Source organism: Chryseobacterium sp. AG363 (assembly GCF_003610675.1).
In the GTDB taxonomy this organism is placed as follows: domain Bacteria; phylum Bacteroidota; class Bacteroidia; order Flavobacteriales; family Weeksellaceae; genus Chryseobacterium; species Chryseobacterium cucumeris.
Map to the genome: position 1 here is coordinate 148,371 of NZ_RAQF01000005.1, position 57,671 is coordinate 206,041.

At 34.1% G+C, this 57,671-nt stretch carries 44 protein-coding genes and 1 pseudogene (2 of these 45 cut by a window edge); 33 read left to right on the forward strand and 12 right to left on the reverse strand.

Annotated elements, in window-relative coordinates; translation table 11 throughout:
* The 12 genes from DEU39_RS19140 to DEU39_RS19195 all read left to right on the forward strand — a co-directional run.
* Window positions 1–222 carry the 3' portion of a DUF5458 family protein gene (locus DEU39_RS19140; protein WP_062676366.1) on the forward strand. 1,140 nt of this gene lie to the left of the window's left edge, so only the last 222 of its 1,362 coding nucleotides appear in the window; its start codon lies off the left edge, out of view; it ends in the stop codon at window positions 220–222.
* A 78-nt stretch (window positions 223–300) separates the two neighbouring features.
* Window positions 301–759 (forward strand): hypothetical protein, encoded by a 459-nt coding sequence (locus DEU39_RS19145; RefSeq protein WP_227944040.1) that lies wholly within the window; start codon window positions 301–303, stop codon window positions 757–759.
* Between the two features lie 377 nt (window positions 760–1,136).
* Entirely contained in the window at window positions 1,137–3,662 is a 2,526-nt protein-coding gene (locus tag DEU39_RS24490) for a hypothetical protein (protein WP_183037447.1), read from the forward strand.
* Window positions 3,659–4,609: a hypothetical protein gene (locus DEU39_RS19155; RefSeq protein ID WP_120233010.1), complete on the forward strand. Its 951-nt coding sequence runs from the start codon at window positions 3,659–3,661 to the stop codon at window positions 4,607–4,609. Before DEU39_RS24490 ends, DEU39_RS19155 begins: the two co-directional genes overlap by 4 nt.
* A 47-nt stretch (window positions 4,610–4,656) precedes the next feature.
* Window positions 4,657–5,202, forward strand: a complete 546-nt coding sequence (locus tag DEU39_RS19160) for a hypothetical protein (RefSeq protein ID WP_120233011.1) — start codon at window positions 4,657–4,659, stop codon at window positions 5,200–5,202.
* A gap of 15 nt (window positions 5,203–5,217) precedes the next feature.
* Entirely contained in the window at window positions 5,218–5,496 is a 279-nt protein-coding gene (locus DEU39_RS19165; protein WP_120233012.1) for a hypothetical protein, read from the forward strand.
* Between the two features lie 149 nt (window positions 5,497–5,645).
* Window positions 5,646–6,680 (forward strand): A/G-specific adenine glycosylase, encoded by a 1,035-nt coding sequence (gene mutY / locus DEU39_RS19170; RefSeq protein WP_120233013.1) that lies wholly within the window; start codon window positions 5,646–5,648, stop codon window positions 6,678–6,680.
* A 44-nt stretch (window positions 6,681–6,724) separates the two neighbouring features.
* Window positions 6,725–7,282, forward strand: a complete 558-nt coding sequence (gene gldD, locus DEU39_RS19175) for a gliding motility lipoprotein GldD (RefSeq protein WP_062676361.1) — start codon at window positions 6,725–6,727, stop codon at window positions 7,280–7,282.
* A gap of 27 nt (window positions 7,283–7,309) precedes the next feature.
* Complete coding sequence (locus tag DEU39_RS19180; protein ID WP_062676360.1) at window positions 7,310–8,233, forward strand: PfkB family carbohydrate kinase; 924 nt, start codon at window positions 7,310–7,312, stop codon at window positions 8,231–8,233.
* An 86-nt stretch (window positions 8,234–8,319) separates the two neighbouring features.
* Entirely contained in the window at window positions 8,320–9,687 is a 1,368-nt protein-coding gene (locus tag DEU39_RS19185) for a peptidylprolyl isomerase (protein WP_062676359.1), read from the forward strand.
* 166 nt (window positions 9,688–9,853) lie between these two features.
* Entirely contained in the window at window positions 9,854–10,798 is a 945-nt protein-coding gene (locus DEU39_RS19190) for an NAD(P)H-dependent flavin oxidoreductase (RefSeq protein WP_062676472.1), read from the forward strand.
* 14 nt (window positions 10,799–10,812) lie between these two features.
* The gene (locus DEU39_RS19195) at window positions 10,813–11,583 is read left to right on the forward strand and encodes an alpha/beta fold hydrolase (RefSeq protein WP_120233014.1); all 771 of its coding nucleotides are present in this window, start codon (window positions 10,813–10,815) and stop codon (window positions 11,581–11,583) included.
* 64 nt (window positions 11,584–11,647) lie between these two features.
* Here DEU39_RS19195 and DEU39_RS19200 read toward each other — a convergent pair whose 3' ends face one another.
* The 3 genes from DEU39_RS19200 to DEU39_RS19210 all read right to left on the reverse strand — a co-directional run bounded on the left by DEU39_RS19200 (window position 11,648) and on the right by DEU39_RS19210 (window position 13,873).
* Window positions 11,648–12,268 carry a hypothetical protein gene (locus DEU39_RS19200; RefSeq protein WP_120233015.1) on the reverse strand — a complete coding sequence of 207 codons (621 nt, stop codon included), beginning with the start codon at window positions 12,266–12,268 and terminating at the stop codon, window positions 11,648–11,650.
* A 27-nt stretch (window positions 12,269–12,295) separates the two neighbouring features.
* Window positions 12,296–12,595, reverse strand: coding sequence for a rhodanese-like domain-containing protein (locus tag DEU39_RS19205; protein ID WP_047377132.1), 300 nt, complete (start codon window positions 12,593–12,595; stop codon window positions 12,296–12,298).
* A gap of 72 nt (window positions 12,596–12,667) precedes the next feature.
* Window positions 12,668–13,873 carry a porin family protein gene (locus DEU39_RS19210; RefSeq protein ID WP_120233016.1) on the reverse strand — a complete coding sequence of 402 codons (1,206 nt, stop codon included), beginning with the start codon at window positions 13,871–13,873 and terminating at the stop codon, window positions 12,668–12,670.
* Between the two features lie 99 nt (window positions 13,874–13,972).
* Here DEU39_RS19210 and queG point away from each other — a divergent pair, with 99 nt between their 5' ends.
* The 8 genes from queG to DEU39_RS19250 all read left to right on the forward strand — a co-directional run bounded on the left by queG (window position 13,973) and on the right by DEU39_RS19250 (window position 23,483).
* Window positions 13,973–14,911 (forward strand): tRNA epoxyqueuosine(34) reductase QueG, encoded by a 939-nt coding sequence (gene queG, locus DEU39_RS19215; protein WP_120233017.1) that lies wholly within the window; start codon window positions 13,973–13,975, stop codon window positions 14,909–14,911.
* A 359-nt stretch (window positions 14,912–15,270) separates the two neighbouring features.
* On the forward strand, window positions 15,271–15,954 hold the full coding sequence (locus tag DEU39_RS19220) for a TIGR02117 family protein (protein WP_120233018.1): 684 nt from the start codon (window positions 15,271–15,273) through the stop codon (window positions 15,952–15,954).
* Between the two features lie 3 nt (window positions 15,955–15,957).
* A complete protein-coding gene (locus tag DEU39_RS19225; protein ID WP_120233019.1) occupies window positions 15,958–16,605 on the forward strand; it encodes a murein L,D-transpeptidase catalytic domain-containing protein in 648 nt (215 codons plus the stop codon).
* 51 nt (window positions 16,606–16,656) lie between these two features.
* Complete coding sequence (locus DEU39_RS19230) at window positions 16,657–17,109, forward strand: SRPBCC family protein (RefSeq protein ID WP_120233020.1); 453 nt, start codon at window positions 16,657–16,659, stop codon at window positions 17,107–17,109.
* 390 nt (window positions 17,110–17,499) lie between these two features.
* Complete coding sequence (locus DEU39_RS19235) at window positions 17,500–17,751, forward strand: hypothetical protein (RefSeq protein WP_147367622.1); 252 nt, start codon at window positions 17,500–17,502, stop codon at window positions 17,749–17,751.
* A gap of 60 nt (window positions 17,752–17,811) precedes the next feature.
* Window positions 17,812–18,900 (forward strand): efflux RND transporter periplasmic adaptor subunit, encoded by a 1,089-nt coding sequence (locus DEU39_RS19240; RefSeq protein WP_062676351.1) that lies wholly within the window; start codon window positions 17,812–17,814, stop codon window positions 18,898–18,900.
* Between the two features lie 28 nt (window positions 18,901–18,928).
* On the forward strand, window positions 18,929–22,051 hold the full coding sequence (locus tag DEU39_RS19245) for an efflux RND transporter permease subunit (protein WP_062676350.1): 3,123 nt from the start codon (window positions 18,929–18,931) through the stop codon (window positions 22,049–22,051).
* Window positions 22,032–23,483, forward strand: coding sequence for a TolC family protein (locus DEU39_RS19250; protein WP_120233022.1), 1,452 nt, complete (start codon window positions 22,032–22,034; stop codon window positions 23,481–23,483). Before DEU39_RS19245 ends, DEU39_RS19250 begins: the two co-directional genes overlap by 20 nt.
* 248 nt (window positions 23,484–23,731) lie before the next feature.
* Here DEU39_RS19250 and DEU39_RS19255 read toward each other — a convergent pair whose 3' ends face one another.
* Window positions 23,732–24,154, reverse strand: coding sequence for a cold shock domain-containing protein (locus DEU39_RS19255; RefSeq protein WP_047432903.1), 423 nt, complete (start codon window positions 24,152–24,154; stop codon window positions 23,732–23,734).
* A gap of 685 nt (window positions 24,155–24,839) precedes the next feature.
* Here DEU39_RS19255 and DEU39_RS19260 point away from each other — a divergent pair.
* Complete coding sequence (locus DEU39_RS19260) at window positions 24,840–25,595, forward strand: SDR family oxidoreductase (RefSeq protein ID WP_120233023.1); 756 nt, start codon at window positions 24,840–24,842, stop codon at window positions 25,593–25,595.
* 81 nt (window positions 25,596–25,676) lie between these two features.
* Here DEU39_RS19260 and lgt read toward each other — a convergent pair whose 3' ends face one another.
* A complete protein-coding gene (lgt, locus tag DEU39_RS19265; RefSeq protein WP_120233024.1) occupies window positions 25,677–26,513 on the reverse strand; it encodes a prolipoprotein diacylglyceryl transferase in 837 nt (278 codons plus the stop codon).
* Between the two features lie 184 nt (window positions 26,514–26,697).
* Between lgt and DEU39_RS19270 the strand changes: the two genes are divergently transcribed.
* Window positions 26,698–27,393, forward strand: coding sequence for a VIT family protein (locus DEU39_RS19270; protein WP_120233025.1), 696 nt, complete (start codon window positions 26,698–26,700; stop codon window positions 27,391–27,393).
* Window positions 27,394–27,519: 126 nt separating this feature from the next.
* Here the strand turns inward: DEU39_RS19270 and DEU39_RS19275 are convergent, their stop codons facing one another.
* A complete protein-coding gene (locus DEU39_RS19275) occupies window positions 27,520–28,917 on the reverse strand; it encodes a hypothetical protein (RefSeq protein WP_120233026.1) in 1,398 nt (465 codons plus the stop codon).
* An 867-nt stretch (window positions 28,918–29,784) separates the two neighbouring features.
* Between DEU39_RS19275 and DEU39_RS19285 the strand changes: the two genes are divergently transcribed.
* Window positions 29,785–31,092 (forward strand): hypothetical protein, encoded by a 1,308-nt coding sequence (locus DEU39_RS19285; RefSeq protein ID WP_147367623.1) that lies wholly within the window; start codon window positions 29,785–29,787, stop codon window positions 31,090–31,092.
* Between the two features lie 654 nt (window positions 31,093–31,746).
* Here DEU39_RS19285 and DEU39_RS19290 read toward each other — a convergent pair.
* Window positions 31,747–32,883: a tetratricopeptide repeat protein gene (locus DEU39_RS19290; protein WP_147367624.1), complete on the reverse strand. Its 1,137-nt coding sequence runs from the start codon at window positions 32,881–32,883 to the stop codon at window positions 31,747–31,749.
* A gap of 1,246 nt (window positions 32,884–34,129) precedes the next feature.
* Here DEU39_RS19290 and DEU39_RS19295 point away from each other — a divergent pair.
* Complete coding sequence (locus tag DEU39_RS19295; RefSeq protein ID WP_147367625.1) at window positions 34,130–36,001, forward strand: hypothetical protein; 1,872 nt, start codon at window positions 34,130–34,132, stop codon at window positions 35,999–36,001.
* Window positions 36,002–36,140: 139 nt separating this feature from the next.
* Here DEU39_RS19295 and DEU39_RS19300 read toward each other — a convergent pair whose 3' ends face one another.
* Both DEU39_RS19300 and DEU39_RS19305 read right to left on the reverse strand, forming a co-directional pair.
* Window positions 36,141–36,323, reverse strand: coding sequence for a transposase (locus DEU39_RS19300; protein WP_120233031.1), 183 nt, complete (start codon window positions 36,321–36,323; stop codon window positions 36,141–36,143).
* Between the two features lie 182 nt (window positions 36,324–36,505).
* Window positions 36,506–37,389, reverse strand: a pseudogene (locus DEU39_RS19305) (IS1595 family transposase).
* A gap of 1,193 nt (window positions 37,390–38,582) precedes the next feature.
* On the opposite strand from DEU39_RS19305, the gene DEU39_RS19310 reads away from it, so the two are divergent.
* The 5 genes from DEU39_RS19310 (at window position 38,583) to DEU39_RS19330 (ending at window position 46,093) form a co-directional block, all read left to right on the forward strand.
* Window positions 38,583–38,789: a hypothetical protein gene (locus tag DEU39_RS19310; RefSeq protein WP_120233032.1), complete on the forward strand. Its 207-nt coding sequence runs from the start codon at window positions 38,583–38,585 to the stop codon at window positions 38,787–38,789.
* 1,018 nt (window positions 38,790–39,807) lie between these two features.
* Window positions 39,808–40,242: a transposase gene (locus tag DEU39_RS19315; RefSeq protein WP_120233033.1), complete on the forward strand. Its 435-nt coding sequence runs from the start codon at window positions 39,808–39,810 to the stop codon at window positions 40,240–40,242.
* Entirely contained in the window at window positions 40,226–40,546 is a 321-nt protein-coding gene (locus tag DEU39_RS19320; protein ID WP_120233034.1) for a helix-turn-helix domain-containing protein, read from the forward strand. Before DEU39_RS19315 ends, DEU39_RS19320 begins: the two co-directional genes overlap by 17 nt.
* Before the next feature lie 546 nt (window positions 40,547–41,092).
* Window positions 41,093–44,101, forward strand: coding sequence for an FISUMP domain-containing protein (locus tag DEU39_RS19325; protein ID WP_120233035.1), 3,009 nt, complete (start codon window positions 41,093–41,095; stop codon window positions 44,099–44,101).
* A gap of 477 nt (window positions 44,102–44,578) precedes the next feature.
* Window positions 44,579–46,093: a TlpA family protein disulfide reductase gene (locus tag DEU39_RS19330; protein ID WP_228436849.1), complete on the forward strand. Its 1,515-nt coding sequence runs from the start codon at window positions 44,579–44,581 to the stop codon at window positions 46,091–46,093.
* Window positions 46,094–46,718: 625 nt separating this feature from the next.
* Here DEU39_RS19330 and DEU39_RS19335 read toward each other — a convergent pair.
* On the reverse strand, window positions 46,719–47,279 hold the full coding sequence (locus DEU39_RS19335) for an integrase core domain-containing protein (protein ID WP_120233037.1): 561 nt from the start codon (window positions 47,277–47,279) through the stop codon (window positions 46,719–46,721).
* Window positions 47,280–47,523: 244 nt separating this feature from the next.
* The gene (locus DEU39_RS19340) at window positions 47,524–47,790 is read right to left on the reverse strand and encodes a transposase (protein WP_120233038.1); all 267 of its coding nucleotides are present in this window, start codon (window positions 47,788–47,790) and stop codon (window positions 47,524–47,526) included.
* 727 nt (window positions 47,791–48,517) lie between these two features.
* Here DEU39_RS19340 and DEU39_RS19345 point away from each other — a divergent pair.
* The 4 genes from DEU39_RS19345 to DEU39_RS19360 all read left to right on the forward strand — a co-directional run bounded on the left by DEU39_RS19345 (window position 48,518) and on the right by DEU39_RS19360 (window position 54,453).
* Entirely contained in the window at window positions 48,518–49,381 is an 864-nt protein-coding gene (locus DEU39_RS19345; protein ID WP_120233039.1) for a hypothetical protein, read from the forward strand.
* A gap of 374 nt (window positions 49,382–49,755) precedes the next feature.
* The gene (locus tag DEU39_RS19350) at window positions 49,756–51,198 is read left to right on the forward strand and encodes a tetratricopeptide repeat protein (protein ID WP_120233040.1); all 1,443 of its coding nucleotides are present in this window, start codon (window positions 49,756–49,758) and stop codon (window positions 51,196–51,198) included.
* Window positions 51,199–52,108: 910 nt separating this feature from the next.
* Window positions 52,109–53,272 (forward strand): hypothetical protein, encoded by a 1,164-nt coding sequence (locus tag DEU39_RS19355; RefSeq protein WP_147367627.1) that lies wholly within the window; start codon window positions 52,109–52,111, stop codon window positions 53,270–53,272.
* Window positions 53,273–54,066: 794 nt separating this feature from the next.
* Complete coding sequence (locus DEU39_RS19360; RefSeq protein WP_120233042.1) at window positions 54,067–54,453, forward strand: hypothetical protein; 387 nt, start codon at window positions 54,067–54,069, stop codon at window positions 54,451–54,453.
* Between the two features lie 315 nt (window positions 54,454–54,768).
* On the opposite strand, the gene DEU39_RS19365 is transcribed toward DEU39_RS19360, so the two are convergent.
* Window positions 54,769–57,671, reverse strand: partial view of a DNA polymerase III subunit alpha gene (locus tag DEU39_RS19365; protein WP_120233043.1) — the 3' portion only. 151 nt of this gene lie beyond the right edge of the window; 2,903 of the gene's 3,054 nt are visible here — the last part of the coding sequence; its start codon lies beyond the right edge, outside the window — the gene reads right to left on this strand; the stop codon is at window positions 54,769–54,771.

The window sequence follows — 57,671 nt, forward strand, 5'->3', positions numbered from 1 at the left end:
AGAAGACAGATTGTAACATTCCTGGATAACATCAAAGGACCGGACAAGCTGATCGAGAAATTCAAAATTGTTCGTTTCGAGCAGGATAGAGTAAACAAAGACAGAGTATGGCTGGATATCCGTATGACCCCTTATTTCCCTACAAAAAGTTTCGTTATTAAATTGGACGGACACAAAGGAGATGATGGTAACGAATGGGATGCAGAATATACTCAGGAGTAATATAAACATACTTTACATAACAAAAACCGATGCAATATTACATCGGTTTTTTTTCAACCAACACCTATGAAATTGAATATGAATAAGAAACTTATCATTGGTTTACCAATGTTATCAATGGTTCTTTTGATAAGTTGTGAAAAAAAATACCAAAGTCCGGGCACTTACGAAAATGATCTTTTCGCACAGGAACGTCAGGAAGGAAAAGCATACATCATGAATGAAGATGAATGTTTTGATGGAAGTGAACTCGTACTTGCAAGTTCAGAGGTAAAACTTTCAGACAGTTCAAAAGGCCGTGGAAAATCATTCTATCTCTATAAAGTAAAATCCGGAAAAGTATTGAAAACAGTAAGAGATTCTACGGTAGATATGCCAATGCTGTTTTTATCTCAATACAAATTAAAGATTAAAAATACAGATTCTATGTATGTGTATCTGAAGAAGCTTGAAGGGTACCGTTTTATAGCCAAAGACAGAAACCTTAAGTATCAGTGGTTAAAAGCAGCTCCGGTATATTCTGTTGAGAAGAATTAACTTTAAATTCAAGTTTTTTATATCACTATGTCATGATTTTTTTTACTTTTGTTTTTGAACAAACACAAACACAAAAACAAAATGAAAAAGAATGTAACCCATATGAGGATATCTCCCTCTATCGTCTCCAACCATTTAATCTGAAAAGTAGTACCTGTCTAAATTGCTTCCGACTGGGAGTTCGTTAAATTCTATCAGCCATGACAGGGAATATTGCCGGGGATCAGAATCCTCGGGTTGGAACAACATGTTCCTACGAAATAAAACCTTCAGTACTTTCATTTGTACTGAATGGAGACTTTGAATGGTATCTTTATAAGAAACAGAAAAACGGAAGCTGGAAAGACATCACCGGAAAACCAAAAACCGGTGAAAAAGTGACATACAACTTTGGAGAAATAGCGCTGGGAGTAGAATTTCAAATGAAGGTGTATGAAATTAAAAAAGGGATTTTACCCGGCCTTCCCGTTACCAGGGAACTGGCTGACAGCCTTATAATTGTTCCTATCAGTAACAAGGTTCCAAAGATTGATAAAGTAGTCCTCTTCAACAGAGGAGTAAAAGATTTCAATAAAGCAAGTTATCATGATATTCTTATCGCACAAGCTCATTGTATTGCGATGTTTAATAAAGAGATTGAATTTCACCTTTGGGAAGATGACGCTCCTGGAAAAGGGCACGATGCCAGTATTAACAAAAACAACCGTCACACACGCAGCTACAAGGCTCGCGTCAATGAAAAAGGAATTGCGGAAGTATCTATTCATTTAATGTCTGATGAAAAAATCCTTCGTCAGATGGCCGATCAGTTTCTGATGAAAGGTGACAGAAATGAAGGCGCCAATCATGAATATTATATTACGGCTACCTACTCCGGGAAAATTCTGGGAGCCAGCCAGGTGAATGTAGAGGTAGCCAACCCTGATTATAAGAGCCAACTTCAAAATCACCCCAAACCTAAGCCGCAGCCTGAGAAACACACACCAAAATTCCCTGTCGGACCAGAAGGTGGTCCTAAACAGCCGGATCCTAAAGGTAATATTATAGAAGCTGTTTTCATTGATGATACAGGAAAAGAGCTTTCCAAAGTAGCGGTAGGAGATAAAGTTAGGGTCAGAATTCACTCCAAGAATATGGTGGAAAAACACATTCAGTATGTCATCTGGAAATATGATTCCACATCCACTCATGAAGTTTATAGAAGTGCAATGATTAAAATTCCTGCCGATGTATACGATACCTCAGGATTTATCATTACAAAAGTGAGTTCTGAAAAAGGAATAGGCTTTCCTATCGGCAATTCGAATTTCTATACACAAAACTATTTTATAGAAATTATCTCTAAAGATCTTTCTGCAGAATCTCAGAAATTTGAGGTAAATTCGGATGGCCTGATGCAGGTGGAGAAGGTGAAGAGTGCGGTGGGAGTACAGAATACGCAAAACCCAGATAAACCAGGAAGTTGTATATGTCAGGAACAGTATAAAGATTTAGTATGGGGAGGAAAAGTAAGTTGTGAGTTTAGAAATAAAGTAGTGCAAATTGCTAAAAATTTAGAACTACCACAAGAAAATTATGAAGGGGCAAATTGGCTAATGACAATTATAGCTCTAGAATCAGCATATTCATTTAGCCCTAAATGTGGTACTTTTAGGAAAAATCCTGATGAAAATAGTAAATACAAATATATTGGATTAATACAATTTGGAAAAGCTGCAGCAGAGGAAATTGGAACAACAAGAACTCATTTGATGTCATTAACTGCAGAACAACAATTAGACTACGTTGAAAAACATTTTAAGAAAAAAATGTATAAAAATCTATTAAAAAATAGAACTGCTCTTTACTTAGCTGTAAACTATCCAAATTCAACAGCCCATGCTTCTGAAAAAAATTATGTTGTTTATGATAGTACGAAAGATGCATATGATGACAACTCAATGTTCAAAAGAGAGACACACGAATTTTGGATTGATAAAAATGGCAAAAAGCAATTTTATAAAGGTAAAGAGGGAAAATCCTATGTTTGGGAATTCGAAGAAGCTTTGAAAGAAGTAGAAGAATTAGGACGATCTAATAAAACAAAGACTTTTACATGCGGCAATAATAGTACAAAAAGTGATAATATTAATGCAAAAGATATTGTAACTTATCATATATATCATGATAATAAAATCGAAAAACATATTCCTAAAAAAATAAAGGAAGGAAATGAAACTAGATATAAATATGTTTATCATGATTCAATAGGAAATGAGCATGAAATAACTACTGTAGATTGGCATACGACTAAAGAAAAGGGTGTTGGACAAGTTTATAACACTAAACCTACTCATTCAAAAGTTCTTTCTGATCAATATGTTTCTGAAGGAAATACATCTAGACGTGTAAAATATGAAAATGGAGATATTGCAGAATACGGAACTCATCCTAAAAAAGGAATCATTTGGCTATTATATAAAGCGGGAAAAAATAATGTTGAATTAATTAAAATGCCAGATAGTTTAAATTATAAAAAAGATGGTGTTTCTATTGCTTATAGCTTTTCAAAAACTCAAAGAAGATATACTGGAGCAGATTCTTTTGCTGGATTTATTGGGTATTTAGCTAAATCTGGATACAAACTAACTACAACAGGTAGTTGTTTTTCTGAAGGCTCAAGCTTTCCAAGTCAGGAACATTGTAATGGAAGAAGTGTAGATACACTTTATTTAGGTATTGTTGAGCAAGATCAAAAGGTAATAGATAGTGCAATATTTTTCCATTTTACAGAAGTTTTAAAGGGTATAAATGAGTACTGTCAGAAGCTAAAAAGAGCTGGTAATGGGGGAAGCCTTCACAATAGTCATTTGCATTCTGGAAATTTTAATAGTAGTGTTATAAAAACAATTAAAGAAAAATGAAAAACCTAATTATTTTATTATCTTTTTTAAGTATTTTTTCTTGCAAAAAAGCGCAAGAGAATGTTTCAAAACCATCTTTCTCCCAAGAAATATCCATTGATAAAAATTGGAATGGTGATAAGTTAATTTCTGATTTGAATTTTGTCAGCTCTATCAATCCTACTTGTAAATTAAAAACTACTTTTTTTAATAGATCAGAAAAACAAATTGAAGAAGATGATGCAAAATGTACCCTATCTAAAATCAAATTCAATTATGAAAAATTAAACTCAATAAATAAAAAAAACATTATTGGAAAACTGGCTTCTAATATAGAACTATTTATTAAAAATAATATTCCTAAAAGCAATAATGCAGATTTAAGTTACCAAACGACATTGTATATTGAAAAAAATAAAACAATAACTGACTCGATTGTTATTTACCAATCTTTTAATTTTTCAGAAGCATTAACTGTAAAAACAAAATATTATTATCTTGATAAAAATGAAATTTATTTATTAGATATCGTAGAAGATGAATCTGGAGTAAATGTTGAAAAATGGGAACATTATAAAATAAATTCTTCAGGCAAAATATCTTCAGTACAACAAAAATCTTTCTCAAAAGATAATAATATTACGAAAACAAATATTGATTTTTGGAAAGGAAAATATCATTTTGAAGCTTCAAATAGAGACGAAGTAAAAACTATTTTTAACATCATAATAAATTCCCTTGAAGATATTTCTATGGATATTACTGAAGAAGGAACAACAAATAAATATTCTAAATTAAAGGCTGAAGAAATTAATTATCAAAAAATTAAAATAAAATATAATGATTCTTCTGATGAGATGGGAGTTATTTACATTGAAAAATCAGACGACAATTACTTTATTTCAGGAAATCCCATATATTTTATCAACCCCGGAAATAATGAAATGCCATTACAAAAAATTAAATAAATAATCCTTACTGTTTCCAAATGTTTGAAAATTAATATAAATGGACAATGATGAAACCCGTTTTAACTTTAGTACCTCTCATTTTCTTTTTTAGTTGTAAAGAAAATAATACGAAAGCCATTAATAGTGATAAAATAAATTTAAAAGAAAATATTGATGAAGAAGATCTACCTTCTTCTTTTAATTCAAATTCAACACAAACTAAAAATTATAGAGTTAACTTTAATAAAAGTGATAAAAATGATCTCATTATTATAGAAAAAAACACAAATGATTATACTTTAAAAGCGCAAACTGATAATAAAGTATTTTTTACAAAAAACATTGATTGTGATTTTATAGAAATAGATACTAATACAAAAAACAAACAAGTTTTCAATTTAATTTTAGGTTACACAGATCAGTATCAAAATACGTCTCGAAAAATTGTTATGCCCGTTTTTTTCAAGAATAATGATTTATTTATTGAAAAATTATTCATCGCAACTTTAGGAATAAGTGCGAAAACAGGTGATGAAAAATGGATGCAAAAAGAGATCTCTGAAAAAATATCGCTCAAACAGCTTGATTTGGATAAAATCCTATCAGAATAAATAATTTAGCATAGGATGAAAACTTTTTTGATTCCATTATCATTACTATTTTTCTCATGTTCATTTGAACAGAAGAAACAGCAGAAAGATATTTTTATAAAAGATAATACAAAATCAAAAAAAACAAATTTTTTAATTTCTCAAAGTAGAAATGTAGAAAATAGTAAATCTTTTGTTATTAGTTGTGGCTGCGGTTGTGCAATGACTTATATTGCTGAAAATATTCTAAATAATGATGCTGCTTCAATAAAAGTTAAATTCAAAGTTGAAATGCATAGGAAGAGATCAGGGTAAAAAATAAATTTATACAATAACAGATTCACAAAAAAACTCCTTCAACATCAAAAACAGGAAAAATAAAATAAACCTATCTTTGCAGCATAGAAACAATGTTCAGGATGAAGAGAAGATCATCTCTTCAATGATTAAAATAAGATTGGTTTTTGGAAAAAAATAGAACAGGTTCAGAGTTCCTTCATATAGGAAACAAGCTTTTGGAGTGGTACAAAAATAATGCAAGAGATCTGCCTTTCAGACAGACAAAAGATCCGTACAAAATCTGGATCTGTGAAATCGTATTTCAACAGACGAGAATTAATCAGGGATTGAATCATTATAATAATTTCATTAAACGATTTCCCGATGTAAAAACATTGGCGGAAGCTGAAGAAAATGAAGTTTTACTCTATTGGAAAGGATTGGGATATTATTCAAGAGCCATCAATATTCATAAAGCGGCCCAGCAGATCATGAACGATTATCAGGGTGTCTTTCCTCACGAATATGAAGAAATTTTAAAACTGAAAGGAGTAGGGAAATATACTGCAGCAGCGGTTTCAAGCATCTGCTTCGGTGCAAGAATGCCTGCGGTTGACGGGAATTTTTACCGCGTTTTGAGCCGTCTTTTTGCCGATGACTTCGATATTTCAAATTCAAGAGCGTTTACCTATTTTTCTGAACTGGCCGCCCTGGTGATGCCGGAAAATGTAGGAGACTTTAATCAGGCCATGATGGATATCGGCTCGGAAATCTGTAAACCGAAAAATCCATTGTGCGGAGAATGCCCTGTAAATGAAGATTGTCTGGCATTTTCCTTGCAAAAAATTTCAGATTATCCTGTAAAAACGAAAAAAGTAAAAGCAGAAGATCTTGCTTTGACCTATTATTTTGTTCATAGAAAAGGACAATTTCTGATCCGTCAGAGAGCAGATGACTTCATATGGAAGAAATTATTTGAGTTTCCCACAGCTATTCCTTCCGATATGGAACCCTTTATTACAGGTTCAAAAACAATTACCCATAAACTGACTCATAAGAATTTAAGCATTGAAATTTGGAATGTCGAGGTTACTTCAGAAAGACAATGGAATGATTTTATCGCTGAAAATCAATACCTGATTACAGACCTTGAAGGCTCTCATGAAAAATCCTTTCCGAAACCTTTGGAAATTTACATTCAAAACGCACTGAAAGACTGAAATTTGTCTTCCGAAATCTGAAATCTAATTTGTACTTTTGCAAAATGATTAAAAAAGTCATTTTTATTTTTGTATCGCTGCTTTTAATTTCATGTGGAAAAGACCCTTCACCAAAACCTTATGGAGAACTGCGTCTTGAATATCCCGCACCGAAATATCAGAAGTTTGAAAACGATTGCGCCTACACCTTTGAGTATTCGGACTTTGCTTCGATTGCTCCAGCGAAGAAACCTTGTTGGTTCTATCTGAACTATCCAAAAATGAAAGCTAAGCTTTTCATTACCTATTACCCTATACAAAACGACTTTGCTGACCATATTAAGGAAGCTGAAAAAATGGTATATGAACATACCATCAAAGCCAGTTCCATAGATACAAAATCCTTTGAATACCCTGAAAAGAAAGTATATGGGAACTTCTATGAATTGAAAGGGCAGAGTGCTTCCAATCTTCAGTTTTACATTACAGACAGTACGAAACACTTCGTGACTGCTTACTTATACTTTAATACGAGACCGAAACCGGACTCTCTTGCGCCTGCAGTGAACTATATCAAAAATGATATGAAACATCTGCTGGACACTTTTGAATGGAAAAAATAATTACTTTTAATATACATTGAAAAATATATGAAACTTTTAGTTGTAGGAAGTGTTGCATTTGATGCAATTGAAACACCATTTGGTAAAACGGACAAAATTTTAGGAGGTGCAGCCACTTATATCGGGATCACTTCATCAATTTTAGGCGTTAAATCCGGAATTGTTTCTGTAGTAGGAGGAGACTTTCCACAGGAACATCTTGATATGTTCACAAACAGAGAGGTAAACATCGAAGGAATTGAAATTGTGAAAGAAGGAAAAACATTCTTCTGGTCCGGAAAATACCACAACGATCTGAATACAAGAGATACTTTGGCTACAGAAGTAAACGTGTTGGAGAACTTTGATCCGAAAATCCCGGATTCAATGCAGGATGCCGAAATTTTACTACTTGGAAACCTACACCCTGGAGTTCAGTTATCTGTACTTGAAAAAATGAACAACCGTCCTAAGCTGGTTATCCTTGATACCATGAACTTCTGGATGGATTCTGCATGGGATATCTTAATGGATATGATTGCTAAAACAGATGTTATTACCATCAATGATGAAGAGGCAAGACAGCTTTCGGGAGAATATTCTTTAGTGAAAGCAGCTAAAAAGATCCACACAATGGGTCCTGAATATGTGATCATTAAAAAAGGAGAGCACGGAGCTTTACTTTTCCATGATAATAAAGTATTTGCTATCCCGGCACTTCCACTGGAAGATGTTTTCGATCCGACAGGAGCTGGAGATACTTTTGCAGGAGGTTTCGCGGCATATCTTGCCAAAAAAGGAAAAATTGATTTCGAAACGATGAAATCTGCTCTTATCGTAGGATCTGCAATGGCTTCATTCACTGTAGAGAAATTCGGAACAGAAAGAATAGAAGAAGTAAACGAAGCAGATATGTTCAGCAGATTGAGACAATTCAAAGAATTAACGACATTTGATGTTGAACTGCAGTAAATAAGTCTTTTTAAGAAATATTTATAATAAAAAATTGAGTGAAATTCGTTAAGAATTCTAAATTTGCAACTTGTTAAAATAGTAAAATGACAAATAAACTAAAAATCACTTTTCTTCTTGGGATTTTCATCATGATATTCTCTTCAAATATGATGAATGCCCAGCTAAAACAAGGAGATCTGGTGGATGGTATTGCAGCTGTTATCGGGGATGAGATTGTATTGGAATCTGATGTAATCGAGCAGATGAATTATGGTAAACAACAGGGAGCTGCCAACACAGACAAATGTGAGTTCCTGGAAAACCTTATCAGCAATAAGCTTCTTGTATACGAAGCAAAAAAAGATACCTTAATTGAAAATCGTTCTGCAGCAATCAAAGAACAGGCTAATGCAAAATACCGTCAGATGCTTTCTCAATTTCCGGATGAGAAAACAATGCTTGCAGCTTATAAGTTCAGAAATGCTTATGAACTGAAAAATGCTATTGAAAAAATTGATACAGACCAGTATTACGGACAGGCAAAGTACCAGAGAATAACTGATAAAGCGGACGTAACTCCTAATGAGGTAACTGATTTTTACAATATGTATAAAACACAGTTGCCACAGGTAAAAGATGAAGTTACTTTAGCTCAGATTATGATCTACCCGTCACTTACAGAAGCTCACAAACAAGAGCTTATCAACAGGTTGAAAAAAATCAAGCAGGATATTATCGGAGGGGAAACTTTTGAAAGCCAGGCAAGAATCTATTCTGAAGATGAAGGATCTGCCGCTAATGGAGGATTATATAAAAATATCAATAAAGGACAGATGGTAAAGCCATTTGAAGCTGCAGCATTGAACCTTCAGGAAAATGAAATTTCAGATCCTATTGAATCTGAATTCGGATTCCATATTATTCAGTTAGTGAAAAGATCTGGTAAAGTATATGATGCGAGACATATCTTGTTAAAAGCAGTACCTACTGATGATGAGATCAAAACAGCAAAAGCAAAATTAGACAGTATAAGAGGTCTTATCGTTGATGGTAAAATGACGTTTAAAGATGCTGCTTTTAAATTCTCTGACGATAAAAGAACAAAATTCAATGCTGGGATCATTCCTGGAGCTGATGGCTCTGATAAAATTGAAAGAGAAAGTATCCCTGGAACAATCAGTTACGAATTGGCAGGATTAAACAAAGGTGATATCACTACTGCTTTTGAAGACGAAGAGAATAAGAGAAAACAAATCAAGATCATCAAAGTTGAAGATGTGATTCCTTCTCACCAGATTACTCTGGAAACAGATTTCAGCAGAATCAAGCAGATGGCGCTGAATAAAAAGAAAAGTGAAATGGTTGAAAAGTTTGTCAACTCAAAGTTACCGACAACCTTTATTTCAATTGACGGACGTTACGACACCTGTAACTTTAAGTCTAACTGGAAGAAACAATCCTTAACAAAATAAAATCAAAACCTTCAGAATTTCTGAAGGTTTTTTTTATAATAAGCTTTAAAGAATAATAAGCTATGATAGAAAATATTGACATATTTTTCCCGGAAAACAGTTGTTTTTATTATTTTTACACATGAGCAATTTTATAGATTTTAACGCTGCAAAAAAACTTCATGACATGGAGGCTACACACAATAGAATTTCACACCTTTTTAATATTAAATATCCAATTATCCAGGCAGGCATGATCTGGCATTCAGGATGGAGACTTGCTTCTGCAGTTTCTAACTGTGGAGGATTAGGAATAATAGGAGCAGGAAGTATGTATCCTGATATCCTGAGAGAAAATATCCGGAAATGTAAACTGGCGACAGATAAGCCATTCGGGGTAAATGTACCGATGTTATATCCTAATATTGATGAAATCATTCAGATCATCCTTGAAGAAGGAGTGAAAATTGTATTTACATCAGCCGGTAACCCGAAAACCTATACGGAAACCCTTCAGAAAGAAGGAATCAAAGTAGCTCACGTTGTTTCTTCCACCAAATTCGCTGTAAAATGCGAAGACGCAGGAGTAGATGCTGTTGTTGCAGAAGGTTTCGAAGCAGGAGGCCACAACGGAAGAGATGAAACCACCACATTCTGTCTTATTCCGAATGTAAAGAAACATATTTCTAAACCGTTAATCGCTGCCGGAGGAATTGCTTTAGGTTCACAAATTAAGGCTGCAATGATTCTTGGTGCGGACGGTGTACAAATCGGTTCCCGTTTTGCTGCTACCCACGAAGCTAGCGCCCATGAAAACTGGAAAAAGAAAATTACAGAACTCCAGGAAGGAGATACACACCTTACGTTGAAAGAACTGGCTCCTGTAAGAATGGTTAAAAATAAATTCTTCAATGAGCTGGAAGATATTTATGTGAACGGAAGAAACAAAGATGCTTTAATCGCATCGCTGGGAAGAGCCAGAGCAAAAAAAGGGATGTTTGAAGGAGATATGGAAGAGGGAGAACTAGAAATAGGCCAGGTTTCTGCTTTAATTGATGAAATTCTTCCGGTGGAAACTGTTTTCAGCCATCTTTTAAAAGAATTTGAAGAAACGAAAATGCCGGTTTTTTAATATGATTTTATTCGATGGAAGGAAGAATAATTGATGTAAAGGGACAAAAATTATATATCGAACACAATAATCAACTTCGAGACAGGCCTACCATTGTTTTTCTGCATGATTCATTAGGATCTGTGCAGCTCTGGAGAGATTTTCCGGCTAAGCTGGCTGAGATCACACAATGCAATACTCTTGCTTATGACCGTTTAGGCTATGGGAAATCGTTTCCTATGCTTACTCATGAGAGGCCGATACATTATATGGAACTGGAAGCAGATCTGTTGAATGATGTATTGACTGAAATGAATATTGATAACGTTGTCCTGTTCGGGCACAGTGATGGGGGAACAATTGCTTTGATCACCGCTGCAAAATATCCCGAAAGAATAAAAGCCGTTATCTGTGAAGCTGGTCATATTTTTGTAGAAGAAACAACTTTAAAAGGAGTTTACGACGCATGGGAAGCTTACAAAACGACCAATCTTCCGGAACGTTTGCAGAAATATCATGGTGATAAAGTAGAAATGCTTTTCAGAGCCTGGACAGAAACCTGGACAAGGGATGATTACAGAACCTGGAATATAGAGTATTTCCTGAAAGATATTACAGCTCCATTGTTATTTATTCAGGGAGAAGCCGATGAATATGGCACATTGGATCAGGTAGAAAAAACAGTTACTCAGGTCGGTGGAAGTGCGGAAAAATATATCATTCCCGGTATAGGCCATACACCGCATAAAGAAGTGCCTGAGCTTGTATTGGAGAAAGCGGCCGGATTTATCAGCAATTATTTCTAATATACAATATCAACAAGACACCTGTTAACGGGTGTCTTTGTTAAATCAACAGATTGATCTATTTTTATTTCAATAACTGTAGCTCGGCAGCAATATTTTCCCTTGCCTGAGCCTCATATTTATCCTTAAAATATTCTGTTTTAAAGGTACTTTCAAGTTCAAGGAAATGTTTGAGCACTTTTTTTCGTCCCGGTTTATAAAGGAAGTCAGGATAAATAGAATACTCTTTTCTGATATTCTGAGTATATTCTGAATAAGTTTTAAAATCTTTACCCAATACAGAAAGATCGGCATCAAGCAGATAATTGGTGTCTTCATTATCGGATTGATGATGTGATTTTGTTGCTAGAATCTGCGCAGAAATGAGTGAAATTCTGTCTTTGTTCAAATGAAGTTCTCCAAGCCTTTTTTCTGCTTTGGCCGCACTTTTTTCCTCATTAGACTTAGAAGAAGCATCGTAGATAACGTCATGGTAAAACACGGAGAAAGAAATGGCTGTAAAATCTGAAATATGGCTTTTCACAGCTTCGAGTTCACTGAACATATTTTCAAGATGAAGAAGATTGTGGTAGTGTCTGCCTTTTTCAGAATATCTGGTTTCAACTTCGTTCCACAGACTGTTGATCAGCTGTTTGTTTTCGGTGAAAGAAGAACAAAGCGTTTCAAAATAGTTTTTCAGATTCATAGAAATAAGATATAAAAAAAGGAACTTTTAAAAAGTTCCCTGATTTGCTTCCAGAACAGCCTTCAGCTCAGCCCAGCCTCCGCCGTTATAACCGTCCTTTAATCCTTGAGCGTTAAGATAATCCAATGCTTTTCCGCTTCTGTTTCCGCTTCTGCAGAATAAGATAACAGGCTTTTCAATAGATAGGATCTCATCCTGTCTGTCTTCTACTTCACCTAAAGGAATATTCTTAGCACCATCTATATTACCGTCCATTTCAAGCTCCATTGGCTCACGAACGTCGATTAATTCATAGTTTCCTGATTGTATTACTTCTATTAAAGACATAGTTGTTGGTTTAAACATTAAATTAGAAACGAAATTACGTAATTTTTTTTAAACTTTCTACTGGAGTAATTTTTAGAAAAGTGTATATCCTAATATAACAGATACAGTATTATAGTTTGATTCTAAATAAAAATTATTACGGAATAAATTTCTGGATGTTCCTACTCTGAATTCTGCACTGAACTTATCATTATATTTATATCCAGTCCCAAACACTAAATTATTTCCGGAGATAATTTCTGGTTCTACAGTTCTGTATTTGAATGAAGAGTTGATGTCGAAACTTAAAGTATAAGCAGCATTCACAAATATTTTTGATTTGTCATTTAAAAAGAAATAATGTCTTATACCAATTGGTATTTCTATAAATTTATAGTCAATAGAGGTGTTATAGCTGCTTTGATAATAACTGACGTCATTCTGGACGTTTTCTAAATTACTTTTATAGTAGCTATATGTTGGTTCAACAAATAAAGACCATTTATTTTTATTGAAAGGAAGAACATATTCAAACTCCACTCCGATTCTCAATGAAGTATTTTTTCCAAAATCACTTTTTACATTGCCATTAGTAGAATTAATCTCAAGATTGGAAAAATTAACTCCCGGTCTGATATTGATATGGAAATAGCTTTTCTGTTCATGATTTTTTTTATATTCTATGATCGGGCTTCCTGAGCATTCATTGTATTGAGTGAATAATTTTGTAAGATCTTTGATATTATAAGCAGTATTCTGAATTTGCTCTGTTTTAATATCGCATTTCAGATGTTCAGTAATTTGTTTTTTATAATCTTCATTATATCCTATACTTCCGGTATTGATACGATAAGCTTTGTAAATGAGCTGCTCTGGGTTAGATTTTTCTGAATTATAAAAGAATCTCGCAATATTACCATCTTCATAATAAAGAAGAGCTGCTTTTCCCTCGATGATGTACTTGAGGAATACTGTTTCCTTCTCAAAATCAGGTTCTTTATTATCAGACATTTCATCCAGGTTGGCAGAAGAACGATCAAGCATTACAGTTGCTCTTATAAATTTTTGATCACCATCAATACTGAATTCTTTAACATTATTAATACTTTCCGTCTTAACTTTTGAAGTTTCATCTGTCTTATATTCAAAATTGACAGGATTGTTTTTCCAATCTAAATTTCTGATTAAAACTTCAATTTTTTCACCGGAATTATTGATGAAATATCCTTTTTCAAATTTAATTTGTGCATGATAAGTGCTAACAGCGAGAATTGCTCCTAAAAGACCAATTTTTTTCATGGTTGTTGATGAGTAGTTTAAATATTCGTTTCCTTTAAGGCGGTTATTTTTAAAAACTACAAATTTATAAAATAATCTTAATTTTGCAGGGTGAAATTAATGAATGCTGGTGCCGAAAAATATTCCCAACTCATAAAGTCCAAGGCAAAAAGTTTTGGATTCCAGAGTTGTGGCATTTCCAAAGCTGATTTTCTCGAGGAAGAAGCTCCTCATCTTGAAAAATGGCTGAAGAATAATTACAACGGCGAAATGAAGTATATGGAAAATCATTTCGACAAAAGACTTGATCCGAGACTATTGGTAGAAGGTTCAAAATCTGTGATTTCACTTTCTTACAATTACTTTCCTGAAGAAAAAATTTCAGCGCTGGAGAATTTTAAAATCTCAAAATATGCTTATGCAGAAGACTATCATGAAGTAATCAAAGAAATACTCCGTGAAATGGTTGCAGAGCTGCAGGAAGAAATAGGGGAATTTGGATTTCGTGTCTTTGTAGATTCTGCGCCGGTTTTGGAAAGAGCGTGGGCTAAAAAATCAGGAATAGGCTGGGTAGGGAAAAATGCCAACCTCATTACCAAACAAAGCGGTTCTTTTTATTTTCTGGCCGAAATCATCTGCGATCTGGAGCTGATTCCTGACCACGCCACTACAGATCATTGTGGAAGCTGCAGAAAATGTATCGATGCCTGTCCTACAGATGCCATTGTTTCTGAAAAAATTATAGATGGAAGCCGCTGCATTTCCTATGCAACCATAGAACTCAAAAGCGAAATTCCGGATTATTTTAAAGATAAAATGGAAGACTGGATGTTTGGCTGCGATATCTGTCAGGATGTTTGTCCCTGGAACAGGTTCTCAGCGCCTAACAAACAAAGCCGCTTCCAACCCAATGAAGCGTTGAAAAACTTCAAAAAAGGAGAATGGAAGGAACTTACTCAGGAAATTTTCTCAGAAATCTTTAGAAAGTCTCCCGTAAAACGTACTAAATTTACAGGACTCAAAAGAAATATTGAGTTTTTACAGAAATCTTCTGACTGATTTTTCTCTGAACTTTTGGTGACAATCCCTCTTTTGGAATTTTTTGAAGTTCCAAACCAGAGCTGATGGTCGACCATTCCTTAAATTTTTCGCTTTAAGGAGGTGAAGATTTACATTAATAAGTTTCTTAAAAAGCCTTTCCTATAAAGAAAAATTGATTTTCAGGAGATCAGAATCTCACCGAAAATCAACGTCTTTTTTGTATTCTTTTAGGAGCAGTTTTTACTCTTACTTTAAACCTTTTTTGGGATTTAGTATTTTTACGCATATTTGTGAATATTTCGTAACTAAATATAGCTAATTTTTCGATTAAAACAAATACTTTTACTAAAAATTAAAGATTAAATTTTATTAAAAACATGAATGTGAAAACAATATTTATGTATCTCCTGAAAGTGGTAGGAATTATTTTAGGGATTGTGATTATTTATGTCATCCTTGGGTTGTTGATTCCCTATATTCCTGTTTCCGCAAAAGATGACGGACAAAAGAAAGAGATTCCAATCTACATTTATACCAACGGAGTGCATACCGATATTGTAATGCCTGTGAAAAACGATTTGCAGGACTGGAGCCGGAAAATTCCTTTTGCCAATACAAAATCAAAAAGAACAGACTATCAGTATATAGGGATAGGATGGGGAGATAAAGGTTTTTATCTTGATACACCTACGTGGGCAGACCTGAAATTTTCAACAGCTATAAAAGCTGCATTCTGGCTAAGTGATTCAGCTATGCACTGTACTTATTATAATACGATGAAAGAAGGCGATGACTGTAAAATGATTATGATCAGCAGAAGTCAGTATGAAAATCTGGTGAAATATGTGGAAGATAAATTTGACAGAGATCAGAACGGAAATTTTATGTTGATCCCTACCAATGCTGTTTACGGTGATAACGATGCTTTTTATGATGCAAAAGGGACTTATAGCTTTCTGTATACCTGCAACACCTGGTCAAATAACGCTTTGAAGGCAGCAGGGCAAAAAGCCGCACTTTGGACTCCTTCTGATTTCGGAATCTTTCAGCATTATAAATAAAATATGAAAAAGGTTTTTTGGTTTTTCACCATCTTTTGGATCTGTTCATGTTCTCAGGAAAGGAGAAATAATACAATAAGAACGGTAGAAACATCAGTAGTTGCAGAAAAGAAACCTGAAGCTGATTTTTCTAAATTAAAAATAAAAGCAGAAGAAGCCCTGAAATTCTGTGCTTCAAAGAACCTCAGCAAAGATTTCTGTATTCTCATTGATATGAGCCTTCACTCCGGCGTTAACCGTTTTTTTGTCTGGGATTTTAAGAATAATAAGATTACGAAAAAATATCTGGTAGGGCATGGTTGCGGTTCCAATTCCTGGAGTAAAGATAATTCTAAAGCCAATCCGGGTTTCAGCAATGAAGATGGAAGCCACCTTTCATCTTTAGGAAAGTATAAATTGGAAGGAAGAGGCTACAGCGATTGGGGAATCAATATAAAATACCTTATGCACGGCCTTGAAGAAACCAACAGCAATGCTTTAAAAAGATATATTGTCTTTCATTCCTGGGATCTTATGAGCGATGAGGAAGTGTTTCCTGACGGATCTCCCGAAGGATGGGGCTGCCCGACTGTTTCCAACAATGCCATGAAAGAAATTGATCCGATGATTCAGAAATCGGGAAAACCAGTACTGATGTGGATCTATAATTAAATCTTTGTCATACATTTGTTTCACAACAATCAGATAAACTGATCCGGTCTTATGAAGCATACTCTTTTCCGTGAACAACAGCTCAATTGTGATATAGAAACCGCCTGGAAGTTCTTTTCCTCCGCAAACAATCTTTCAGAAATTACTCCGAAGGATATGGGCTTCGTCGTATTAACGGAAATGGAAGATGATGAAATCTTTGAAGGAATGCTCATCGATTATTATGTTTCTCCACTATTCGGTATCAAAATGAAGTGGCAGACGGAGATCACCCACGTAGATTTTCAGAAAAGTTTCATTGATTTTCAGAAAAAAGGTCCGTACAAACTATGGAACCACTATCATGAATTTATTTCCAATGAAGAAGGCGTATTAATGAAGGATACTATAGACTATGAACTTCCCATGGGATTTTTAGGAGAAATTGTCCACAATCTTTTCGTGAAAAAGAAACTGGAACATATCTTTGATTATCGTTTCAGAATATTGAGTAAACTGTTCTAGATATTCAATAGAAACGGTTTATTATCCTGAGCTTAGATGAAGGGAGCCCGTTTCAAAACGATAACTCAAATTCCACTGGCTTTAGCCGAAACTTTAACGATTCCAATTAGATTCCTACGGAATTACAGACTGCATGAATAGACTTTGCATTCTATTTGTCATTCCGTAGGAATCCCAATACAAATAAATAAGATTATTCATCCATTGTTTAAGTTTTTTTAACAGTTCAATGGCCGGATTTTCCGGTAAAAATTCCTAATTTTGCCAAACTATCGTTTTTTACTTAAAAACTAATGTGTTCTGGTTGACATGGCAAGTCTGAGGTCATTTTTCTTATTCTATATCATACTGGTTTTTTCCCTTTTCAATTCGAATTGGGCGGAAAAATCATTGAGAAATATCCCTCATGTTCCTCCTGTAACCAACATTCATGTTCTGGATGTTTACGAAGAGGCAGATATGAATACGCATGCATTGCCTGCGGCTGTCAAAATTGTAAAACATTCTGTCAAAAAAAACGATACTGCCATTGCAGATTTTTCAGGAATTTTAAAAGCTATTCCCAAAGTTACGCTTCCTGAGATCGCAATTTCTATTATTTGTGGCGTTAAATCTTTTCTCCATCTCCTCCAGCTGTACTAGGTTTAAGTTTCTGAATACCAAATCATTTTTACGGAAATCTTATAACTTAAACATTTAAAAATGTATTTTAAAAACGTAATAATTTGCATTCTTGCAACATTATTCGCTGTGTCATGCAGTAAAGACAAGCAAAAAGACAATCAGAAAGACAAAGAAGTTCCCGTGCTGGAAATCAAGGAAAAAGACACCTTGGTGAGCAACCAGTTTGTTACTGATATCCAGGCTAAAAAAAATGTTGAAATGCGCTCCAGAATCGGAGGTATTATACAGCATATTTATGTAAATGAGGGACAATTTGTCCATCAGGGACAGGCTTTATTTAAAATTAATGATGCCGAACTTCAGATGGAACTCCTGAAAGCAAATGCAGCTTTAAAACAGACTGAAGCAGATGTTCGTATTGCAGAAGTAGAATTGAAGCAGATTCAGAGTCTTCATGCTAAAAAATTTGTTGCAAACAACGAACTGGAAATGGTAAAGGCTAAACTATCTTCTGCAAAAGCAAAACATGCCTTTGCCGATGCAGAAAAGAGAACGGTTCTTCAGAAAATAAGCTTTACAAGAATTACGGCGCCTTTTGATGGAGTAATTGATGTAATTCCCCATAAAGACGGAAGTTTGGTGGAAAATGGAACATTGCTAACCACACTTTCCCAACTGAACGAAGTGTATGCCTATTTCTCCATTCCTGAAAACTTATATTTTGAGCTTTTAGCTAACGATAAAATCGGAAATCATCAAAAAATTGAATTAACGTTACCTAATGGAGTTAATTACCAGTTCAACGGAGCTTTGAAAACAGCAGAAGGGGAAATAGACAGAACCACAGGTTCTATTCGTTATAAAGTGCTTTTCCCGAATCCGGACCGTTTGATCAAACACGGTACTTCCGGGAAGCTTATCATTTCTGAGCAACAGAATAATGCGATCCTTATTCCACAAAAATCTACCTTTTCCATTCAGGATAAAACCTATGTTTTTGTGGTAGATAAACAGAATAAAGTGAAAATGACCAACATTAAGATCGGAACTACTTTAAGAGATTCTTATATGGTAGAAAGCGGGCTTAAAAAAGGAGATTTAATCATTTATGAAGGGACTCAGTCTTTGAAAGATGGTGATATTATCAAAATCAAAAAGAAGTATTAACCTTTCATAATCTTTAAATCAACTAACTATGGTAGAAATGTTTATAAGACGAAAGGTTCTTTCGTTGGTTATTTCCATATTATTTGTATTGCTGGGAATTATGGCGTTGCTGAAAATGCCAATCACCCAGTTTCCCGATATTGTACCGCCTTCAGTAACCGTTACAGCAAAATATACAGGAGCGAATGCCGAAGTGTCTGCCAATGCGGTAGCGCTGCCTTTGGAACGTGCGATCAATGGAGTGCCGGGGATGACGTACATGTCCACGGTAACCTCCAATGACGGTCTTACCCTTATTCAGGTGTTCTTTGAAGTAGGAACAGATCCTGATGTGGCTGCAGTAAACGTTCAGAACAGAGTAACGACTATTCTTGATGAACTTCCCGAAGAGGTAATCAGAGCCGGAGTAACTACTGAAAAAGAGGTGAACAGTATGCTGATGTACCTTAACATCACCAGTGCAGATCCGAGCCAGGATGAACAGTTCATTTATAACTTTACGGATATCAACGTCCTTCAGGAGCTGAAACGTATTGATGGAGTAGGGCGTGCTGAAATTATGGGGCAGAAAGAGTACTCCATGAGAGTATGGCTGGATCCTCAGAAAATGGCAGCTTATAATATTTCAGCAGATGAGGTAATCACTTCCCTGCAAAAACAGAATATTTCCGCTGCTCCTGGAAAAGTAGGTGAAACCTCTGGTAAAACCTCCAGCCAGCTTCAGTATGTAATCAAATATAAGGGAAAGTTTTTTGAGCCTAAGCAATATGAAGAAGTTCCCATCAGATCTGATGTGGATGGAACTATTTTAAAGCTTAAAGACATTGCTAAAGTGGAATTCGGAGCCATGAACTACGGAATGGTTTCCAAAACAGACGGAAGACCTTCTGCGTCGATTATGATGAAACAACGTCCCGGTTCCAATGCTTCCGAAGTGATCGAAAGCGTAAAAGCAAAAATGGAAGAATTAAAAGTTACCTCTTTCCCTCCCGGAATGGAGTATAACATGGCTTATGATGTTTCCCGATTCCTGGATGCTTCCATCAGTGCAGTACTGACAACCCTTATTGAAGCCTTTATTCTGGTAGGAATTGTAGTATTTATCTTCCTTCAGGACTGGCGTTCCACATTAATTCCTGTACTGGCTGTACCGGTAGCATTGGTAGGAACTTTTGCGTTCATGAATATGCTGGATTTCTCTGTGAACCTTTTAACATTGTTTGCATTGGTTCTGGCCATCGGAATTGTGGTTGATAATGCCATTGTCGTCGTTGAAGCCGTTCACGTGAAAATGGAAGAAGGAATGAATGCGATGGATGCCACCATCAGTGCCACTAAAGAAATTGCAGGAGCTGTAGTAGCGATTACGATCGTAATGTCTGCTGTATTTATTCCTGTAGCTTTCCTGGATGGCCCGGTGGGTGTATTTTACCGTCAGTTTTCATTAACGCTGGCCATCAGTATCGTGATTTCTGGGGTGAATGCATTGACACTTACTCCGGCACTTTGTGCTATTATTTTAAAACCTCATGACCACAATAAGAAGAAAACGATCATCGACAGGGCTTTCCAGAGTTTCAATACTGGTTTTGAAAGACTGACAAATGGCTATGTAGGTATTTTATCAAAATTTGCTACAAGAACTACGGTAACTTTCGGACTGCTGTTTTTATTTGTCGGACTTACTTTCGTGACCAGCAAATTCCTGCCGACCGGATTTATTCCAATGGAAGACCAAGGAATGGTGTATGTAAGTGTAACGACTCCACAGGGAGCAACAGTAGAAAGAACAGAAAAAGTACTGGATGAAGTTACCGTTATTGCCAAGAAGATCAAAGGAGTGGAAAACGTGACCACCCTTGCAGGGTACAGCATCGTAACAGAAATTGCAGGTTCTTCTTACGGAATGGCGATGATTAACCTTAAAGACTGGAAAGAAAGGAGTATTTCAGTGAATGATCTGATCTCAGAACTTTCAGACAAAACAAAAAGCATTGCAGATGCGCAGATTGAGATTTTTGCACCACCAACGGTTCCGGGGTTCGGTAATACCAGCGGTTTTGAATTGCGTCTTCTGGACAGAACCGGAGGAACGATTGAAAATACAGATAAGATCACGAAGGATTTTGTTAAGAAATTAAACGAAGCTCCTGAACTGCAGAACAACTTTACCAGCTTTGATGCTACTTTCCCGCAATACATGATCAATGTAGATTATGATATGGCAGCAAAGAAAGGAGTATCGGTAGACAACGCCATGTCTACCCTACAGACCATGTTAGGATCTTATTATGCCACGAATTTTATCCGTTTCAGTCAGATGTATAAAGTAATGGTCCAGGCGAGTCCGGAACACAGAGATACCCCGGAAAGCATTCTGAATTTATATCTAAAAAATGATAAAGGTGAAATGGTTCCTTTCTCAACTTTCATCACTATCGAGAAGGTATACGGCCCTGAAGTACTGACAAGGTACAATATGTATATGTCTGCGATGATCAACGGAGAGCCCGCGGACGGTTACAGTTCCGGAGATGCCATTGAAGCGGTAGAACGTGTAGCCAAAGAAACCCTGCCAAGAGGATTCGATATTGAATGGTCGGGGATGACAAGAGAAGAAATCTTATCAGGCAACCAAACCGTTTATATCTTCGCGATCTGTCTTTTATTTGTGTATCTTTTATTAGCAGCACAATATGAAAGCTTCCTTCTTCCGATGCCTGTATTATTAAGTCTTCCGACAGGAATTTTCGGATCTTACATTGCATTGGTGGCTGCAGGGCTGGATAATAATATTTATGCACAGGTAGCATTAGTCATGCTGATCGGTCTTCTGGCAAAAAATGCCATCCTGATCGTAGAATTTGCGGTAGCAAGAAACAAACAGGGATTTGATATTGTTCCGGCAGCTATTGAAGGTGCAAGGCAACGTCTGAGGCCGATTCTGATGACTTCTTTTGCATTTGTAGCAGGGCTTATTCCTCTATGTATTGCATCAGGAGCCGGAGCCATCGGTAACCGTTCTATCGGTACGGCAGCAGCAGGAGGAATGCTGATAGGAACGATCTTCGGACTGGTCGTGATTCCGGGACTGTATATATTCTTTGCAAAACTTGAAAATAAGAAGAAAGATGAAAAGATTAAATCATAGAAATATATTGTATGGAATAGCGTCACTGAGCCTGGTTTCGTGTGCTGTTCCCAAAGTAACTGAGTTGAAAAAAGCTCAGGAATTACCTAAAGAGATTCTTAAAGCTGATAAAAATAAATCTCCGGATGAATTCCAGCAGATCAACCTGAAAGCATATTTTACAGATCCAAACCTGCTTGAACTTTTCGATAAAGTAGTTCAGGCTAATCCTGATTTTCAGATTGCCCAGCAAAGAGTGGAGATTGCCAACAGTTTCCTTCAAAGGTCAAAGATGGATCTATTGCCATCTCTTGAAGTGGGAGTACAGGCTTCCGGTGACCACTACGGAAAATATACAATGGAAGGCGTTGGAAACTATGATACCAATCTTTCCCCTAATATTACGGAAAATCAGAAAATTAACCGGGATTTTACTCCAAATTACTGGCTGGGAGCAAGAAGCAGCTGGGAAATTGACGCCTGGGGAAAGCTGAAAAATAAAAAGATTGCTGCTCAGAAGAAATATCTTGCTTCAACGGAAGGATTGAGGTTGCTGCAAGTAGAGCTTTTCACGGATATTGCGAATCTCTATTATCAGCTGGTTGCTTTAGATAACCGTCTTGCGATTTATCAGAAAAACTATAAACTTCAGCAAAGAGCCTTTGAAATTGTTCTGGCTCAGCGTGAAGTGGGAAAAGCCACGGAATTGGCAGTTCAGCAGTTCAAAGCTCAGAATAACAACTGGCTGGCAGAGATTGAACATATCAGAGTAGAAATTGTTACGGTAGAACAGGCAATCACTACTTTAACAGGAAGCTACGGTGGAGAGGTAAAACGCGGAAAAATACTGATGCCTACCAATATGGAAGTCTTGAATAAAACCATTAATGTAGAAAATGTGATTCATTCCAGACCGGATGTTGCTGCCAATTATTATGTTCTGGAAGCTTCTCAGGCTGATGCGAAGGCAGCAAGAGCTGCTTTTTATCCTAAAATTGATCTGGGAGCAGGTTTCGGACTGAATTCTTTTTCTGTGGAAACGTTTTTCAAACCAAGTTCCCTTGCCGGGCAGCTGTTGGGAGGATTAATGGTTCCTGTTTTCAATAAAGGGCAGCTGAAATATGAATTTAAGGTAGCCAGCAAAGAGCAGGAAATCGCTTTTTTAAACTATCAGAAAAGTATCACAACAGCTTTTAATGAACTTCAGTCGATTCTGAAACAGACCAAGATCTATGAACGTGTTCTGAAACTGAAATCGGAAGAAGTAGGTTTCCTTGATCGTGGTGTTGAGGTTTCCAACGATCTGTATCTCACAGGATATGCTAATTATTTTGAACTGATCAATTCTCAGAAGAGCAAATTAACTGCTGAACTGGACCTGCTGCAGTTTCAGCATCAGAATACCAGAAATAACGTCCTGCTGTTTAAAGCACTGGGAGGGAAACTGGATTAATTTTTACTTTTTTTACGATGAAGGAAGCTGTCTCTTTAGGCAGCTTCTTTTATATTTTATAGGATCCTACGGATTCCCGTAATGATAATTGAAATAATTCCAGGATCTTGCATACAATCTAACTTTTATAAGTTGAGTTAACTTTTTTTATATGTCCCTAAAAAAAGAGACTGTCCCAGCGGGCAGTCTCTTTGTGTATGGTTTAAAATGAATCTGCTTTCAGGGCAGAAACACTTTATAAGTACATATTATTTAACAAGCTGAATTTCAACAGCAGAAAATCCTTTAGGAGATTTCTCTTTTTCAAAAGATACCTTATTTCCTTTTTTCACCGGCTCTGCACAGTTGTTATTGTGGAAGAAAATGTTTTCTTTGGAATTATCTTCCGTAATGAAGCCATATCCTTTTTCGCTCAGGAAAGTAACAATTCCTGTTTTTCTTGGATCTTCCTCAATGATAGGTGCAGCACCCAATTGAATGTCATCAAGATTTACTTCCTGTCTTTGTTCAGGTGGAGTAGATGTTAATCTTCCGAATTCGTCTACATACATGAAGACATCTTCTGCTCCTTTGTTGTTGTTCGTTTTACGTTCTTCGCGTCTTAGCGCCTTTTCTTTTTGCTTTTGAATTTTTTTCTTGAAATTTTCCTTTTTAGAAAAAGAATCTGCCATAAATTATTTTTAGTATTTAGTTTCTATAAATTAATGAGTTCAAACTGGTCTGTTAGACCCCTATAAAGCCTGGCTATGTTTTCTGTCCTGGATAATCCCAATCATACAGAGCTTTAAAATTCCGACAAGTATTGTTCTTTAATAGAAGAATAAAAGTTAAAAAGATGGCTGCTCAAAAGGCAAAGACTGAATAAAAAATATTCGGGTCGTTACAGAAAACAAAGTAAAGACTTGGTTTATAATATGCAAATATACAACAATAAAATGAATAATCAGGATTTAAATGATTGATTATCAGAAATGGTTTTAAGTGACACTTTATATCTGTAGGAAGAGTATAAAGTAAGTTGTGATAATTGTATAAAAAAATCCTCAGAAACCTGAGGATTATAAAAAAATATATTAAAAATGAAGTGGTGGTGCGTGATACGGGAGGAAGGTATCAAATGTTATGCCTAAAATTGATGCGTGTTTGTGAATTATACAAAAGTGTTTAACAGAAATGACATGTGCCAAAGCGTATCTGGTTGGTAAATAACATTCTATTAAAAACTATTGTTTACATAAAATAATAAACATTTTTCTTTTGGTTTAAAAATAATAAATAGAAATTCCCGAAAATTTCACCATGTTGAGGCGGTTTTTATTATTGATCTTTGTCTCATTAACATTTAAATATAAAAACATGTCAACACAAAATGTACAAGGAAAAGTTGTTTTAATTGCCGGAGGAGGTAAAAATTTAGGAGGACTCTTAAGCAGAGATTTTGCATCCAAGGGGGCAAAGCTGGCCATCCATTACAACAGCGAAAGTTCAAAAGCCGAAAGCGAAAAAACACTGGCTGAAGTGCAGGCTTTAGGAGCTGAAGCATTTTTATTTCAGGGAGATCTTACCAAAGTAGATCATATCACGAAGTTTTTTGACGAAACTATTTCCCGCTTCGGAGGAATTGATATTGCAATCAATACTGTAGGGATGGTACTTAAAAAGCCATTTTCAGAAACTACAGAAGCTGAATATGATACCATGTTCAATGTCAATTCAAAGTCTGCGTATTTCTTTATGCAGGAAGCGGGTAAAAAGCTAAACGATCACGGAAAAATCTGTACCATTGTTACTTCATTGCTGGCAGCTTATACCGGATTATATTCTACATATGCAGGAGCAAAAGCACCGGTAGAACATTTTACAAGAGCGGCCTCAAAAGAATTCGGGGCAAGAGGTATCTCTGTAACGGCAGTAGCGCCAGGTCCTATGGATACTCCTTTTTTCTACGGACAGGAAACCGACGATGCGGTAGCGTATCATAAATCAGCATCCGCATTGGGAGGTCTTACCGATATTAAAGACATCGCTCCGCTGGTAGAATTCCTGGTAACAGAAGGCTGGTGGATTACCGGGCAGACCATATTTGCTAACGGTGGATACACAACAAGATAGCATATTGTAAAATCTATTCAAAAAAAAACTCACTGAAAAACAGCTTTCAGTGAGTTTTTTATGGTAAAAGAAATAAGAAAATTAAGTGGTTTCAATCTTTCTTTTCTCCAATATACTTTTGATGATAAAGAATAATCCAAGAAGAACAAACGGAATACTCAGTAGCTGTCCCATATTCAAAATCATTCCGTGCTCAAATTCTACCTGATCCACCTTGATAAACTCAATCAGGATTCTCATAATGAAGATCAGCAGAATACTGATTCCAAAATAAAATCCTTTTCCGATCTTAAAAATATTCTTCTTATAAGTAAAATACACCGCAAGGAAAATAATAAAATAAGAGATGGCCTCATAAAGCTGGGCCGGATGTCTCGGAAGATCATCCACCTGACGGAAGATAAAAGCCCATGGAACATCAGTAGGAACTCCTATAATTTCAGAATTCATAAGATTGGCCAGCCTGATGAAGGTACCACCCAGCGGAAGTACAATCGCTATGGCATCCAGAACCGTCATGAACGGGATAGAATATTTTCTTGCATAGATGAGAAGCATAATTACCAGACCAATGCCGCCGCCATGACTGGCAAGACCTGCAAATCCCGTAAAATGATAGACACCATCCGGCCCTTTCTGAATCGGTAAAAATATTTCAAGCGGATGCTGTGAATAATAATCAAAATCGTAAAAAAGGCAGTGTCCCAGTCTTGCACCTACCAGAATTCCGATCAGGGCATAGGAGAATAAAGCCTCATGTGCCTGAGTGCTGAGACCTTCTTTTTTATAAATTATTTTTAAAATATTGAGTGATAAAACAAGTCCCGCAAGGAATAATAATCCGTAATATTTTATGGGAAGTCCTAAGATATTGACGATTTCGGGATTAATATCCCAGTTGATGTATAATAAATTCATTGCCGCAAAGATAAGAAAATAGGATTTTCTGAACAGAATGGTGATGCTTTATAACGGTATATTTTGATTTATAGCGTATTACATACTGTCACGGAAGAAAACCATCCCTATAAGAATGAATATAATTTAAAATGATTCTTGATGAAATATTGGGTAACTTTAACCTACCACCAAAATAAAAGTTATGCATCATCCACTGGAGAAACATTATGTAAACAGAGTAGGCTGGCTTCGTGCAGCGGTATTGGGCGCGAATGACGGTTTGTTATCTACTACAAGTATCGTTATAGGAGTTGCGGCTGCAGAGCCGGAGCGTCATATCATTATTCTTGCTGCATTAGCAGGGATGATTGCCGGGGCAATGTCTATGGCAGCGGGTGAATATGTTTCTGTAAGTTCTCAGGAGGATACAGAAAAAGCAGATTTACTCCGTGAAAAACGCGAGCTTGAAGAAATGCCCGAAATAGAACTCAGAGAATTGGCCAAAGTATATGAAAAAAGAGGTTGTACTAAAGAAACAGCCATGCAGGTAGCTATTGAACTTACAGAGCACGATGCTTTGGGAGCACATGCCCGTGATGAACTCGGAATTAATGAAATAACGCAGGCTAAACCTTTGGTAGCAGCAATGGCTTCATTCGGCTCATTTGCGGTGGGAGCCTTATTGCCATTTTTGGTGTCTCTTTTGGCTCCTCTTAAAGAAATGGTGTATTTCCAATATGGCTTTTCAATTATATTTTTAATGCTTTTAGGGGCAATCTCTGCCAGAGCAGGAGGTTCCAGTATTAAAATAGCTGTATTGAGGATTTGTTTCTGGGGAACCGTGGCGATGGGAATTACAGCATTTGTGGGGCATATTTTTGGAGTCAATGTAACGTAAAGACTAAAAACAGATTATTTAAATAAAAGTATGACCACCTGTGTTTTGCAAGTGGTCTTTTTCTATTTGTGTTGATAGAATTTTGCCTGAAAAGGTAAATGGGAACTTTTACCTTTTTTCAATGGATTAATCAATACGAACGACGTTGATTGTAAACGGAGCTATAATATTGGTTGAATTGGGTGTTGATCCGAAAGTAAGTGCCTGAAATGAAAGAACCTGACCTGCATTCATTTTTAGTAATGTAGTATTTGTGCACGTAACAAATGAGGGTGCTCCGGATGCTTCAGGCAGGGAAACTTTAGTATTGGTAAATGACTGCTGAATCCCGTTCAGACTAATCTGGGCATATCCTAAATACCCGTCTCCACCATCTTCTGTTGCTCCTCTTTGAGGATAATTAATTACAAAATCAACCTTATATAATCCTGTTGCAGAAGCAGTAAAAGTATTACCCGTCATTTCACTGAGATTATCAAAAGTTTTTGCTGATGTTGCTGTATTTACAAAAGTATTGTTTGTTGTAATGACTACTATTCCGGTACCTCTTGCAGCGCTGATGCTTGATGAGTTTTGTAATTGTACAACACCTGTACTGTTCACGGTTAAGCTTCCCGCAGTTCCTGAAGAAGTCTGTAACCCTTCCAGTCTTATTGGGTTCGTAGCATTAATGTGGAGTTTATTGGTTGCTGAAGATGCTCCGATTCCTACATTTCCTGATATGGGATTGATTCTCATTCTTTCAATCAAACCGCCTCCGGTAGAATTTCCAATGTAAAAATCTTCTTCCGAACCATTGGTGAGTGTTGAACCCGTTCTTACAGATCCTAATGCCCAGTTTCCGCCTCCTGAAGAAGGTCCGTTATTGGTAAAACCAAGCAATGAAAAATTTCCTGTGGCCAAAGCAGAAGTGTTTCTTAAAGTAACAATTCCGTATTGGTTGGCTCCTGCAGTAGCATCAATCAGATTGTATCGGTTTGAAACTGGAGTGGTGGACACTACATGGAATCTTGTTTCAGGAGAGCTTGTTCCCAATCCGACTCTGTGATTGGCTCCATCTACAGAGAATGTAGTCCCGTCAATAGAGAAGCCATTGTTGGCGGTGGTTGTAAATGTCAGAGTATTGGAATTTTGAGTCACAACTCTGTTACCTGAAAGACTTCCGTCTGTATTGTAAAGATTCATGGCAAAAGGAACCCATTGAAATCCGGTAAAATAATAATATCCGATGCTGTCAATGCTGCCAACTTCTGCTATACTCGGCGTCGTACCGGTGGGTGAAGTAACGTCTGTGATATAAACAATAGCCCCTTTCTGATCAATACCATAAGTTCCGAAGTCTTTTGATGCTAATTGTTGCTTGGAAACTCTGGGAGGAAGAATACCATCCCTCATATTGGTGTTTGTACTTCCTACAACATCTAAAGTTGCCTGTGGATTAGCGGTATTAATCCCTACCTGTGCATGTGTAATTACGATTGTACTGCATAACGTGATCAGAGAATAAAAACGTTTAATTTTCATATTTAAGTTTATTTTAGTTTTTATTTTTTCGGTGTTTGTATTTTAAAATAAATGATTTTAATAAAAAATGATGAACTAAGCCACAAATTTATTTTTATTTTAGGTCTTATGATTACGTATAAATACTGCATTGTATGAAAAAATGCCAGCTGAAGTAGTTTTTTTTGTAAGGATGGCGTGTATTCGTGTTGGAATATGAGCTTTCAGTTCCCGAACATCCTTCGTTAATATTCACACTCCGGGAACTGTTAATGAAGTATCAGTATATTATATTTGTAACCCACCTTCAAGCTTTCCGTGAAAATACAGAAGTAATGGTGAGCGGCAAGGTTAGAAAATCAAAAATACAACCTGATATAGCAGGATATACTTATTATGAATTAGAAATAGGAGAATTTAAATTTTAACCAGCTTTATGTTAATAACTTGTTTTTATAAAAGTCTTATTGCTGTTTACTGTTTCTTTTTGGGCTTCTCTTAAAAAATGGTGTATTTAAAGTATGGATTTTCAATTATATTTTTAATGTTTTTAGGGATAGTTTCTGGCAGAGTCGGTGGTTCCGGTATTACAATAGCCGTATTGAGGATTTGTTTCTGGGGAATTGTGCGATGGGAATTACAGCTTTAGGAGGAAAGCTTTTTGGAGTAAATGTAACATAAATTTTTACTAGGATATGGTTAATTGTTAGTAAATCATTAATTGTTGAAATATTTAAATATGAAGGTTTTTGTCTTTTGATTTACAGGTGTTTATGTGTAGTGATGTATGTTTGATGTACTATTGTTGTATATATGATGTATTGGTAATTTTAATTTAAACATTGATTTGTGCTTAATTTTGTTTATGAATCGTTTAAAACCAATTTTATGAGAAAAAAATTATTACCCTTGGCTTTATTATTTACTTTTTGTAAAATGTACTCACAAGTAGGTGTTAACACCACCACTCCTGCTGCTACATTAGATATTACTGCCAAGAATGCTACAGGTGCTTCTACCAATGTGGATGGTGTTTTGATTACCCGGGTAGATCGGCAGAGAGTTCAGAGTATGACTGGAGTTCCTGTTTCAACCTTAGTGTATGTAAACAGCGTAGCCACAGGAACACAAACGGGAACGGCGGTTAATATTAATACCGTTGGTTATTACTATTATGATGGGACAGCATGGGTGAAACTTCATAATCCTACCAATTCAATAGCTGCTAATATTTACAATTCGGATGGTGCCCTTACCGGAAACCGTATCGTTTCGCAGGCAGGTAATACATTGGCATTTACAGGAACGGCTACCAATGCTTTTTCAGTAGATAACAGTACGCTTTCAGTAGATGCTGCCAATGACCGCGTTGGAGTAGGAACAACCACTCCTGATACAAAACTTACCGTGAGTACTCCTGACAATAGTTTTGGTTTGAACCATACCAATGGTACGATCAATCTGAAAACGTATATAGGAGGTGGGGCTGCTTATATAGGAACCACTACGGCTCATAACCTGAATGTGATGACTAATAATGCAATCAAAATGACTGTTACTCCTATAGGTACTGTGGGGGTTAATACATCTTCTCCAAGCGCAGTGCTTGATATCATGAGTAAAGGGACTACTAATGCGACTAAGGCCCTGGAGATTAATGACAGTACGAATAAAGAATTAGTGGGGGTGCAAGATGACGGATCTGTTCGTCTTGAAAATTACAAAAATATCGAGGTATTAGGAACTGATGCTAACGGTTTTCTGGTAGATGGAAGTAATCTGAATATTCCTTCTATTTTTACGATAGGTTTAGCTAATTTATCTGCTAATCAGGCAGCAAATAATTTTTATACAGTAGCATTTACGATTAGTAAAAATAATGCCGCCAATATAACCTATAGTAGTGGCAATTTTACCATAAATAAAGCAGGATATTATAATTTTTCAGTTTTTGTAAAATATGATATCTCCATGAACTCCCCAACAGGAGGATCTGCTAGAACAGACCTCGTTAGAAACGGTGCTACGTTTTCATATAATCTTTCGGGGCATGGGGATGGGACAGCAGATATAGGACATAATCTGGCAGGAACACAGTTTTTTAATGTTGGTGATGTTGTTAGAGTTACAGCATATTATACCAGAACTTTTAGAATACTTCAGGGATCAATGACTATTGTGTATTATGGTACTTAATGCATTTAGGGGCGGAAAATCCCAATGATGATAAAGCTTAAGTGATAAACCTCTGAAAATCAAATAATTTCAGGGGTTTGTGTTTTCTTGATACAGGGCTTTTTGTGATTCTAAGAAACCAATACTTCTTTACAGTTTGTTTTTAGAGGAATCTGAAATGCCTTCAGTATATTTATTTTACATGTTTTTTACAAGGTTGTAAAATTTAATAGATGGTAGAATAAAATAAAACCTCTGAAAAATTTTCAGAGGTTTCTTGTACCCATAACCGAAGAAATATCGAAACATTTAATCGAAGATTTAGAAAGAATTTCTCAAATTTCAGAAATTTTATGATCCTGTCTTGTGACCAAGACAAGCGTATCTTCAAACACTTTTACCGATGATCTGGTTGGATTGAGCCAAATTAAACAAGAACTGAAAAAACTCATTTTATAAAGTAATTTTCTTTAAAATAAAAACTTCTTGCAATTTAATTTTAAGAATTTAAATCGGACAAACTAGACAAAGCTAGTATTCAATTGACTTTTGTAAATGCTATTCATAGCTTAATTAAATGTCCAAAAAATATTCTTTAATAAATCCCAGATAGATAGCAAATTAATAAGGAGGCAGATTATTTAATTATCTGTTCATTATATTAGTACAATTGCATTAGCTCTTAGTTTCCGATTCATTCAGTCTATTAACAACAATTTTTTTACTTTTAAAAATTTTTATAGTGAAATATACTGATATTGAAATTACAAAAAAGATGATGATGAAAAATATTAACATTCGTTTCTTTTGCTCATTTTCATTTTCGTAATCTACTGTCTCTACTATAAGTTTTGAGGCTTCCTCTATACTTTTTTGTTTAATAATTTTTTCGTTCTCTTCTGCTTTTATATATTTTTGCAAATATTCGCTTTGTTTTATTAGATTACTAAATGAATAATACAATTTAGAAACCCTACTATATCCTTGGTTTAGTTCAGGCCCCCTAATTTTAAATTTTTCCATTATTTCAATAGATTGTAAAAAATGATCTAATGATCTTTTTTTATCTTTATTATAATAGTATTCACCTAGTCCAAAATGACAAATATAAAGTGTTTTTTTGTTGTGTTTTTCACAAAGTTTACAGGACTCTTCTAGCGAGATCTTTGCTTCTTTGTCATTTTTGTTTTCGATAGCAATCATTGCGTAGTTAAAATAATAATCAATATAAGCCTCATTTAGACTATCCTTTGGAATGCTGAAAAGAGTTTGTTTTTCTTTATTGGTGTAATATGAAATTGAATCTTTATTACTCATCAAGGAGTGTACTGCTAGTAATTTCTGGTAAGCAGAAAGAATATTAGTTTTTTTTTGGATTGTATTTCGAGATTCTTTTTTTGCTAAATTTAACGATTTATGATAGTTTTTAACAGCTTTTTGATATAAATTCAATTCTAAAAATATGTATCCTTGTGTAATATAAAATCCTGCAAGTAAATTATAATTACCTTTAGGGCATATTTTTATACCTTCCTGAGAAAATTGAAGAGCCCTTTCATAAAAACCTAAACTTACACAAACTGGTGCTAAAGTAAAATAAGCTTCTGCAACTAAAGTTTTGTTTTTTGTGTTTTTTGCTAAGCTTAGTGCTTCTAACCCTTTTTTAAAAGCTTGGATATCTTCATAATTATTGAAATACTCTTTAGATTTTTCTATTGTATATTTCGCTAATTTTTCTTTTTTAATTTGAGCAGATGAAAGAGTGGATAACATCAGCAAAAAACAAAAAAATAAAACTTTACATATTTTCATTACACCTTGTTTAGTTATTATTCAATTTTAATTTTGCCCCTAAATTAGTATCTTTTTTGACTGGATTAACCTCTCAATAAACCCTCTTTTTTGTAAAATATCTATGTTTTATAATTAAAATCGTTTTGAAATTGTTGTGTCAGGATATGTTTATTTTCCCACTCTATCCTTATAGACTGTTTTAAATTAATTTTGTAAAATACATTCATCTTATCTATTGACGTAAGATGTCAGCCTCAAAATTCAATAAAAGTTTCTCATAATTGGTACTTTGTCCAATGGGCGAATATTTGGAGCACTTAATATCATTGATGAATATAATAGATAGTTATTGACCAACCTAGCTTTCTATTCAATCCGAAGTATAGTTAAAAGAATTAATCACATACAGACCTAAACTCAAACACATATGAACTAATATTGTCCTGAGTTTCTATCCAAGATTTTGTGGAATTCTGTAGGGATAATGATATTGAACTGCAGTATATAAAGTCGGGAAAGGCTCTCCAATATATATATTGATCAGTTAAACCATACACATACGTATCTGTTTGCTTATTGAATAGAAGTAAATGCGACTGCTTACAAGTTATAATAGTAATATTAAAGAGGATAAAGTTTTTGAGGCTAATTTGAGGGGTGGGCTAAGGTGGGTGATTGCAGGGTTTTCTTTTACTTTGCAAACTGAAAATTACAGGATTTCTATCAGGATAAACAATTAAGAATTAGATGATTCTAAAAACACTACAAATGATTACAAATGATAATTGCTACTTAACTTATAGTTATTTTATATTATAATTTTTTAATCTGATTAATTTCCTGTAATTATCTTCTAATCATAAATATTGAGTTTTTTTTAATATCGGGAAGATTTTTAGTAAAGTATAGTTAAGATTAATATTTTGATTTTAAACCTATGGACACTTTACTTTGAGACACTTGGCATCTTAAAAATACGAAGTATTAAAATTAATTGGACTAAATGTGAAATTTTTTACATTCATTTGACTTTTTTATATATGTCTTCTATATTATATTGAGATTAATATAGAAGGCTTTTCTGTAATTGCAGGATAAGTTAATGAAATTAAAATTATCTATTAATTTGTGGTGATAATTAGATATTATTACTTGTAAAATAAATAATCAATATAATTTACGATGACAATATTTAATAAATGTAATGTAAAAACTAGTAACTGTAATTAATAAAAGCAAATTAAATAAAAAACATTAACTACGAATGAAAAAATTAAAAAAAGTTTTTATACTTGCTTGTATAATAACATTTGTAATGGGAAATGCTCAAAATGCAGGTTCCGTTGGCATTAACACTGAAGCTCCTGACGGTTCTGCGGCTTTGGATATTGTGTCTCCAAATTCAGATAGAGGAATATTAATTCCTAGACTTACTTCCGGTCAGAAAGATTCTATTAGAAATCCTGCAAATGGGCTTATGATATACAATATTTCTGTTCCTTGTTTACAAATAAATAATGGAACACCTAACTCTCCTAGATGGGATTGTATGCAATCCTCTGCTGTTAATAATTTAGACTGTGGAGGAGTTATTAATGAAGGAGATATTATTGAGCAAATGCCTGTGGTTGACGCAAATTCTGTTTTGCCATACAAAAGAGGAGATGGAAGTGCTTATTTGGGGCAAAGTGTTAGCTCTATAGGTGTATTAGGTTTAACAGCCACCTTAGCTCCGGATAATTTTCTAAATGGAGACGGTCAGTTAATCTTTAATATTACCGGTACAGCACTTACTAGTGGAGTTGCTATTTTCCCAATCAATATAGCGGGGCAATCTTGTCTAATTGTTAGAGAAGTTCGAGCAAACATAGGAACGCTTACGGGGTTAAACTGTAGTAGCATTATTAATAATGGAACTTTGATACAAGGTGCAACATATAGTTCCACTTCCGGGGTGAGTTTCGTTATTCCTTATACTGGCGGGAATGGAATGGCATTCAATAAATATTCTGTAACATCTAATGGAGTTGCCGGTTTAACAGCAACATTAGAGGCTGGAAATTTTGCCACAGGTTCTGGCAATTTAACGTTTAAAATTACTGGAACACCTATCAGCTCTGGTACGGCAAGTTTTGTCATTAATATTGGTGGGTATTCTTGTACAATTAACCGTACAATAGGCCCTGCAGCTGGTGCAATAACAGGAACATTAAATTGTGGTACTGCAACAAATAATGGTACTCTTACCCAAAATGTATCAGCTTCGGGGGTAAGCTCTTACATTACCTATACTGGTGGAAATGGAGGCAGCCACAGCGGCCAGCAAGTAAACTCTACAGGTGTTACCGGTTTAAAGGCAACATTGGTTGCGGGTAATTTTGCCAATGGCTCTGGTAGTTTAACTTATACCATTTCAGGTACACCTTCTGCTTCTGGTACTGCAAGTTTTGCCATTAATATTGGTGGAAAGTCTTGTACCTTTTCCCGTACAGTAAATACTCCGGCAGGTACTATATCTTCCTTAAACTGTAGTAATATAACACAAAATGGTAAAATAACCCGAGGATTAAGTGCAACGGGTATTAGTTTTACCATCCCATATTCTGGCGGAAACGGATATAGCTACAGTAGCCAGACAGTAAACTCTACAGGTGTTACCGGTTTAAAGGCAACATTAGCTGCAGGTAATTTTGTGAATGGTTCTGGTAGTTTAACTTATACCATTTCAGGTACACCTTCTGCTTCTGGTACTGCAAGTTTTGCCATTAATATTGGTGGAAAGTCTTGTACCATTAATTATCTGGTATATGAACCTGGTACGAATATAATTTATTTATATTGCAGTGGACAAGAAACTGATGGAAAAATATCTTATTCAAGTGCAGGTTATGTTTGTAAGACAACTATTCCATATTCTGGTGGGGATGGAACTACTTATCCTGATCAGTATGTTCAATCCACAGGAGTAACAGGAGTAACGGGCAGACTTTTATCGGGTACATATCAAGGAGCTGGTTTAATCAATATAGTCTATTATGGAAAACCAAACACTAATTCCCCAGGAACAGCAACGTTCACCTTTAATATAGGAGGAAAACCATGTACAATAAATGTTCCAGTGATTTTATATAATTAGTTTAGAATAAAAGTAATATAATTGTAAGTCTTACCTTCAGATGTATTTTTTTTTAGAATGATATATCTGAAGGTTTTTGTATTTTTAAAGTTAATATCTCAATTTTGTATAGTTTTGGAGCAAGCACATAAGTTGGAGATTATGTAAAAAGTTTAGCTAACATTAACTGAAAGAATTCTTTGTTTTTCACGCCTCTGACTTGCATCCTGAGATTTTTGATTTTAGTATTTAATGATTCTGCTGTTATATTAGTACTTCTTGTAATAAAGATGTTTAAAATATTTTTATAATGGTTCATTATTATTTTGTTAAATGTAGTCATTTTATCTATCGGAGTAATATATCAGCTCCAAAATTCAAGAAAATTTTCTCTAAAACTCAGAAAATTTTTAATGAGGCTGTTTTATCTCTACACTTTTGTCACGGTTATAAATGAAATTTTTTTCTGATTAATGATTAAGTGTCCCAGTGTTTCAGACAAATTAAAACTATTGACTTATCCTTTTAAGCAATAATTGTTTTGTAAAAATGTGGATTTGTATTAACCATTCTCTTTATTAGATTATCAAAAATATTTCCTTTCATAAAACTTCTGTTGAATCGAAAAGTGTATTCATTGATGTAGTTCTGCAAATCTCCAACATGATAATGTAGTCCTCTGAGCCAAGATTTGAAGTTCATAATCACCCGATGAAGTTCTGGGAAGTTTTCGCCTTTTTTGCCAGATTTTAGGTGTTTCATATTTTGAAATTATTTATCCAGCAGTTTGTAGTCCGTCCATTCATCGGTTGTTATTTTAGCTTCTTTTGTAATGGTGGAACGCATACTCCTAAATTTTCCGCATTCGCTCTATCTATAACCTTTGCATAAAAACGACTTCCCCCTTTCTTTTTCTTTTCTATAGCCACTACTACAAGTTTTTTGTTTCCCTTTTTCCTGCCTTTGTAGTTTTCATCTGAGCCACCAATAAATGTTTCATCTACTTCCACAACGCCTTCCAGAAGAAAACTGCCACTTTCCATCGCCTTCATTACTTTGCGCTTAAATAGCCAACATACTTTTTGCTTCAAGCCTAGTTTTCTTGATAATTCGCTACTGCTAATCCCTTTTTTATTCGTACTGATGAAATAAACAGCATAGAATGCCTTTAGCAAAGTAAATTTCACCCTATGAAAGAGTGTTCCTGCGGTGGGAGATTCTAAATAATTACATCGGGTACATTGCCTGTCAAACTCTTTAATTCCTTTGCAGTAATGAGTGTGTCTACGTTTTTACATAAAACCCGAATCCCATTTTAAAGCAGAAAGGTACTCTAAACAATCCTTATCGCTAGAGAATTGGGTTTGAAATTCAAACAAACTAAGCTCAATGTCTTTATTGCCTATCATTTTGTTACTAATTATATCCTAAAGATAGATTTTTTTTATATTTATTAAAGGGATAAGTCAATAAAACTATTACATTTAAGTTTGTTAAACATTATGAAAATAGCAAATTTTCATAAAACCAAATTAAAAATATTCTTGTAAAGAATATGATTCAGAGAAGATGTTTTGGATGTATATCTGTTCACCTTTTGAATAATATTTAATGCAATTACTTACAAGTGTTAGGTTACTTGCAAGATTAATTATTAAAGAGATGGGATTTAGGGCTAATTTGAGGGGTGATCTGAGGCGGATGATTGTAGAGTTTTCTTTTCCTTTGCAAAGTTAAAATTGCAGGAAATATATATCAGATAAGTAATAAGAATTAAATGATTCTAAAAAACTATAAATGATACAGCTGATAATTGTGATTTAACCTAAGATTATTTTATAAAAATTCCACTCTGGTTAATTTCCTGTAATTATTTATACTTGGAATAATAAACTTACTGAAAAATGTTGAATGTTTTTAAGCCATAAAAAATAGGAAATGAACTACAGTTAAGATTAATCATTTTTATTTTTGAACGTAAGACGAACTTACCTCAATACTCTTAATGTCTCAAAAATAAAATTTTAAATAAGTCAAAATTACTTGGATTAAAATCGAATTTTTCATATTCATTTGACTTTTTTTATGTGTCTTCAATATTCTGCTAAGCAGAATATTGAAGTTTTTTTGATATAGATAGAAGGAAAAATTGATATTTAGTTTAATTTGATGATTTTTAATACTCTATGTTTTTTTTTGGGGTGTATTTTGAGGGGTGCTTTTTTGAAGTAAAATTCAAATTAGTTGTTCCTTTGTATTATTCTTCGTCATTAAAAGTAACAGATTTATTACAATTTGGCTTTTTGATTGAAAATTTATGTCTAAAACAATATAGTCAATTTACAGACGGCTAAACAATTTATATTTAACCTTTCAGAAAGATAGTATTTTCTTAGTGATTGAAAAATATAAATAATAGATTTTTAGGTACTTGAATTTTTTTGACCATAGAGTTTCCATGCTTAATGTATTGATTTAGAAGTCTGACAGCATGAGGTTTTGCTGTAAGTTATTTAACTAGGTAAAGCATACAAGTGAGATAGTAAAATGCTCACCGCGAACCACTGATTATTTTAATATTTTACAGATAGTTGCATAAAAAATGAAAAATTTAAATATACAAACATTGGTAGGCAAATCCAAAACGGATATTATGGCTGAATTGGGTTTTGAGTTTAATCATTTTCCAGCAAAGGAATGGACTTATCATATATCTACTAATAAATTAGGTTTTAAAACAATTTTAAAAATTGTTTTTGAAAATGACAAAGTAAAAACGGCAACTAAGTATTTGAAATATAAAAAATAATTTATTTGAATAGAGTCCTTCTAAAGAAGTAAATGAAAATATAAAAACTGATAGCTTTTCCACAAAACTAAGAATTAGTTCTACTCAATTAGTCTGCCCTAGGATGATTGTTTATTTTAAACATTATCAAGTTTTATATTAAAGACATTTTAGAAACAATAAGAGGTTGTTTAAAAATGTAAATGAAAAAGAATAAGGGGTAAATATAGGTTTGATAGACCCAGTTTAGAGTTTCAAAAAACATGAATATTCTATAGGTATACTCCAAATTATAAGATAATTTTTTTAAACATATATTGATAAAAAAAACACTCATTACATTTGTGCTGATACATATATAGGAGTTTATTATTATGATTCACCTCTTGGAATTTGGGTTAAGTTGTAAACTATATTTTGATGCTCCCATAAATAAATGCCCTTGAAAAGGGTCTAGCTTTTTTTGGGGGGGTAGTGTAGGATTAATTTGAGGACTTATTTTTTTATTTATGAAAGGAATACAGCTTAATTTGTTACACTAAAATTGAAGGAACTATTTTAAAGCTCAGGACTCCGAATCACATGATTCGATTTATAAAATGAAATTGAGGTTACTTAAATCATTTTTAACCTAACCTTATTTATTCAAAGAAAATATAAGCAAAATAGGAAAAACTTCAAAAGTGGATGAGTTTCATAAATCAAAAAAAAACTTTCATTGAATCTCGGTGTTCTGCCTCGAGATATCTTTTAAATTATCTGATACAAAAACTTTCAATATCCATTTTAACTTTTTTATTAATGTCTTCTATATTCAAAAAGTTGAATATAGGAGATTTTATCCGTGTTGTTTATTGGAATGGGTATTGGTTTAACTTTTAACTTAAGTCGCTGTTTTATAATTACTTATTTTTTTTTGGGGGTAATTTGAGGGGTGATAATTTTGAAAAAAAAATAAATTGTTAATTACTTTGCACCTTAATTGAGAGAGGCTAAAATATTGGCTGTAGTTATAATATTATCTGAATTTTGATTTTGAATGGAAAATTTTAAGCATATACATATTGGCCAACTTTTAAAACAAAAAGTTGATGAAAGTGATATAGATATATATAGAATCTGTAATTTCTTTCACTGTGAATCAACAAAGATTCAGCAAATGTATGATTCAGAGGGTATTGATGTTTTAGATCTTTTGAGATGGTCAAAGTTATTAGAGTATGATTTTTTCAGACTATACTCGCAGCATATTATTTTATATGCTCCTCCTAAAGGTAATTTGCTATCGATTAAATCGTCAAAATCTAAAATGCCAACTTTCAGAAAAAACATATATACAATAGAACTAATAGATTTTATTATAGAGCTTGTTAATACTGGTAAAAAAACAAAACAAGAAATAATTGATCAATATAATATTCCTAAAACAACATTGTATAAATGGCTAGAAAAATATAATGAAAAAAAGTACTAAACCCAACTATAAACTTATTTATTCTGACTTATTAGATGCTAAGTTCTCGTGGAAAAAAGAGGAATGCAAACTATTATTGGGTAAGAAAGAACTTACAATATTAGATGTTATTAAAATAAATGAAATAATTTTTGGAAAGACAAGTGAAAATCTTAATCAAAAGCATCGGAGTTATGATATTAATACTGTTTTTAAAATATTAGAATATCAAAAAAAGAATAGTTTGACAAATTCTGCAATAGCTAAAATGTACAGCATTAGCAGAAATACAATCACTAAATGGAAAAAAATGAAAACCTTCTAGAAGTAAAAATAAAATTAGGAAAAATTTATATGTAATTCATTTTTAGCGAATAATTCTATCAATCCGTGCTCTGTGATTGTTAGAGTAATGAGCTATTGTACCGCATTATGCAAAGATTTCTTGTTCACAAAAATTAGATGTTATTAGAATTAATAAAATAATTTTTGGGAATTCAAGTAAAACTAATTCAAAATACAATCAAAAATTTAAGAACTATAACCAAGATACTATTTTTAAGATATTAAAGTATCAGAAAGAAAATCGGCTTACAAATATACAGGGAGTAGTAGAATTTAAAATGAGTAGAAATACTTTAGGGAAGTGAAAAAAAAGTATTTTATAAAATAACCTTTATCAAGGATTTCCGAACATTACCATTGTTCTTTTATCATTTTAACTTTCTATCAAAAGTTAAAAACTTTAATTATCACTAATAAAATATAAAACAGAATGGAAAAAAAAAATGAAATGTAAAGGTGTTAATTTTTAGGAATTTATTACACACAAATAATTATTAGCAAAAGATATATTCAATTAACGTAAATTATGAAAAAACTATTATTACTTGCTATTTTTACATCATTTGTAAATATAGCGAAGGCACAAAGTAATGGAGGCGTTGGGATAAACACCACATCTCCTGATCCTTCAGCCGTTCTGGATATTGTTTCTAATCCGCAAGGAACAGCAACTCATAAAGGAGTTCTGATTCCCAGAATGACCACGGCAGATAGGAATAGTATTGTAAGTCCGGCTAGTGGACTTATGATATTTAATACCTCAGTTCCCTGTTTTCAGATAAATAATGGAACGCCCGCTACTCCAAAATGGGAATGTGTTGGAGGAGATCCTTCCTCCAATGGATCGGCTATAGTAAGCAGTTATAACTGTTCGGGGGGAACATCAGGAACATTAAGTACAGGTATTCCTGCTAATGGAGTTACTCATTCGGTGATAGCTACTGTAGAGAAACCAGGAAACTATTTTATTACAGCTACGGCTAATGGTGTTACATTTTTTGCTAGTGGTGTATTCACTACCACAGGATTGCAGGAAATTACTCTTACCGCGGTAGGAACTCCTTCTGTTACAGGTACTTTTACGTATGATTTAAATACCTCACCAAGCTGTAGCTTCACAATGAATGTGAAAGACGGTACAAGCAATGGAACTGCACATGTCAACAGTTGGAATTGCGGTACAGCTTCTGCTGGAGAAATGGTAGTAGGGCAAACTGTAAGTGGAGTAACGCAAACTATTACCGCAGATGTTGCAACAATAGGATCGTATGATATTAGTGTAAGCAATAATGGAGTTGTTTTTGCAGCTTCAGGGACATTTACCGGTACTGGCTCTCAAAATATTGTTTTAACCGCTGTAGGTACACCCGTAGCTGCTGGTCTTTATTCTTATAATCTCAATGTATCTAATGGATGCAGCTTTTCCAGAACGGCTATCTCGAAACCTGTGGTAGTAGATTTACAATGTTTAAACGCTGTTGTTACCGGTACCTTACTTTCTGGGACATCATCTAACGGAGTTTTTGTTAAAGTTCCATATACAGCAGGAAACGGAGCTGCATACAATACGATGATTATCAACAGTACTGGAGTAACAGGACTTGTAGCTGTTCTTAATGCTGGTTCTATAAATAATGGTGATGGAGAATTGTTTTTTACAATTTCCGGAACTCCTCAAGGTATTGGAGAAGCCGTTTTTCCTTTGTCATTTGGTGATAAAACTTGTGATTTTAAAATAAATGTATCCATACAAGGAGCGATATCAAGTCTTGCATGCGGAAATACATCAGGAAGCCTTACAGCAGGGCAGGCTGCTTCAGGTGTTACCTATAGCTTTGGATATGATGGAGGAAACGCAGGACCTTATTCTGCTGTTTCTGTATCATCATCCGGAGTAGCAGGTCTTGTAGCCAGTTTGCCAGCGGGAGATCTTGCCAATGGCAGTGCTAATTTAACGTTAACCATATCAGGGACTCCTGCACAAAGCGGTATGGCGAATTTTAATTTTACTTTCGTTGATAAGGTTTGTAGCTTTTCTATTCCTGTGAATGCGCCATCTGCAGATGTATCATCATTAGATTGTGCGGCAGCAGCAATCAGTCCTGGTATGGCATACTTTAATCAGGCATTTAACGGTACTGTAACTGTTCCATATACTAATGGAAATGGGGGTGCTTATAGTACTGGAGTGGGAGTAAATTCTACCGGAGTTACGGGACTTTCATTAAAATTAAGAGCAGGAACTCTTGCTAATGGAGGTAATGGGAATCTTATATTCGATGTAACAGGTACTCCTTCAGGATCTGGATCTACCGCGAATTTTAATGTGATATTTGGTTCTAAAAACTGTACGATATCTATCCCGGTTAGTGTTTCTCCCGGATCATATCCTACAGGTACAGGAACTTTAAGTGGTAAGGTTTGTTTTGATGTTGTTGATGTAAATGACTCTGCGGAAGGATGTGGAACCAAGGCATCCCGAGGGGCAGATAAAACCAATTTCGCAACCGGAAATACTTTCTCCTATACATTTACACCAAGTGGATCTGTAAATAATGTAAGATTTGCATTTGTCAATAAAAATGGAAATGTTATTGAGAGCATCAGTGGCGGAAATTCTGGTAATAATATTACAACACCTGTTCTTGCTACAGTAAATTATTATCCAAACTTGAATACTACAGCTTCCGGTCTGAAGTCAGAAGATGCTTTAATTGCGGAAATTTACGTAATTTATAATAATGGTGCTACCGGAGGTACCACAGTACAACAGAAGGTGGTTGTTTCAGTAAAAGACTGCGCTTGCTGTATAGCCAATATGGGTAATGGGGTATACAGAGATTTTCTTTGTCATAATTTAGGGGCGGATATTACAAAAGATCCGAATGTTCCTTCTATAGATATAATGGGATCTTATCTGATGTGGGGAGAACGTGGTCCAAATCTTACAGGGAATTCTGTTATAGATTGGCAAACTGCTGATAATAATGCATTGTTGGGTTATGCAGCGCCACTAAAAGTTAAGCCCGGTAATGCTTCCACTCAAATACCAAATTGGGGGACTCTGGCTTACGTAAATCCTATTTCTTTCTACGGAAGTTATAGGCCTGCAGATTCATGGTTAAATGCTAATGGTAAAACAGGAAACGATCCTTGTCCTATTGGTTATCGTATACCAAGTAATTCTGAATGGCAGAAAGTGGTGGCCAATAATACAATGACTAAAACAGGTACCTGGCAGACTGTAGCACAACCTACAAATCCATATAGTCAGGCTATACATTTCGGACCTAATGCAAGTACTAAATGGCTGACTTTTCCTGCGGCAGGTGTTGTTGATAATGGAACTTCCGGAGTAGCGGGTAAGGGTAAGGTAGTTAATGTCGGTAACAGTGTTCAAGTCTGGTCGAGTACTCAAGGTACAGAGTATAATTTTGCCAATTCTTTGAGTCTTTTTGGGACTAGTACTTCCGTTTCTGCAGGTGGAAATAATAATAAAAATATTGCACGTCAGATTAGATGTATTAGAGAATAAAATGGCTAACTATGTCTAAAATACAACAGCTATTAAAATTGAATGTTTGTTGAAAAAACACGGCAGCCTAAGCTGTCGTGTTTTATTCAGTATTAGTTTTTTATAGAATATTTTTATTCTGATGATCTATTACGGTTTCACCTTTACTTATCTTAATTATGTAAATGTATATAGGCAGACTTATAAAATCTATACTCGCATATATAGCAGACATATTGATGTGTAACGAAAATATTTTATATACATCTTACATATTTGTAAGAGTTATTTGGTAATTTAAAAAGATATTGAATATCAATTAATTATGAATGCTTTTTAATTGTTCTTAAAATGATATAATAAAATACAACAAGTTGGTTTTCAATTATCTTTAATTAAAACGTAAACTATAACCATGCATCAGGTCATTAAACGGACCATCAGATATTTTTATTAAAACTTTATGATTATCCGTGATTCATCATAATTATAAAATCTTTGTTCTCTTTGCTAAGTGTAACGCCCCTTGTCAAACTTAAAAACGAGGAGCAGGCACGCAAATCTTTGCACACCTTAGCCTTAAATAGATTTATGACGAATAACAGATATTCAATAAAACCTTTAACAACAAGTAATTATATAGATATGACAAAAAAAATACTAGCCTTTATCCTACTGTTTTCTATTTTTAGTCCAAAAGCGCAAACTATAAATATGGATTTTCCCAAGTTCGCAGGAAAAACATATGATTTCGTTATTTTTCAGGGTGATAAAGAAATAAAAATCATCCAGGATACTATCCCTCATAATGGGAAATTTGAACTAAGGATACCTTCAGAATACGCACCATACACTGGAATGTCTAGGTGGCTTATTACCAATAGTGAAGAGGGGGGCGGACTGGATCTTGCAATTCCCGGATTGGGATACGCCGTAAGCTGTGCTGCAGAACAGCCTACTAAAGATAATCTTTTATTCAAAGGCTATAACCCTGTTAATCAGATTTTAGAGATAAGTGATAAGCAGCAAAAGATCGTTAATAAATTCAAGATAATGAGTATGGCGATGAAGCTTTACGGCGATAATGATAAATTATATCCTGTATTTGAGAAGGAACTTAAAGCTCAGCAATTAGTCTTTCAGGAGTTTAAAAAAGAGCTGGAGAAAAGTAAAGATTATTTTTCTTATTTTATTCCTATCTTTAATATTACTAATGGAGTTCCGGTTTCTCTAACTGATGATCCTGAAAGAATAAATAAAGAAGAGTCTGAATATATTACCAATGGGGTAGACATAGACTATTTATATACTTCTGGATTTTGGCGTTCAATTTTGGAGACATGGGTCAGTCTTAATATGATTGATGAAAAAAGCGAGTTAAGTTTCGTAGAAAATTTCAAAAAATTATCAAACAGGATAACAAATCCGGAAAAGTATGCAGACTTTTTGTCTGTAGTTACCACTTCTCTTTCTAAATTCGGTAAGGACAAGGAGATAGAACTCATAAGGCCAATTGTATTAAGAGATAATAAAATAAAAGATTATTCGGGGAAACTGTCTGTCTACAAAAATGCATTCGTGGGTAGTCTGGCTCCAGATTTGGTTATTACGGAGCATGTGGGAAAGGTTGAAGATCACAATCACCAAACAAGAGTGTTACAAAGTAAAGATTTTGCCAAGGGAAAATATAAAAAGACGGCTATTATTTTTTACCAATCCGGGTGTGGTCCTTGCGAAAATTTAATGGGGCAATTACCAGGCAACTATAAACTTCTTAAGGATAAAGGGGTGAGAGTGATCTCCATTTCTGCAGACAGCAATCCCGATGTATTTAAGAATTCTTCCAGCTCATACCCTTGGACGGATAAATATTGTGATTATGAAGGAATTAAGGGTGTTAATTTTACCAATTATGCAGTTTCAGGCACTCCCACTATTTATTTGATTAACAAAAAGGGAAACATAGAAAGCAGAATGTTTGCCTTAGAGGAGTTATTAGATAAAATAAAGTAATGAAAGTTTTATTTTTAAAGCTGTTTAAACTTTATTTCTTGAACTAAGAAAACCATAAAAGTTTAAAGTAAAGCTTGTTAGCTCTTAATACTTTAAAAGACTTTTGTAAACCACCTGTGCGAAATCTTTGATTTATCCCCCTTCCTGTGAAAGGTAATTCTTAATCCTTCAGCTGTTAGGAATATTTTAGATTTCAAAACTTAAGTGGACTTATTTATTTTGAATTAATGTACTGAAAAATAGTTGACGATTTTTGATAAAAATTTTTATAAATTATTGGTATTAATCTAAGGAAGATAAAAAGCAATGATGAAGGCCAACTTTTCAGTAATAAAGATTAATGTTCAAAAGGATAGTTTTAAGGTGAGATTTTCTCACCTTTTTTATTAATTATCGGATGAACTTTACAGCTAAAAGAACCCTATTTTTCGTTAGAAAAATAAATTTATCATTTAATGAAATTGATCCTGTTTTCCAAAGTAAACCCTATGTAGGGTCTAAATGATTTTTTAAATGACTGAAATAACCTTCAATGCCATTTGTAGTACTGGGAATGTTTGGATTTTCCAAATAATGAAACTGAAGACTTCCCTGTTTTCAACAGTTAATAAATATAAAATACCTTCTAATTGACTAAAGATTCTTTAGCATATAGCCAAGGACTAAGTCCATTTAAAGATGTGTGCGGATGATTACTTTTGTAATTGATTTGCCACTCATAAGCAATTGCATTTACCTCCATTATAGATCCGAATAGATATGCATCCAAAACATCTTCTCTGAATGTACGGTTTAAGCGTTCAATATATGCATTTTGGGAAGGTTTTCCAGGTTGGATATATTGAAGTTCAATATCATTAACTTTACAGAAATCTACAAAAACTTTGGAAAGAAATTCTGGACCGTTATCAGTCCTTATATTCTTTGGCTTAGGTCTGTATACAATTAATTCCTTTAGCTTTTGCACTAACCTGACTCCAGGAATTGAATAAAAAGCTTCGTTGATCAATGATTCCCTATTATAATCATCAATGACATTCAGTACTCTAAACCTCCGCCCATTAGACAAAGCATCACTCATAAAATCAATTGACCATGTCTCATTGACTCTATCTGGAACCATCAGTTTCTCTTTAATTCGTTTTGGAATACGACGTTTACGCTTAACCCTTAGTTTCAAGTTCATATTCCGATAAACACGAAGTACTCTTTTTCTGTTCCAAAGCAAACCTTCCAAACGTATCTTACCATAATAGGTTTCAAATCCCCTTGTTGATTATCTTTCTGCCAAATCCAGTAATTTTGAAATAACTGCCTGATCGTCTTTTTTATGCCCATAATAATACATGCTACGGCTCATACACACGATCTTACAGGCTCTATGAACACTGATTCCTGTTTCACTAATAGCTCTTTTCGTTCACAGAGTTTTAAAGCTTTTTTTCTATGATATCTTTTAAGATACGATGATCCAGGCTCAGATCAGCAAACATCCGCTTTAGACGGGCATTTTCTTCCTGTAACGCTTTAAGCTCCTTAAGGTGTTGCGCATCCATTCCTCCATACTTCTGCTTCCATTGGTAGAAAGTAGGGGCAGAAATACCCTGTTCCCGACAGATGTCTTTTGTCCCTTTCCCAGATTCATATTCTTTCAGAATATTGATAATCTGATGTTCTGAAAATTTGCTCTTTTTCATAATGTTTAACAAACTAATTTTAATTGGTCTGAAAAACAGGGAAGTTTACCAAACATATTATGTATTACTCTTTTTAGGGTAAAATAATACTGCCTCAAAAGCTTGTGAGTATACCATTATCGCTCACTTTCAGAGTTTAAAAGTTTTTTCATTAATATAATTAAGATGTTTGGAATACCATTCATTCAGTTGGTTTTCCACCAGATTTTATTGTTCTACGTTTTGATTTTCAGCAGCAGATAGATGTTTTTTCGAAGTTCTTGTCCTGCAGTCCTTCTTTTTATTTGGTAGGATAAAGATTACAAACTGCTGGGGATGTATTATTTTACCGTCGATGTAGAAGAAGCCATCACAAAAGGAAAATAGATAAGGGCTACTATTGTCAAAGTTATCTTAACTTTTTAATATCTGATTGTCCGTTTAATGATCTACTAGATAATTATATTTTAATTTCAAAGATAAATAAAAATAAGCTTTGTGGATTTGACAATTGTTATTTTAAAATTGATTTTAAATGATTGATAATCAGTTTTTTAAAATTTATTAGGTGTTTTTTGAGGGGTTCTTTTTTTTTTCTTTATGAGCTCATTTATATAAATTTGAATTTTATATTTTATTTTAACTTTAATTATATAAAAGATATAATGAAGTATATGTCATATATTCTACTTCAATCGATTCATAAGATTTCCCAAACAAATTAATTTAACAAATCTAATTTACAATTATGAAAACAACAATTTATCTAATATTTATCTTTATTTCTATAAAGTGTATTTCTCAGGTAGGGATAAATACTTCAAACCCGCAGGGTATTTTCCATATTGATGCTGGAAAAGACAATTCTGCTACAGGTGTACCAACTTCTATGCAGTCATTAAATGACATTCTAGTAGACAGCTCAGGTAATCTGGGAGTTGGCACTGTTTCACCAGTTAGAAAATTGCATGTAAATGCAAATAATCAATCAATAAAATTTGAAGCGCTTCCATTTTTACCTGTTAATACGGGATCAAATAGCTTGGTTGTTGATAACAATGGGGATGTATATAAAAATAATACAATTTCGGTAGAAGGTCAGATTCTTAGAATTGGTTTAAACAGTTCAACGTATGTAGCTGGTGTAGAGGGCGCTTTGAGATTTAATTCTAATGACAGTGCTGCGGAAATGGGTAACGCTCCAAATGGAGCTCCTAATTTTATTAATACTATTGTAGGAGCTACAATAACAGATAATGTTTCAGCACCCGCAGGTCTTGGTTCTCCTGCGAGAACAACAGATAGAATTACTTTATCACCAGGTATATATAAGATCCAGGTTAGGCTGGTAGCAACTGTGGCTAGTGGATCACCTGCAACATTTATAAAGTGTATTGTTAACAATAATGAATATTCACTGGTAAACTCATCTTCAGGCTCTTCTTCACCTTCTGTTCATTATTATGATGATTATATTAATATTACAGGAGGTGCACAGACAATTGATTTTTCAATCTTACCTCTTGCTTCTAACCTGACAATTTCTTCCAGTGGATCACCAGGATCGGGAAACTCATATCGAAGTTTAGTTTTGATTCAAAGATTAAGATAACTTAATAATAATGCTTTGGGATACTTTAGTGTTATTGTCGAGTATTTTATTTAAATTGCTTAGTGATTTTATAACTTTGAACTTGTTTGTTTTTTAGAGGTTTTAATCTGATAAAATATGCGAAATATTAATCAAGAATATTAAAGGTATTCTGTTCAGTTTTTTAATGAAGATTTTATTAGAGACTTATTATATATTAAATATTTTTGAAGTTTAATGATTTTTAGATTTTGTGGTTTGGTCTTTATTAGCATTGAACCAAAAAATAAGATATTAAAGTTATTTTTAAAATATTTTACTAATCTGTTATATAATTTACTATGTATACTAAACAGTATATAGATATGTTTTTCACAAACTCAATTTGTATTTTGATGAAAAATATTTTTTATATGTTTTGGGTGTTGATGCCTTGTCTTATTTTTGGTCAATATTCTATTTCTCAAATCGATTCTCTTTACAATACCACGCACGAATTGAGAAAGAAAGGAAAATACCAGGAGGCAGTAGACCTTAATCTATCTCTAATAGAAAATGCAAGATTGAAAGGGTATACAAAAGGGGCAGCTTATTCAAGTTTTGAAGTTGGAAATCTATATCATAATATGGGTAATTATAAGGAAAGTTTGAATTATCTCGATCAGGCTTTACTCTATAATAAGGATATTAAGATTCCGGAGCTTTATTCAAAGGTGTATGCTGAATTGGGAAAAAATTATTCTATGCTGAATTTACTGCAGAATGCTGTAGATAATTATAAAACTGCGGAATACTGGGCATTGAAAATCACTGATAAAAGCAAGAAAGAAAAAGCATTATTCTATATTTATAGTTGTGAAGCTGTAAGTTATGAAGCTTTAGAAGATTTGAATGCATCAGTATTAGCAGCAGAAAAGGCGTTCAATATAAAGCAGGATATTATTTCTGCAACAAGAATAGCCAAAAACTATATGGTTTACAAAAAAGATCTTGTAAATGCTAAGAAATTTCTGGATATTTCAAACAATTTATTAAAGTCAGACTCTTCTGTAACACCCTATCAAAAGGTCATAGCCTTGAGTGCAATAGGTTTGTATTACAATAAAAATAAGGAATATGAAAAGTCTGCAGCAATTTATTTGGAAGCAATAGATATTGCCAAAAAACTAAAAAGGCCTAATGAAGAAAAAGAACTTTATAGACTCTTATATCAAACTTATAAAGAGGGAGAAAAAGAAAGGGATCGTTTAGAGGCGTTGGAAAAATACGCTGTCATAAATGATAGTATAGAAAGTGTAAATAAGACACTTATAGAGATTCCGATGCGTAAAATAGTTAAGGAAAAGCAAGAGAAATATAATCAAAATTATAGGAATCTTTTATTTATAGGGCTATTAGTGGTTTTAATAATTGCTTCGTCAGCTTTCATGTTTATAAGACAGACTAAAAACCACAAAAAGAAACTTATTATAGAAAAGGAAAAGGTTATTTTGGAGAAAGAGGTAGAAACTCAGGAGCTCAAACAGAAAGTCAATGAATCCTTTAATGATTTATTACAGCTTGCTAAAGAAAACAGTCCTCAGTTTTGGGTTAGATTTCAGGAAGTTTATCCGCAATTTCTTAATAAAATGTTAGCCGTAAATTCTAAATTTACTAATGCTGAATTAGTTCTCAGTGCTTATATTTATATTGGAATTTCCACTAAAGATATCGCATCATATACATTTAGAAGTTTGAAAACGATTGAAAATACAAGGTATTCTTTAAGAAAAAAATTACATTTACCACCTGATGAAAATCTTAGTTTTTGGTTAAGAAGTTATGTTACTAAAGACTGATTGGCAGGTACGTTTATTTTATTAGCAATATATAGTTGTTGAAAAAAATCAGCCTAGATTGGAGTGTTAAAAAAACAGTTACTCTCCCACGAAGTGTAAGTTAAAAATTTAGAGGCTTTCCGAAAAGTTTGGACAGCCTCATTTTTTGCTGATTTTAGTCGTACCCCTATACAGGAAGAGTATATAAATATCCAGATCTCAGAAGGTGCTACCGACTTTTAGGACACTCCCCTTGTTCAAAAATAAGCATAAATTAGTTGAGAAAAACAGGGAAGTTTACCGCTTATTTTGTAGATTTTTTTGGTACTATATACAAATTGTGATATATCAACATACGATGTACTTTTATTACTAAAAACAATACTGAATTTGAAACTTAAAATTAACATTTATAAAAAGAAGTTATTTTGACTTTTGCAAAAATTATATTTTTTTATTTTAAAGTGAAGTCATTTCGAATTTCTTTTTTAAAATTTCTAAAAGCAAACACTATAAAAGATAAATCACTAAAAATTAACCCGTTTTTATTATAGTATCAGACTTATTTAGTATTGATGTGAATCTATCAAGCTATTCATTCGTTATATGGTGTATTGTCGTTTGTTTTATTGGTCATCTAAAATGTTCATTATCTATCAACAGAAAAATATTTTATAGATGCAAAAATAGATATGTCTTTAGCTTTATATGCTCATAAATAATTATACTTTTCCGGTGTATTGAGTTGACCTCTATTTAATAATGAACATATTTATTATTAATTTAATTGCCGATGTTTTAGGTGTTTTTTTAAAAAAAACACTAATGAGGTTTTTTTGAGGGGGGTGTTATTTGCATTTCTGGATATACTCTATTAAATATGTTTATAGTTAATTCATTTTATTATTAATCCATTAAAAATATATTAGCCATGAAATATTTAAAGATTTTCAGTTTTCTTTGTTTTAGCTCCTCATTGTGTTTGTCTCAAGTTGGAATAAATACCCAAACACCAGATCCTGATTCGGACCTTACATTAGGATCTGCGAATAAAGGGATTTTACTAAACAGAGTTTCTTTAACTTCTACGAATATGGGAGTTTTTAAAGAAGGTATGTTAGTTTATAATATGACAACAATTAATGATGTTAGCAAAGGTCCTTACATTAGTAATGGAGTTTTGTGGAATAAAATTGTTGATTGGCCAACTTTAACAACATCCCTGAATACTGTATGGAAAACAACAGGAAATAATATTGCTTCTACAGATTTCATTGGAACTGTAAATTTACAGCCATTAATTTTTAAGACTAATAATATTGAAAAATTAAGGTTAGAGACGGATGGTAAAATAGGAGTTGGAACAACATCTCCACAGGGTGTTGTGGATATCTTCTCTACAAACTCCACACTTGTTTTGCCTAGGAATATAAACCCTATTGCTAACATAATGGGAGCTATACCAGGTATGATTGTATATGATTCTACTAATAAAACATTAAGATATTATGACGGCACGAAATGGAGTACTGTCATTTCTTCTCAGGAGTTCACAACAGCTAATGAAGGAGTGGTAAAACTCAATAGTAGTGGATCAGCAAAGCCAACATTTCTATTTAGAAACACTGGTGGTGGTGGGAATGTAGCGATTAATTCCTATCAAGATATTATTTACTCTAACTCCATAAACATTACTACAGATTTTTCTTCTGCGCCTACCACTAGCTGGCCAGAGAATATTATAAATCCTACATCAGGAGATTTTTACAATCCTATAACCAATAGGTTTTTAGAAAACCCTATTTCTGGGCAAGTACATATTTGGCGAATAATTGTAGGCTACTCAAATAAAAATAATGGTGCTGTGGCTTCAGTTACTTCCAACCTTTCTAATCCAGTATCTCCGTCAACCTTTTCGATAGATCAAACAGCAATTGCTCCCAATGGAGTTTCCTCTGGAAATTTAGTATTTTATCTAATTACTATCGCAGATAACTTATCTATTGGCAGCGGATATAGTTTAAAAATAAAATCAGATACTCCTATGGATGTAACAATTGATAGTATAACACGGATTTCCCAAGCTAAAGATTAGCTTTAATTATTGATATTAATTTTTTTTCTGCAGAATCTGAAATGATTACGGCAACGAGATTAAAAACTTTTTTTGAGAAAGAGTATATCCAACAATTTCTATAATTGTTGGAATATCTCCTTTAAATAATCGACCCTTAATTGTTTTATAATCTTTTAATTTTCAACAAATGGTGTAAATTCTAGTGATATTGACCACCAAGAATGAAATCAAAAAAGGTGTCTAAAAGATGGTTTAAAAATATAAAATAAATCTTTACTCTTTAAAGTATCAATAGATCCGCTACAAAAATGGCTTAAATTTATGGTGTAAAGTTTAAAACCTTTATCCATGAATAAACGGTAACAACAAGTCAAGGCTCTCAAAGATTGGCTTAAAATCTATATAGATTCAGTGTCTGTAACAAAAACGGCTTTACGCTGTGGAATTGCAAGATCAACACTTCACCAATTATGGTTATTAGGATCTACTCTAATAAAAAAGGCAGAAAGTACAATACATTTTTAGGTGAAATTTTGGATACATTCTATTTTTCTATACAGCATATTGAAACTGAATGGGGAAAGTAGTTTTTTCATTATTCCTTTCAATACGAATTGCATGAACATTTTATCAAATATAGACCCATCAAGCCCAGATCCACTGATTTAAATGGTAAAGTAGAAATAACCAACCCAACAGACTGACAAATCCGAATTCTGGTTGCTGTGGATTTATCTGATCCAGATCTTGATTTCAATACTTTAGCTATTTAATGGCAAGAATTTTACAATAAGAAAAGACCACACTCTTCTTTGAATGGAAAAACGCCTTGGGTAAAACTACAGTCGCTGGAACATCTTATCGCTATTCAGCCTGATATCACTGCAAAATTTGGGGACTCGAATGAAGTAATATTGCCCAGAAATTATACTTACTTAAGCTATATAAAACAAAAAAATATTAATCCAGTTTCAAAGCCCAAGAGGAAGTATGCTCTGCTGGAGAGCCACCTACCAGCAATAGGCTTTTTATTTAAGACTTTGTTATTACATGAAGATACAGAGTTTTTTTGTTTATCATATTATTTGGATCTTTATCCAGGAATTATTGATGAAGCTGTTGCCATGAGAGGAGCGCATGAGAATAACAGAATAACGAAGGTTGACCACCATGAGATTAATCCGGCGGTATCAAGATAACTATTAGGGAAGGAAGTAGATTGTTGGCTGCAAAATGAAGATAATGTTTCAGAAGATATAAAAATTCACGTTAAAAGAATGTTCCGTAGTTATGAAATTGCAAAGGCTACAGTTTAAAAAAATGGGGGTGATAATTAGATAATTTTTTACGGATTATAAAAGTATATAATCTGGTCTTTATAATGTCAATTTCAGACGTTATCTATTTCCACCACCAAAATTTCGAGCTGTTTTAAAGAATAGGAAAGAGTAAAGCATATTTCTTTTTTAAGGCGGTTACATAATCACATTTTTCTGTTAAGGCATATTGATATCTTATAGCTTCTTTTGTCTTGGCAATGCTATTTCATGTTCCTGGGGATAAGGCTTCCGCCATGTCATACTGATATCTTCCTGTAGGTTTCGTTGGATTTCCAATGATTTTTCTTTATCCATGGAATATCTTGGATCCGGAATAAAAGGCATTTTGGCCATTTTATGAATGGTAATAGTCGGAAAATGGAAATCGACCTCTACGATTCCCAATAGAAGATAACACCCACCACCCTGAAAAGGATATTCTTCAAGGCAGTTTGGAAAATGAGCGGTATCAAAATATTCTCCTTCAGCATCAATCCAGGTTCCGAAATACATTGTACCTTTCTTGGTGGGAACATGCTTTCTTGAAATCAGATAGGCCAGCATTTTAACCTGATGTTTATGAAACTTTAATAAATCTTTTACCAAAACAGAACCTCTATACCGAGTTTGTAGCAAATCAAAAGGGCTGAAAGAAACGGGAAATCCCAATATTTCTATCTCGTCAAAAGCATCTTCGAACTTGTTTCTTTCTATAGTAGGTAGTTTATAATCCTTTTGAGGTTCTTCCAATAAAGTTAAACGCCTGAAAGGAACCTTATTATTTCTCAGAAGAAATCTTGATTCAATGAGCAGTTCATGCTTCTGTTTCCCGGTAAAACGGAATGCCCCGATAAAGATTAGAATCTGCAATGTTTCGATACCAATGGGAATTCTCTTAACAAAATTTTCAAGAGAGGTATACTCTCCATTCTGGGTTCTTTCTTCAGGGATCAGTTGTGCTAACCTTGTTTCCAGTCTTTCAATATGCATCAATCCCAAATAAACGTCCGAACCATAGACCGTTGTCTGATATTCACTTAGATTAACACAAGGATTATGAATAGCAGCTCCTGACATTCTGGTTTCATGAATATAGACTTCAGTTCTGTAAAACCCTCCGCCGTTATTAATAGCAGAGACCATAAATTCGATAGGATAATAGACTTTTAGATATAAGCTCTGATAACTTTCCACAGCATAGGAAGCAGAATGAGCTTTACAGAATGAGTATCCTGCAAAAGATTCTATCTGGCGATATACTTCCATGGATAATTGTTCAGGGTGTCCCAGCTTTTTACAGGATTCAAAGAAGTTGTCTTTTACTTTCTGTAATGCAGATAAAGAACGGCCTTTACCACTCATGGCTCTTCTTAGTACGTCACCATCAGGGGCGGATAATCCTCCGAAATGCAGCGCAATTTTAATAACATCCTCCTGGTAAACCATAATACCATAGGTTTCTCCCAACTCTTTTTCAAATACTTCGTGGAAGTATTCAAATTTTGTGGGATTGTTATGCCTGAAAATATACTCCCTCATCATTCCGCTTTGGGCAACACCTGGACGTATAATAGAGGAGGCTGCAACCAGTACCTTGTAGTTGTTGCACTTCAGCCTGCGGAGTAATCCCCGCATGGCAGGTGATTCAATATAAAAACAGCCGATGGTTTTTCCGGAACTTAAGAATTCATTGCATCGGGCTTCGTCTTTTGAGAGGGAAGTGTCCCGGATATCAATATCAATTCCTCTTTTTTCCTTAATCAGCTTTACAGTGTCATCTATAGTTCCTAATCCTCTTTGTGAGAGGATATCAAATTTTTCAAGGCCAATCTCTTCAGCAGTGTACATGTCTAACTGTACAATCGGAAAACCTTTGGGTGGCATTTCGAGTGCGGAATAGTTGGTGATTGGCTCTTCTGAGATCAAAATTCCGCAGGAATGCATACTTCTCTGGTTAGGAAATTTCTCTAAAAGTTTTCCGTAGTAATGAACCTGTCTGGATACAGAATTATTATCATGCTCCTGGATGGGTTTTGTTGCAAGTGTATCCAATTCATCTTTCGGAAGACCAAAAACTTTTCCTACTTCCCTGAAAATAGAACGGTACTTAAATTCGACATTGGTTCCACAGAAGGCAACATGGTCTTTACCATATTTATCAAAAATATATTCAAGGATGATATCCCTGGTCTGCCAGCTCCAGTCAATGTCAAAATCGGGAGGTGTTTTCCTGTTGAGGTTTAAAAACCGTTCAAAGTACAGATCCAGCTCCAGAGGACATATGTCAGTAATTCCGATGCAGTAACTGACTATTGAATTGGCACCGCTGCCTCTTCCTACATGCATAAACCCCATTCGGTTACTGTATTGGATAATATCCCAGGTGATGAGAAAATAAGCACAGAAATTAAGCTGGTCAATAACCATTAACTCTTTATCCACTCTTGCTTTTGCCTGCAGGTTATCCTCGGAGTATCTTTTTGAAAGTCCCTGATATGCTAACTTCTTTAAAAGCTCAACATCATTTTCCCTGCTGTCCGTAAATTTTTTTTTGTTTTTAGGGATTGAAAAATCAAAATCAAAATGGCAGTTATTAATAATATACTTTGTGTTCTCAATAATTTGTGACTGATGGTAAAATTGAGTCAGAAGCTCTTTTTTATCCGTAAAAATTTCGTTGTCTTTACAGTAATCAGTTTCTGTAAGCTTACTGATCAATGTATTGTGATCGATAGCCCTTAGTATTTTATGAAGCTCATATTCTTCAGGGGTTGTAAAGGTAACAGGATGCAGGATGACCATTTTATGGATGAACGGTTTGATTTCCGGTTTAATCAAAAGGTTTAACTGGTTCTGTCTGATACCTATAAATTCATGATCTGATAATTGTTCCGGAATATTCTCCAGAGGGTAAATAACAAAAGTATCTTTAAAATCAGGATTGGCTTTAGAAATTTCAATGCCATCACAGTTATATGCGGTTAAAAGCCTGTTGACTTCTGCAATGCTTTTCTGATTTCGGGCCAGGCAGATATAATACAGTTCATTCTGAACCCGTATTTCCACTCCGACGATCGGTCTGATATTATACTCCTGGC

What these genes read in the sequence shown, in the direction of transcription:
- DEU39_RS19230 (WP_120233020.1), top strand. Translation starts at nt 16,657, where the DNA reads ATGAAGCATACTCTTTTCCGTGAACAACAGCTCAATTGTGATATAGAA.
- DEU39_RS19275 (WP_120233026.1), bottom strand. Translation starts at nt 28,917, where the DNA reads ATGAAAATTAAACGTTTTTATTCTCTGATCACGTTATGCAGTACAATC.
- DEU39_RS19240 (WP_062676351.1), top strand. Translation starts at nt 17,812, where the DNA reads ATGTATTTTAAAAACGTAATAATTTGCATTCTTGCAACATTATTCGCT.
- DEU39_RS19190 (WP_062676472.1), top strand. Translation starts at nt 9,854, where the DNA reads ATGGAGGCTACACACAATAGAATTTCACACCTTTTTAATATTAAATAT.
- queG (WP_120233017.1), top strand. Translation starts at nt 13,973, where the DNA reads ATGAATGCTGGTGCCGAAAAATATTCCCAACTCATAAAGTCCAAGGCA.
- DEU39_RS19245 (WP_062676350.1), top strand. Translation starts at nt 18,929, where the DNA reads ATGGTAGAAATGTTTATAAGACGAAAGGTTCTTTCGTTGGTTATTTCC.
- DEU39_RS19295 (WP_147367625.1), top strand. Translation starts at nt 34,130, where the DNA reads ATGAAAAAATTAAAAAAAGTTTTTATACTTGCTTGTATAATAACATTT.
- DEU39_RS19260 (WP_120233023.1), top strand. Translation starts at nt 24,840, where the DNA reads ATGTCAACACAAAATGTACAAGGAAAAGTTGTTTTAATTGCCGGAGGA.
- DEU39_RS19270 (WP_120233025.1), top strand. Translation starts at nt 26,698, where the DNA reads ATGCATCATCCACTGGAGAAACATTATGTAAACAGAGTAGGCTGGCTT.
- lgt (WP_120233024.1), bottom strand. Translation starts at nt 26,513, where the DNA reads ATGAATTTATTATACATCAACTGGGATATTAATCCCGAAATCGTCAAT.
- DEU39_RS19255 (WP_047432903.1), bottom strand. Translation starts at nt 24,154, where the DNA reads ATGGCAGATTCTTTTTCTAAAAAGGAAAATTTCAAGAAAAAAATTCAA.
- DEU39_RS19250 (WP_120233022.1), top strand. Translation starts at nt 22,032, where the DNA reads ATGAAAAGATTAAATCATAGAAATATATTGTATGGAATAGCGTCACTG.
- DEU39_RS19340 (WP_120233038.1), bottom strand. Translation starts at nt 47,790, where the DNA reads ATGAAAAAGAGCAAATTTTCAGAACATCAGATTATCAATATTCTGAAA.
- DEU39_RS19290 (WP_147367624.1), bottom strand. Translation starts at nt 32,883, where the DNA reads ATGAAAATATGTAAAGTTTTATTTTTTTGTTTTTTGCTGATGTTATCC.
- DEU39_RS19350 (WP_120233040.1), top strand. Translation starts at nt 49,756, where the DNA reads ATGAAAAATATTTTTTATATGTTTTGGGTGTTGATGCCTTGTCTTATT.
- DEU39_RS19185 (WP_062676359.1), top strand. Translation starts at nt 8,320, where the DNA reads ATGACAAATAAACTAAAAATCACTTTTCTTCTTGGGATTTTCATCATG.
- DEU39_RS19220 (WP_120233018.1), top strand. Translation starts at nt 15,271, where the DNA reads ATGAATGTGAAAACAATATTTATGTATCTCCTGAAAGTGGTAGGAATT.
- DEU39_RS19325 (WP_120233035.1), top strand. Translation starts at nt 41,093, where the DNA reads ATGAAAAAACTATTATTACTTGCTATTTTTACATCATTTGTAAATATA.
- DEU39_RS19320 (WP_120233034.1), top strand. Translation starts at nt 40,226, where the DNA reads ATGAAAAAAAGTACTAAACCCAACTATAAACTTATTTATTCTGACTTA.
- DEU39_RS19310 (WP_120233032.1), top strand. Translation starts at nt 38,583, where the DNA reads ATGAAAAATTTAAATATACAAACATTGGTAGGCAAATCCAAAACGGAT.
- DEU39_RS19145 (WP_227944040.1), top strand. Translation starts at nt 301, where the DNA reads ATGAATAAGAAACTTATCATTGGTTTACCAATGTTATCAATGGTTCTT.
- DEU39_RS19160 (WP_120233011.1), top strand. Translation starts at nt 4,657, where the DNA reads ATGATGAAACCCGTTTTAACTTTAGTACCTCTCATTTTCTTTTTTAGT.
- DEU39_RS19315 (WP_120233033.1), top strand. Translation starts at nt 39,808, where the DNA reads ATGGAAAATTTTAAGCATATACATATTGGCCAACTTTTAAAACAAAAA.
- DEU39_RS19155 (WP_120233010.1), top strand. Translation starts at nt 3,659, where the DNA reads ATGAAAAACCTAATTATTTTATTATCTTTTTTAAGTATTTTTTCTTGC.
- DEU39_RS19285 (WP_147367623.1), top strand. Translation starts at nt 29,785, where the DNA reads ATGAGAAAAAAATTATTACCCTTGGCTTTATTATTTACTTTTTGTAAA.
- DEU39_RS19355 (WP_147367627.1), top strand. Translation starts at nt 52,109, where the DNA reads ATGAAATATTTAAAGATTTTCAGTTTTCTTTGTTTTAGCTCCTCATTG.
- DEU39_RS19300 (WP_120233031.1), bottom strand. Translation starts at nt 36,323, where the DNA reads ATGACTACATTTAACAAAATAATAATGAACCATTATAAAAATATTTTA.
- DEU39_RS19200 (WP_120233015.1), bottom strand. Translation starts at nt 12,268, where the DNA reads ATGAATCTGAAAAACTATTTTGAAACGCTTTGTTCTTCTTTCACCGAA.
- DEU39_RS19225 (WP_120233019.1), top strand. Translation starts at nt 15,958, where the DNA reads ATGAAAAAGGTTTTTTGGTTTTTCACCATCTTTTGGATCTGTTCATGT.
- DEU39_RS19210 (WP_120233016.1), bottom strand. Translation starts at nt 13,873, where the DNA reads ATGAAAAAAATTGGTCTTTTAGGAGCAATTCTCGCTGTTAGCACTTAT.
- DEU39_RS19345 (WP_120233039.1), top strand. Translation starts at nt 48,518, where the DNA reads ATGAAAACAACAATTTATCTAATATTTATCTTTATTTCTATAAAGTGT.
- DEU39_RS19335 (WP_120233037.1), bottom strand. Translation starts at nt 47,279, where the DNA reads ATGAACTTGAAACTAAGGGTTAAGCGTAAACGTCGTATTCCAAAACGA.
- gldD (WP_062676361.1), top strand. Translation starts at nt 6,725, where the DNA reads ATGATTAAAAAAGTCATTTTTATTTTTGTATCGCTGCTTTTAATTTCA.
- DEU39_RS19165 (WP_120233012.1), top strand. Translation starts at nt 5,218, where the DNA reads ATGAAAACTTTTTTGATTCCATTATCATTACTATTTTTCTCATGTTCA.
- DEU39_RS19205 (WP_047377132.1), bottom strand. Translation starts at nt 12,595, where the DNA reads ATGTCTTTAATAGAAGTAATACAATCAGGAAACTATGAATTAATCGAC.
- DEU39_RS19180 (WP_062676360.1), top strand. Translation starts at nt 7,310, where the DNA reads ATGAAACTTTTAGTTGTAGGAAGTGTTGCATTTGATGCAATTGAAACA.
- DEU39_RS19195 (WP_120233014.1), top strand. Translation starts at nt 10,813, where the DNA reads ATGGAAGGAAGAATAATTGATGTAAAGGGACAAAAATTATATATCGAA.